The organism is Klebsiella sp. M5al, assembly GCF_002090195.1.
In the GTDB taxonomy this organism is placed as follows: domain Bacteria; phylum Pseudomonadota; class Gammaproteobacteria; order Enterobacterales; family Enterobacteriaceae; genus Klebsiella; species Klebsiella grimontii.
This window is the reverse complement of the sequence record NZ_CP020657.1, coordinates 115343-173013: the sequence shown is the minus strand read 5'-3', so window position 1 is coordinate 173013 and position 57671 is coordinate 115343. Positions and strand designations below refer to the sequence as shown.

The following is a 57671-nucleotide window of genomic DNA, read 5'->3' as shown; positions in this document are numbered from 1 at the left end:
CACCCTGAGAAAGCTTAAAGAGCAACCCGACCTCAACGAAAACATTATTAAGCAAGCCGTTGAATCCCTGTCGCTGGAACTGGTGCTGACCGCGCACCCGACCGAAATCACGCGTCGTACGCTGATCCATAAGATGGGTGAAATCAACAGCTGCCTGAAGCAGCTCGATAACAACGACATTGCGGACTATGAACGTCATCAGGTCATGCGCCGTCTGCGCCAGCTGATTGCCCAGTCGTGGCACACCGATGAAATCCGCAAACATCGCCCGACCCCGGTGGATGAAGCGAAATGGGGCTTCGCGGTTGTTGAAAATAGCCTGTGGGAAGGCGTGCCAAACTACCTGCGCGAGCTGAATGAACAGCTGGAAGACAACCTGAACTATCGGCTGCCGGTCGACTTTGTTCCGGTTCGCTTTACTTCCTGGATGGGCGGCGACCGCGACGGCAACCCGAACGTGACCGCCGACATTACCCGCCACGTCTTGCTGCTCAGCCGCTGGAAAGCAACCGATCTGTTCCTGAAAGACGTCCAGGTGCTGATTTCCGAGCTATCGATGGTCGAGTGCACCGATGAGCTGCGCGATCTGGCCGGCGCGGAAGGCGCGCAGGAACCCTATCGTTACCTGATGAAAAAGCTGCGCACGCAGCTGATGGAGACGCAGGCCTGGCTGGAGGCGCGCCTGAAAGGGCAGAAACTGCCGAAACCTGCGGGTCTTATCACGCAAAACGAGCAGCTGTGGGAACCGCTTTACGCCTGTTACCAGTCGCTACAAGCCTGCGGCATGGGCATTATCGCCAATGGCGAGCTGCTCGACACCCTGCGCCGCGTAAAAGCCTTTGGCGTACCGCTGGTGCGTATCGATATCCGTCAGGAAAGTACCCGCCACACCGAAGCGCTGGGCGAAATGACCCGCTATCTCGGCATCGGCGACTATGAAAGCTGGTCAGAAGCCGATAAACAGGCCTTCCTGATCCGCGAACTGAACTCCAAACGCCCTCTGCTGCCGCGCCAGTGGGAGCCAAGCGAAGAAACTCGCGAAGTGCTTGAGACGTGCAAAGTGATCGCCGAAGCGCCGCGCGGCTCGATTGCGGCCTACGTGATTTCGATGGCCAAAACGCCGTCTGACGTCCTGGCTGTGCATCTGCTGCTGAAAGAGGCCGGTATCGGCTTCGCGCTGCCGGTCGCTCCGCTGTTCGAAACCCTGGACGACCTGAATAACGCCGACGACGTCATGACCCAGTTGCTGAATATCGACTGGTATCGCGGCTTTATCCAGGGCAAACAGATGGTCATGATTGGCTACTCCGACTCGGCGAAAGATGCGGGGGTTATGGCCGCTTCCTGGGCGCAGTACCAGGCGCAGGACGCCTTAATTAAGACCTGTGAAAAAGCCGGTATTGAGCTGACCCTGTTCCACGGTCGCGGCGGTTCTATCGGTCGCGGCGGCGCGCCGGCGCACGCGGCCCTGCTCTCTCAGCCTCCGGGAAGCCTGAAAGGCGGCCTGCGCGTCACCGAACAGGGCGAGATGATCCGCTTTAAATACGGCCTGCCGGAAGTCACCATCAGCAGCCTGTCGCTCTATACCAGCGCGATTCTGGAAGCCAACCTGCTGCCGCCGCCGGAGCCCAAAGCGCAATGGCGCGACATCATGGCCGAGCTGTCAGACGTCTCCTGCGAGATGTACCGCGGCTACGTGCGTGAAAATAAAGATTTTGTTCCTTATTTCCGTTCCGCAACGCCGGAGCAGGAGCTGGGTAAACTGCCGCTGGGCTCGCGTCCGGCCAAACGTCGCCCGACCGGCGGCGTCGAGTCGCTACGCGCCATTCCGTGGATCTTCGCGTGGACGCAGAACCGCCTGATGCTACCAGCCTGGCTGGGCGCCGGCGCCGCGTTGCAAAAAGTCGTCGAAGGCGGCAAGCAGAGCGATCTGGAAAGCATGTGCCGCGACTGGCCGTTCTTCTCGACCCGCCTCGGCATGCTGGAGATGGTCTACTCAAAAGCCGACCTGTGGCTGGCGGAATATTACGATCAGCGTCTGGTGAAACCAGAACTGTGGAAGCTCGGCGAAGAGCTGCGCAAACTGCTGTCCGCCGATATTAACGTGGTGCTGGCCATCGCCAACGACTCCCACCTGATGGCGGACCTGCCGTGGATCGCGGAGTCTATTCAGTTGCGTAATATCTATACCGACCCGCTGAACGTGCTCCAGGCCGAGCTGCTGCACCGTTCGCGTCTGGCAGAAGAGAAAGGCGAAAAACCGGATCCGCGCGTTGAACAAGCGCTGATGGTCACCATCGCCGGCGTCGCGGCAGGTATGCGTAATACCGGCTAGTTCGCCTTGAGAAACCTGTAGCCCGGCTAAGCGTAGCGCGAGCCGGGTTAAAAACCGTAGCTCCGGTAAGCATCGCGTTTACCGGAGCTATTTTTTATTAGTGGTGCAGCATTTCGTCGACAATCTGCTCTTTATGCAGCGCATAAGGATAGTAGGTTGGCCAGTTATCCATCTCTTTCAGCAGCGCTTCCTGGGACTCATTGCCCATAAAGATGTGGAAATGCTGGGACTTGCGTGGCGCGATGGTGTGATCGCTAAACTGAACAAACTTCGGCGCTTTTGAATCCGCCTGCTGGCATTCGAACAGGTAGCGCACGCCTTTTTTACCGGATGCGTAGGTCAGAATTTTGTAACCGGAATAGCTGTACTTACAGGCGTTGACGGTTTTCCCGACGTGAAACTCCATGACGTTATCCTCGATACCAATCTGGTCGACATCGGTAGCGTAGCCCTTCTTATAATATTCCCGATATTCCGCCACGCTTTTACCGGCCTTTTTGGCCTTCTGCTCCAGAACCGGATCTAAATCCCCGTTCAGCAGATAGGGGTTAACCGACTGCCAGATCCCCTCCCAGTCGCTCAGCGCCCTGTCCTTTACGTCATGGTCAGCAAAAATGCCTTCACTCGCCTTTTGTTCCGCTTCGGTCAGCGCCGGGCCATGACTATGGTGACCGTGGGCAAAAGCCTGGCTGCTCGCCATTACCATGCCAATGCCAAACGCTAGGGCGGAAATCTTTTTGGTCATCACTCTCTCCTGAGTTTATGTTTGCAATAATATGTTACGATATAACATATCAACCAAATCTTACAATACACTTCGCAGAAAAACCGCGCGGCTTTTCCCTCTGCCAGTTTGTTAGGTATGATGAAAAAAGATCGCATTACGCGGAGAGAGAATGGATAGCGACATTAATCAGGTCATTGATTCTTTTGTTAAAGGCCCGGCGGTCGTGGGAAAGATTCGCTTTTCCACCGAGACCAGGCCGGCTTCTGAGAATGCGCTATGCGTCGATTTTCCGCGCCTCGAAATCATGCTTGCGGGTCAGCTTCACGATCCGGCGATTAAAGCCGATCGCGCCCAGCTCATGCCGCACGATGTGCTGTATATTCCCGCTGGCGGATGGAATGACCCGCAATGGCTGGCGCCCTCCACTCTGCTCACTATCTTATTTGGTAAACAGCAGCTGGAATTCGTCCTGCGCCACTGGGACGGCAGCGCGCTTAACGTGCTGGATAAACAGCAGGTTCCGCGCCGCGGTCCCCGGGTCGGCTCTTTTCTGCTGCAGGCGCTGAATGAAATGCAGATGCAGCCGCGGGAGCAGCACACGGCCCGCTTTATTGTCACCAGCCTGCTCAGCCACTGTGCCGATCTGCTGGGCAGCCAGGTACAAACCTCATCGCGCAGCCAGGCGCTTTTTGAAGCGATTCGTAAGCATATTGACGCCCACTTTGCCGACCCGTTAACCCGGGAGTCGGTGGCGCAGGCGTTTTATCTCTCGCCAAACTATCTATCCCACCTGTTCCAGAAATGCGGGCCAATGGGCTTTAACGAGTATCTGAATCACATCCGCCTGGAGCAGGCCAGAATGCTGTTAAAAGGCCACGATATGAAAGTGAAAGATATCGCCCACGCCTGCGGTTTCGCCGACAGCAACTACTTCTGCCGCCTGTTTCGCAAAAACACCGAACGCTCGCCGTCGGAGTATCGCCGTCAATATCACAGCCAGCTGACGGAAAAAACAGCCCCGGCAAAAAACTAGACTTTTGTGTGTTAAACCTGACTTTTGTGCGCGCTTTTATTCCGGCCTTAATCCGGATGACGGGATAAACGTGATCTAAATCATCCTTACTCATAATGCGTACATTTATCCAGTTTTTGGCAAATTTGTCATCTGGCGACCCTTCGAGTGAAAGCCGTATTCTTACCTCAACGACACTACCGAATTAAGCACTGAGGAAAGCATCATGGAACTCTATCTGGACACCGCAAACGTAGCAGAAGTTGAACGCCTGGCACGTATCTATCCGCTGGCTGGAGTCACCACCAACCCCAGCATTATCGCTGCCGGTAAAACGCCGGTTTGGGATGTTCTGCCGCGCCTGCAAAAAGCCGTCGGCCCGGAAGGTATTTTGTTCGCCCAGACCATGAGCCGCGACGCGCAGGGCATGGTGGAAGAAGCCAAACGCCTGAGCAACGCCGTCCCCGGTATTGTAGTGAAAATTCCGGTGACTGCTGAAGGCCTTGCCGCTATCAAGTTGTTGAAAAAAGAAGGCATCCCTACGCTTGGCACAGCGGTCTACAGCGCCTCTCAGGGTCTGCTGGCCGCGCTCGCTGGGGCAAAATACGTTGCGCCTTACGTGAACCGCGTCGACGCCCAGGGCGGTGACGGCATCCGTATGGTCCAGGAACTGCAATCCCTGCTGGAACTGCATGCGCCGGAAAGCAAAGTGCTGGCCGCCAGCTTTAAGACGCCTCGTCAGGCTCTGGACTGCCTGTTAGCCGGTTGCGAAGCTATTACCCTTCCGTTAGACGTAGCGCAACAAATGCTCGGTACCCCTGCGGTAGAGTCAGCCATTGAGAAGTTTGAGCAGGACTGGAATAACGCCTTTGGAACTCTGAACCTGTAACCCGATCGGCGAGCCGCCCAGGGGGGTGGCATCACGGTCATCCAGGAGGAATAGAAATGGATCGCATTATTCAATCACCCGGTAAGTATATTCAGGGCGCGGACGCAATGACTCGCCTTGGCGGCTACCTCAAACCGCTGGCTGAACGCTGGCTCATCGTTGGCGATAAATTTGTCCTCGGTTTTGCCGAAGAAAAACTGCGTAAAAGCCTGGCGGATGCTGGGCTGGTCGGCGAAATCGCTCCATTTGGCGGTGAATGCTCACACAATGAAATCAATCGCTTGCGTGGTATCGCCGATTCTGCCCAATGCACAGCCGTGCTCGGTATCGGCGGCGGCAAGACGCTGGATACCGCAAAAGCATTAGCACATTTTATGAATCTTCCGGTGGTTATTGCGCCGACGATTGCCTCTACCGATGCGCCGTGCAGCGCACTCTCGGTCATCTATTCCGATGATGGCGAGTTTGATAGCTATCTGATGCTGCCGCGCAACCCGAACATGGTGATTGTTGACACGCAAATCGTTGCTGGGGCCCCGGCACGCCTGCTGGCAGCCGGTATCGGCGATGCGCTGGCGACCTGGTTTGAAGCGCGTGCCTGCTCCCGCAGCGGCGCGACCACCATGGCGGGCGGTAAATGCACCCAGGCGGCGCTGGCGCTGGCTGAACTGTGCTACAACACGCTGATTGAAGAGGGTGAAAAAGCGATGCTGGCGGCAGAGCAGCACGTTGTGACGCCGGCGCTGGAACGGGTGATTGAAGCCAACACCTACCTGAGCGGCGTCGGGTTTGAAAGCGGCGGCCTGGCGGCTGCGCACGCTATCCACAACGGCCTGACCGCGATTCCGGATGCCCATCATTACTACCATGGTGAAAAAGTCGCCTTCGGCACGCTCACGCAGCTGGTTCTGGAAAACGCGCCGGTGGAAGAGATTGAAACGGTGGCAGCGCTGTGCCATAGCGTCGGGCTGCCGATCACCCTGGCGCAGCTGGATATTAAAGCCGATATCCCGGGCAAAATGCGTACCGTGGCGGAAGCCGCCTGCGCGGAAGGTGAAACCATCCACAATATGCCCGGCGGCGCGACGCCGGATCAGGTCTATGCGGCGCTTCTGGTGGCCGACCAGTACGGCCAGCGCTTCCTGCAAGAGTGGGAATAACCCCTCCAGACACGTCCGTCTTTTGACGGACGTGTTCTTTTATGTTCCTTTCACGCCCCATTGCCAGCCAAAACGATGTGTTTTATAGTGCGATTTTCCTTTGGGTGAATCGTAGATATGCAGTCATCAGATCGAAGAATGAGCATTTACGCCATTCTGCAACTGGACAAAAAAGTCGTCGTTAATGAACTCGCCGACAAGTTCGGCGTCACCAAAATGACCATCCGTCGCGACCTCTCTTTCTTTGAAAAACAAGGCATTGTAAAAACAACCTACGGCGGAGCCTATTTAACCAGCGGCGCCAGCGTCGAGCCCAGCTTTCAGCTAAAATCGATACAAATGGTCGATGATAAGCACCTGATTGGCCAGAAAGCCGCCGGGCAGGTTGAGGACGGCGACACGATCATTATCGACTGTGGCACCACGCCACTGGCGCTCGCCCAGTTTATTTTCGATAAAAAAATCATGGTGATAACCAACTCCGTTCCGGTAGTTAATCTACTGAAAGGAAGAAAAAATATAAAATTGATCGTGGCGCCTGGCGAATATGAAGATGACAGCCAGGGGATGATCTCTTTCAGCACCGCCGACTTCTTTCGTCATATCCACGCCGACAAGGTTTTCCTCAGTACTCAAGGCGTCAACGAACTCGGTGAGTTAACGGTACCAAAAATGACCGACGCCCACGTCAAGCAAGCGCTGATGCGCGCCGGGCGGCAAAAAATCCTGCTGGCGGACAGAAGTAAATTTGGTCAAACGTTCCTTGCGGGCCATGGTCGTCTGGCCGACTTTGACCTCGTTATCAGCCAGACCGGCCTGCCCCCTGATACCCTTTCTCTGATGAAGACGCAAAACGTACCGCTGCTGCTGGCTGATAGACACCTCTGATTGCTCAGGCGCCTGGTTTTATCGATCGTACAAGTGTTTCAGCAGGATGCTTTTAAGGAATAACCAGAACACGCGGCGCCGAATAATATGCTTCGACGCCGCAAAGAAAAGAGAGAATAGAAGGAAGCCTGCTTACGCCGGGCGCACGCCCAGCGTGTGGCAAATCGCGTAGCTCATTTCCGCGCGGTTCAGGGTATAGAAGTGGAAATCCTTCACCCCTTCGCGGCTTAGAATCTTCACCATATCCATGGCGATATTCGCCCCTACCAACTGGCGGGTTTCGGCGTCATTATCCAGACCTTCAAACATTTTCGCCATCCACGTCGGGATACGCACGTTGGTCATATCGGCGAATTTTTTCGCCTGCTTAAAATTAGAGACCGGCAAAATACCTGGAATAATTTCGACGTCGATACCTGCGGAGACGCAGCGGTCGCGGAAACGCAGGTAGCTTTCCACATCAAAGAAAAACTGGGTAATCGCGCGATTGGCGCCAGCGTCGACCTTGCGCTTCAGATTAAGCAGGTCAGCCTGCGCGCTTTTAGCTTCAGGATGGACTTCCGGATAAGCCGCGACGGAAATATCAAAGTCCCCAACCTCTTTCAGCAGCGTGACCAGGTCGACCGCATACATATCCGGCTTACCGCTCCCCGGCGGCAGGTCGCCACGCAGCGCAACGATATGGCGAATCCCGCTATCCCAGTAATCTTTGGCAATGGTACGCAGCTCATCACGGCTGGCATCGATACAGGTCAGATGCGGTGCGGCTTCCAGACCAGTACGATCTTTAATGCCTTTGATAATGCTATGGGTGCGATCACGTTCACCGGAGTTGGCGCCGTAGGTCACGGAGACAAACTTCGGCTTCAGGCTGCTCAGGCGATCGATGGATTTCCAGAGGGTTTGCTCCATTTCACTGGTGCGCGGCGGAAAGAATTCAAAAGAGACGTTAATCTGGCCCTGTACTTCCGCCAGGCTCTGATTCAGGGCTTCCCGCTGATTGGCGTGAAAAAAGCTCATACCTTACCTCATCAATCGCATTTTATTGTTTGTTGTGTCGCGAACTTCTATACGTTTAGACGTCCAGATGTAAAAATGACGGAAAAGAGCACCGGCGTCAATAGAAAAATCAGCGTAAACAGTGAGGAATATTCAGACAAGATGAAATTAATTCAAGTCGCATTCGCTAAGGTAATGATTTTTCAAGGACTGCTATCACCCTTTCCCGTAACCCCTCATTTGCGGGCATTGTGACCACGCCCAGCCTAAGCGGAAGCTGCTGGCTGGCATCACGCAGAGAACAAAAAACCACCCCCTGACGCTGGATAGCGGAAAATGATGCCGGCAGGAGGATCATGCCTTCTCCGCGCGCAATGCGCGCCAGCAGAACATCATGCTCGGCGGGCTCCTCCACGTAAGCGGGCGAATAGCCTGCCCGATCAAAAATACGTCGCGTATAGTCAAAAAAATCGGGATTACGCTCGCGTCTAAACCAGAACAGCGGCCGATGATTGAGCGCGCTTAACGCCAGGTCCGCCGTGGCGGCCTCCGGCCAGGATGCGGGTAACGCAGCGATGAGCGGCTCCTGGTAAGACAAAGGATGCAGGTGAAGCCCCTCGGTATTCAGCGGCAGCGCCACCAGCGCCGCATCCAGCTTGCCCTTTCGCACCAGCCGGGTCAGCGCCGGTGATGACTGACGAGTGATATGCAAAGCGCCGGTCTGTTCCCCCAGAGCGGATTCCGCGGCGGCGAAAACGCCCTGTTCAAAGGCCGTCGTCAGCCCCAGTCGCAGAAGCTGCTGCGCAGGCGCCGAGAGCTGGCTCAGCGCCGCCAGGGTGTGCTCCTGAAGCGCCAGCAGCGGCCGAATGATGTCCAGCACCCGTCTTCCCTCATCGGTAAGGATCAGGCCTTTGGTATGGCGTAAAAAGAGCGTCACTCCCAGCAGCGTTTCCAGATGACGAATGTGACGGCTCAGCGGCGGCTGCGAGATAAAGAGCCGCTCTGCGGCCCGGCTGATGTTATTTTCCTCCGCCACCACGGCAAAGTAACGCAGCAGGCGAATATCGAGGGTATGTAAGCGTGAATTTGTCATGCTTAAAAGGTATCACGAAAAGGGTATTACTCAAGTCCGCTAAACTTCCCTAACCTTCCTCGTAACGCATAATCACACCGAGGAATAGGCTATGAGCAGCGAACGTTATACTACCGGACAAGAAATGCTACAGCGCGTGGACGGCAAAGGCGGCGATGCCGTCGTCAACAGCCTGAAAGATATCGCCCCCGATTTCGCCCGCTATCTGATTGAGTTCCCCTTCGGCGATATTTACGCCAGGCCGGGACTCGATTTACGCAGTCGTGAAATAGCCACCATCGCCGCGCTCACGGCGCTCGGCAACGCCGCGCCGCAGCTAAAAGTGCATATTGCCGCCGGGTTAAATGTCGGGCTGACGCAGGAAGAGATTACGGAAGTTATCATGCAGATGGCGGTCTATGCCGGATTCCCGGCGGCTCTGAACGGTCTGTTTGCCGCCAAAGACGTTTTCGCGGCGCACTAGAGCGAAAAGACCAGGCGTCGCCTGGTCTTGTATTTATGGCTACAGCAGCTGCGCCAGGCGGTTGATATCCGACTGAATCGCCCCGGCGGTCACATCGCGACCGGCGCCCGGACCGCGGATCACCAGCGGATTATCGCGATACCAGCGGCTCTCAATGGCAAAGACGTTATCACACGGCAGCAGCGCCGCCAGCGGGTGCTCTTCGCGCACCGCTTCCACGCCGACGCGGGCTTTACCATTGGCGTCAAAACGCGCGACGTAGCGCAGCACCAGGCCCATCTCGCGCGCCGCTTCCAGACGCTGCAGCATCTGGTCGTTCAGCGCTTCACCGTTCTCGAAGAAGTGATCAACAGAGCCCTCTTCGCAGTGGGCAGGCACCAGGGACTCCACGCGCACCTGATCCGGTTCGATGTCGTAACCCGCCTCACGCGCCAGAATCACCAGCTTACGCATAACGTCTTTCCCGGAGAGATCGACGCGCGGGTCCGGCTCCGTCAGTCCTTGTTGCCAGGCCTGATCGACCAGGTCAGTAAACGGCACGGTACCATCAAACTGCAGGAACAGCCATGAGAGGGTGCCGGAGAAAATACCGCTCAGCGCCAGAATGGTATCGCCGCTATCAATCAAATCGCGCACCGTGTGGTTGACCGGTAAACCGGCGCCGACGGTGGCGTTGTACAGCCAGTGGCGCCCGGTCTTCTCGAACGCGTCGTGGATCTGGCGATACTTACTGCTGCTACTGGCGCCAGCCAGCTTATTCGCGCTGATAACGTGGAAGCCGTGGCTGGCGAAATCCAGGTACTGGTCGGCCAGCTGCGCGCTGGCGGTCACGTCCAGCACCACAAGATCATCGTACGGATGCGCGCGCATCCACAGGAACAGCGACTCTTCATCCTGTTCAATCGCTTCATCATTAAAGAACGCCAGCGCACGACTGGCGTCGAGGCCTTCATAATTGAGCAGGCTGCGGCGGCTATCCACGACCCCGGCAAGAATAAATTCAAAACCGGTACGAGCGGAGAGCGTCGTCTGCTCGCGAGCGAACAACTCCAGCCAGCGGGAGCCGATATTGCCTTTGCCAAACAGCACCAGGCCAATGCGTTTTTCCGCGCGGAACAACGACTGATGCAGCCCCTGAATAAGGCTTTCCGTCGGCCCGGCGCGCAGCACCGCAACCAGGCTGATGCCCTCTTCTGATTGCCAGGTAAACTCTACCGGCTGGCCTTTCAGCTGCTGCCAGAAACGGTGGCAGTGCAGCGGATTACGGGTCACGCCAGCGCCAACCATCGCCACCAGCGCCAGCTTCTGACGCAGACGCAGCTCGCCCGGCAGCCCCGCTTCGTCCAGCAGCTTCAGCGCGCTGTCGGCCACTTCAGAGGTGTAGCAGAACTGCAGCAGCTTACGGTCGGCGTGTACGCCAACCGCCAGCGGCCGCAGCTGGGCGCGTTTTAAAATGGCGTCCAGCTCTTTATGCGCCAGTTTGAAATCCTGACCGCCGGGCACCTGGAACTCAATCAGGCAAACATCGTCATGGCTGGTGACGATGCGCGCCCCGGTACCGGAAGCCAGCACGCGTTCGATGCGCGTAGAGCCCTGATCCGGGGTGTAGCTACAGCGTAATTGTAAATCGATATCGCTGCCGGAGACCGGCTGCAGCGTACGGGCATGCAGCACCGGCGCCGCCAGGCGGGCCAGCTCGCTGGCTTCATCCAGGCGCAGCAGCGGCAGCAGGCAGGCGTCTTTCACTTTCCGCGGATCCGCGCTGTAAACCCCGGCTACGTCGCTCCAGATAGTGACGCGAGACGCCCCGGCCAGCGCGCCGATTTGGGTGGCGGAATAATCAGAACCATTACGCCCCAGCAGAACGGTTTCCCCGGCGTTGTTACGCGAGATAAAGCCGGTCACCACCAGGCGTTTGTTCGGGTGCTGCGCCATCAGCTGCTGCAAAAGCGGATAGGAGAGGCCTTCATCCACCTGCGGCTGCGGGGAGCGCTCGGCGCGTAAGAAGCTACGCGCATCCAGCCAGGCGGCCTCTACGCCGAGATGGTTCAGCACCGCCGCCATCAGGCGGGCCGACCAGACTTCGCCGTGACCGACGACTTCGGCATATACCGCGTCAGTGACGCCGCCATCCAGCAGCCCGGCAAGACGCTCAAGATCCTGAATAAACGTGGCGATCAGCGTATCGGCAGCGTCTGGCGACAGCAGTCCAGAAATGAGATCCATCTGATAACGACGGAGCGATTGTTGCACCTGATGCGCAGAGAGGCGATCGGTCTGGCTGAGCTTCAGCCAGCTGATCAACTGGTTGGTGGTACTGCCGGCGGCAGAGACGACCATCATATCGCCCGCCTGCGAATACTCCGTCATGATACCCGCGACGCGCAGGTAACATTTCGCATCCGCTAAACTACTCCCACCAAATTTGTGCAGCTGACGACCCTTCGCCCCTGCCTGCGCAATCACACTCATGTTTATTCCTCGTTTGCTGCCCGGAAGCCATTTTCCAGGTCGGCAATTAAATCTTCACCATCTTCAATACCGGTCGAAATCCGCAGAAGCGTTTCTGAGATCCCGGCGGCCGCACGCGCTTCAGGCGCCATGCCCGCATGGGTCATCGTCGCGGCGTGGGAAATCAGACTTTCCACGCCGCCCAGCGATTCCGCCAGCGTAAACAGCGATAGCCCGCTCAGGAAACGACGCAGCGTCTGCTCATCGCCATCCAGCTCGAAGCTTAACATCGCCCCAAAACCTTTTTGCTGACGCGCCGCAATCTCATGCCCCTGGTTTTCCGGCAGGGACGGATGGTACAGTTTTTTCACCAGCGGCTGGGTTTTCAGATAGTCGACAATCGCCAGCGCGTTGCGCTGAGCCACTTCCATACGCGGAGAGAGTGTACGTAAGCCGCGCAGCAGCAAATAGCTATCAAACGCTCCGCCGGTGACGCCGATATTATTCGCCCACCATGCCAGTTCGGTGACGGTCGCCGGATCTTTGGCGATAACCACCCCGGCCACCACATCAGAGTGGCCGTTCAGATATTTGGTGCATGAATGCAACACCAGATCGGCCCCCAGCGCCAGCGGATTCTGCAAAGCCGGGCTCAGGAAGGTGTTATCCACCACGCTGACCGCTCCGGCCTCACGCGCCAGACCGCAGATTTTCGCAATATCCACAACTCTCAGCAATGGATTACTTGGGCTTTCGACCAGAACCAGCTTCGGTTTTTCCGCCAGCGCGGCGCTCAGCGCCTGTTCGTCGTTTTGATCGACAAACAGCACGCGATAGCAGCCGCGCTTCGCCAGGCTATCAAACAGGCGGTAGCTGCCGCCGTAGCAGTCGTGCGGCGCCACCAGCAGATCGCCCGGCTTCAGGAATACGGTGGTGACCAGCAAAATGGCCGACATGCCGGTGTTGGTCAGAACCGCCCCCGCGCCGCCCTCCAGCTCCGCCAGCGCGCGCTGCACCACATCACGGGTCGGGTTACCGCGACGAGAATAGTCGTGGGCGCGAGGTTCGTTAAATCCGGTGAAGTTATAGGTGCTGGAGAGATGAATGGGCGGGACAACGCAACCGTACTGCTCGTCGTCATTTAAACCGCTACGCACTGCGATGGTGGCCTGTTTACGCGTCATGTTGGGGAGTTCCTGGGCTGAGTCGGTGAAAAGTCAGGCACCAGAGTAATCATTGTTATAATAGACGTCAATACATCTGGACATCTAAACTTCTTTGCGTATAGATTGAGCAAACTGGAAATAGCCGTTAAAATTATATGCATTAGCGCACATCCGTAGCGGCTTGTTTGGTGTCAGACGCGCCCCTCTACGGTAAACTACGCGTAATTATGGCCAGGACTCGCGTTCAGGCCCTTAACTAATGAATAGAGGATTAAAGGTAACTCATGGCTGAATGGAGCGGCGAATATATCAGCCCATACGCTGAGCACGGTAAGAAGAGTGAGCAAGTAAAGAAAATTACGGTTTCCATTCCTCTGAAGGTGTTAAAAATCCTCACCGATGAACGCACGCGTCGTCAGGTGAATAACCTGCGTCACGCGACCAACAGCGAACTGCTGTGCGAAGCGTTCCTGCATGCCTTTACCGGTCAACCGTTGCCTAACGATGAAGACCTGCGTAAAGAGCGCAGCGATGAAATCCCGGAAGCGGCGAAAGAGATTATGCGCGAGCTGGGCATCGACCCGGATACGTGGGAATACTAAAACCATAAAAAAAAGCAGAAGGAATCTTCTGCTTTTTTTGCGCGGTTGCGCGCGCGAGACAAAAAAGCCGCCCTGAGGCGGCTTCTTCAGCAAATTACTTGCTGGTACCCGGTACGCTGAAGCGCTTGTTGAAGCGGTCAACACGACCACCGGTAGCAACATCACGCTGTTTGCCAGTGTAGAACGGGTGGCATTTACCGCACACGTCGAGGTTCAGGTCGTGACCTACGGTAGAACGGATTTTCATGACGTTACCGCAAGAGCAGGAAGCAGTAACTTCTTCGTATTTCGGATGAATATCTTTTTTCATGGGAGAACCTCAGTTAAGGCCGCGTCGCTCTTCCAGCCCTAACGCCAGACACCACGCGATGTTAATAATTTCCCGGTGCGATTGCGCAAAGCGAAATTGCCGGGTAATAGATTTTGATGCCGCACAAAGCGCATCAAAGGCGGCGAATCATACAGAATTTGACCAGCATATGCAAACTGATCCGCGAGCCCTTATCACAATGTGTATACTAAGCCGCCAGATTTCAAGTCAGGAAGATTAAATGCCCGTCGCTCACGTTGCCCTGCCCGTTCCGCTGCCCCGCACTTTTGACTATTTGCTGCCTGACGGCATGCCGGTCAAAGCGGGCTGTCGCGTGCGCGTCCCGTTCGGCAAACAGGAGCGGATAGGTATCGTAACGGCGGTCAGTGAGCGCAGCGAACTGCCGCTCGACGAACTCAAGCTGGTGGCTGAAGTCCTCGACGCCGAGCCGGTCTTCTCCTCTTCGGTCTGGCGGCTGCTGCTGTGGGCGGCGGACTACTACCATCATCCCATCGGCGATGTGCTGTTTCACGCGCTACCGATCATGCTGCGCCAGGGGAAACCCGCCAGCGCGGCGCCAATGTGGTACTGGTTTGCCACAGAACAGGGGCAAGCGGTTGATATCAATAGCCTTAAGCGCTCACCGAAACAGCAGCAGGCGCTGGCGGCGCTGCGTCAGGGGAAGATCTGGCGCCATCAGGTCGCCGAACTGGAATTTAACGACGCCGCCCTGCAGGCGCTGAGGGGTAAAGGCCTGGCGGAACTGGCCAGCGAAGCGCCGGCCATCACCGACTGGCGCGCAGGCTTCTCGGTACCCGGCGAGCGCCTGCGTCTTAACACCGAACAGGCCACCGCCGTGGGCGCGATCCACAGCGCCTCGGACAGCTTTTCCGCCTGGCTGCTGGCCGGGATCACCGGCTCGGGCAAAACGGAAGTGTATCTGAGCGTCCTTGAAAACGTGCTGGCGCAGGGTCGCCAGGCGCTGGTGATGGTGCCGGAAATCGGCCTGACGCCGCAGACTATCGCGCGTTTCCGCCACCGTTTTAACGCCCCGGTGGAAGTGCTGCACTCCGGGCTGAACGACAGCGAGCGCCTCTCCGCGTGGCTAAAAGCCAAAAACGGCGAAGCGGCGATTGTGATCGGTACCCGCTCGTCGCTGTTTACCCCGTTTAAAGACCTCGGTGTGATCGTTATCGACGAAGAGCACGACAGCTCTTACAAACAGCAGGAGGGCTGGCGCTATCACGCTCGCGATCTGGCGGTCTGGCGCGCACATAGCGAGCAAATCCCGATTATCCTTGGCTCGGCGACCCCGGCGCTGGAGACGCTCTATAACGTCCGCCAGGGCAAGTATCGCCAGCTGAAGCTGACCAAACGAGCGGGCAACGCGCGTCCGGCTCAGCAGCACGTCCTGGATTTAAAAGGCCAGCAGCTGCAGGCCGGACTGTCTCCGGCGCTGATTGGCCGTATGCGCCAGCATCTGCAGGCCGATAACCAGGTGATCCTGTTTCTGAACCGTCGCGGCTTCGCGCCGGCGCTGCTGTGTCACGACTGCGGCTGGATAGCGGAGTGTCCGCGCTGCGACAGCTACTACACGCTGCACCAGGCCCAGCATCATCTGCGCTGCCACCACTGCGACAGCCAGCGCCCGATTCCGCGCCAGTGCCCCTCCTGCGGTTCGACGCATCTGGTACCGGTCGGTTTGGGGACCGAACAGCTTGAGCAGGCCCTGGGACCGCTGTTTCCCGATATCCCGATTTCCCGAATTGACCGCGATACCACCAGCCGCAAAGGCGCGCTTGAACAATATCTTGCCGACGTCAATCGCGGCGGCGCGCGCATTCTTATCGGCACCCAAATGCTGGCGAAGGGGCACCACTTCCCGGATGTCACCCTGGTTTCCCTGCTGGACGTCGATGGCGCGCTGTTTTCCGCCGATTTCCGCTCGGCGGAACGCTTCGCTCAGCTCTACACCCAGGTTTCAGGCCGCGCAGGCCGGGCGGGCAAACAAGGCGAGGTGATCCTGCAGACCCACCACCCGGAGCACCCGCTACTGCAAACGCTGCTTTATAAAGGATACGACGCGTTTGCCGGGGAGGCGCTGACGGAACGGCAGAGCATGCAGCTGCCGCCGTGGACCAGCCACGTGCTGATTCGCGCCGAAGATCATAACAACCAGCAGGCGCCGCTTTTTTTACAGCAGCTGCGCAATCTGCTGCAGGCCAGCCCGCTGGCCGATAAGAAACTGTGGGTGCTCGGGCCGGTTCCGGCGCTAGCGCCAAAGCGCGGCGGCCGCTGGCGCTGGCAAATTCTCCTCCAGCATCCGTCGCGCGTTCAGCTGCAGCATATCGTCAGCGGAACGCTGGCGTTGATTAACACGCTGCCGGAAGCGCGAAAAGTGAAATGGGTTCTGGACGTCGATCCTATTGAAGGTTAAGGCTTCTCTTGCGAGGCGGATCGAAAAATTCAACCGTCATCACGTTTTTCATGAAAATTCTGTAACTCTCTGGATGTACTATCTGTTAAAAATGTTGCTGATGTCAGAACGCCAGGGATGTGTCTGCGCCAGTCAGCGAGGAGAAATCAGGTGAAGCCCAAAAAACAGGTCGTTGCCGCCACTATGAAAGACGTTGCCCAAAAGGCAAACGTTTCCACGGCAACCGTATCCCGAGCGTTAATGAACCCCGATAAGGTTTCGCAGAGCACCCGTAACCGGGTTGAGCAGGCCGCGCTTGAAGTCGGCTATTTACCGCAATCGCTCGGGCGCAATATGAAGCGCAACGAGTCGCGCACCATCCTGGTGATTGTGCCGGATATCTGCGACCCCTTCTTCAGCGAGATCATTCGCGGTATTGAAGTCACCGCCGCGGAGCAAGAGTACCTGGTGCTGATCGGCGATTGCGCCCACCAGAACCGTCAGGAAAAGACCTTTATCGACCTGATCATTACCAAGCAGATCGATGGCATGCTGCTGCTGGGCTCCCGATTACCCTTCGATGCGGGCGTGGAAGAGCAGCGCAATCTGCCGCCGATGGTGATGGCCAATGAATTCGCTCCCGAGCTGGAGCTGCCGACGGTCCATATCGATAACCTCACCGCCGCGTTTAACGCCGTGAACTATCTGCACGAGCTGGGGCACCGCCGTATCGGCTGTATCGCCGGCCCGGAAGAGATGCCGCTGTGCCATTACCGCCTGCAGGGCTATGTCCAGGCGCTGCGTCGCAGCGGGATAACCGTCGATCCGCACTATATCGCCCGCGGCAACTTTACCTATGAAGCCGGCGCCAGCGCGCTGGAACAGCTGCTGGCGCTGCCGGTACCGCCGACGGCTATTTTCTGCCATAGCGATATTATGGCGCTGGGCGCATTATCGCTGGCGAAGCGTCGCGGCCTGAAAGTTCCTGAAGATCTGTCTATTATTGGTTTTGATAACATCTCTTTGTCTGAATTTTGCGATCCGCCATTGACGACCGTCGCGCAACCACGTTTTGATATTGGCCGCGAAGCGATGCTGCTTTTGCTGGACCAACTGCACGGTCATAACGTCAGCAGCGGTTCACGATTACTTGACTGCGAGCTTATCGTTCGCGGCAGTACGCGCAAAATCCGAACATAACCACCAGGCTTTCGGGCCTGCTCTTCTGGTCAAAGCCCCGCCGCTTAAGTAACATGGCGGGCTGAAAAACGAATAAGACAGCGAAACGATAGTGGCACAACGAGATTATGTACGCCGCAGCCAACCGGCTTCTTCGCGGCGCAAAAAGAGCAATACGCGAAGCTCAAGGAACAAACAAGGCGGCCTTTCGGCGGTTTCACCGACTATGGTGGCCATCGCCGCGGCAGTGCTGGTGGCCTTTATCGGTGGACTGTACTTCATCACTCACCATAAGAAAGAAGAAGCTGAAGCGCTGCAGAACCGCCAGGCCGCGGGCAACGGCCTGCCGCCGAAGCCGGAAGAACGTTGGCGCTATATTAAAGAGCTGGAAAGCCGTCAGCCCGGGGTACGCGCGCCTACGGAACCCACGGCGGGCGGCGAAGTCATGAAGCCGGAGCAGCTGACGGACGAGCAGCGCCAGCTGCTGGCGCAGATGCAGGCCGATATGCGTCAGCAGCCCACGCAGCTGACCGAAGTGCCGTGGAATGAACAAACCCCGGCGCAGCGCCAGCAAACCTTGCAGCGTCAGCGTTTAGCTCAGCAGCAGGTACAGCAACAGCAGCTCGCGCAGGCCCAGCAGCAGACGCAGGTACAGCAACCGCGAACCCAGCCGCGGGTCGTCGAGCAGTCGAAGCCGGTACAACAGCAGCCGAGGCAGACGGCGTCTAATCAGCAGCCGTACCAGGACCTGCTGCAAACGCCAGCGCATACCAGTACCGCGCAGCCTAAAGCCCAGGCCGCCGCGCCGGTAACCCGCGTAGAAGAAGCGCCGAAAACCGCCGCGACGGAGAAAAAAGACGATCGCAGCTGGATGATCCAGTGCGGCTCCTTTAAAGGCGCTGAGCAGGCGGAAACCGTGCGCGCGCAGCTGGCGTTTGAAGGCTTCGCCTCGCACATCACCACCAATAACGGCTGGAATCGCGTGGTGATTGGGCCGCTGAAAGGCAAAGAAAACGCCAGCAATATGATTGAACGGCTGAAAATGGCCGGACACGCAAACTGCATTCGTCTCGCCGCCAGGGGTTGAAACCCTCAAAATCCCCCCCATCTATAATTGCATTCTGCCCCGCGTAAACCGCGGGGCCCCTATTCCGCTTTTGCAACCAAGGGGTCTGCTCGTGACTACAATTGTAAGTGTTCGCCGTAACGGCCATGTCGTTATTGCCGGTGATGGCCAGGCCACGCTGGGCAACACCGTAATGAAAGGCAACGTGAAAAAAGTGCGCCGCCTGTATAACGACAAAGTGATTGCCGGCTTTGCGGGCGGCACCGCTGACGCCTTCACGCTGTTCGAACTGTTTGAACGTAAGCTGGAAATGCATCAGGGCCACCTGGTGAAGGCCGCCGTTGAGCTGGCGAAAGACTGGCGTACCGACCGGATGCTGCGCAAGCTCGAAGCGCTGCTGGCGGTGGCTGACGAAAACGCCTCGCTCATCATCACCGGTAACGGCGACGTGGTGCAGCCAGAAAACGATTTGATTGCTATCGGCTCCGGCGGTCCCTACGCCCAAGCCGCGGCTCGCGCCCTGCTGGAAAATACCGATATGGGCGCACGCGATATCGCAGAGAAAGCGTTGAGTATTGCAGGTGATATCTGCATTTATACCAACCACTTCCATACCATCGAAGAATTGACCTCCAAAGCGTAAGGATCTCCCATGTCTGAAATGACCCCACGCGAAATTGTCAGCGAACTGGACAAACACATTATCGGCCAGGACGCAGCCAAGCGCTCCGTCGCCATCGCTCTGCGTAACCGCTGGCGTCGTATGCAGCTCAACGAAGAGCTGCGTCACGAAGTCACGCCAAAAAACATTCTGATGATCGGCCCGACCGGCGTCGGTAAAACGGAAATCGCCCGCCGTCTGGCAAAGCTCGCCAATGCGCCGTTCATCAAGGTCGAAGCGACGAAATTCACTGAAGTCGGCTATGTTGGTAAGGAAGTGGACTCCATCATCCGCGATCTGACCGATGCGGCGATCAAAATGGTGCGCATGCAGTCCATCGACAAAAACCGCTATCGTGCGGAAGAGCTGGCGGAAGAGCGCATCCTTGACGTGCTGATCCCGCCGGCGAAAAACAACTGGGGCCAGGCTGAACAGCCTCAGGAACCCTCCGCCGCGCGCCAGTCTTTCCGTAAAAAACTGCGCGAAGGTCAGCTCGATGATAAAGAGATTGAGATCGATCTCGCGGCTGCGCCGATGGGCGTTGAAATCATGTCCCCTCCGGGCATGGAAGAGATGACCAGCCAGCTGCAGTCCATGTTCCAGAATCTGGGCGGCCAGAAGCAAAAACCGCGTAAGCTGAAAATTAAAGACGCGATGAAGCTGCTGATTGAAGAAGAGGCGGCGAAGCTGGTCAACCCGGAAGAGCTGAAGCAGGATGCCATCGACGCCGTTGAGCAGCACGGTATCGTGTTTATCGACGAAATCGACAAAATCTGTAAGCGCGGCGGCAACTCCTCCGGCCCTGACGTATCCCGTGAAGGCGTACAGCGCGACCTGCTGCCGCTGGTTGAAGGCTGCACCGTCTCCACCAAGCACGGCATGGTGAAAACCGATCACATTCTGTTTATCGCCTCCGGCGCGTTCCAGGTCGCCAGCCCGTCTGACTTAATCCCGGAACTGCAGGGCCGTCTGCCGATTCGCGTTGAGCTGAAAGCGCTGACCACCCACGACTTCGAGCGTATTTTGACCGAGCCGAACGCGTCCATCACCGTGCAGTATAAAGCGCTGATGGCGACCGAAGGCGTCAATATCGAATTCACGGAAGAGGGTATCAAGCGTATCGCTCAGGCCGCATGGCAGGTCAACGAAACCACCGAGAACATTGGTGCCCGTCGTCTGCATACCGTGCTGGAGCGTCTGATCGAAGACATCTCCTACGACGCCAGCGAAATGAACGGCCAAACCGTCACCATCGATGCGGAATATGTCGGTAAGCATCTGGATGTTCTGGTGGCAGATGAAGATCTGAGCCGTTTTATCTTATAATCCGGTTCAATATATTTTCATCACACTAGATGGGGCTATAGATACCCTACTAATTTGAGTTGCAGGACAAAACGGTTAACCGTTTGAACAGCGCTTGCGCTGGTCCCGAAGGCCGAATCATGCGGCAGGGGAATTCATCCCCAGGAGTGTGCATAAGTACATGACTGGGGTGAATCAGCGTAGCCTACGTATCTGCAGCTTGAAGTATGAAGGGTAGAGCCCCATTTTTTATTGGCCGGGACTTATGACCGAACACGCAATCACTCGCACCCAGGCCTGGCTGGAAAGCCTGCGCCCAAAAACGTTACCTCTGGCCTTTGCCGCCATCATTGTCGGCTCCGCGCTTGCCTGGCATCAGGGCAGTTTCGATCCCTGGGTTGCGCTGCTGGCCATCATTACCGCCGGTTTATTACAAATCCTCTCCAATCTGGCCAACGATTATGGCGACGCGATAAAAGGCAGCGATAAACCTGACCGTATCGGCCCGCTGCGCGGTATGCAGAAAGGCGCCATTACCCAGGCGCAGATGAAACGCGCGTTGATTCTCACCGTGGCGCTGATTTGTCTCTCCGGCCTGGCGCTGCTGTTCCTGTCCTGGCAAACCATGGCCGATTTTATCGGTTTTATGGTCCTCGGCGGGCTCGCGATCGTGGCCGCCATCACCTATACCGTCGGCACTCGCCCTTACGGCTACATCGGTCTTGGCGATATCTCTGTGCTGGTGTTCTTCGGCTGGCTTAGCGTCGTCGGGAGCTGGTACCTGCAGGCGCACAGCGTTGAGGCGGTCATTTTCTTACCCGCCACCGCCTGCGGCCTGCTGGCGACGGCGGTGCTGAATATTAACAACCTGCGCGATATCGACAGCGATCGCGAAAACGGTAAAAACACCCTCGCCGTGCGCCTGGGGCCGGTTAACGCTCGCCGCTATCACGCCTGCCTGCTGTTTGGCGCGCTGCTGTGCCTGGCGCTGTTTAACCTGATCTCGCTGCATAATCCGTGGGGCTGGCTGTTCCTGCTGGCGACGCCGCTGCTGGTTAAGCAGGCGCGTTATGTGATACGCGAGCGCGACCCCGTCGCCATGCGTCCAATGCTCGAAAGAACGGTTAAAGGGGCGCTGCTGACCAACCTGCTGTTTGTTATCGGAATTATTTTCAGCAGGCTTGCGGCTTAACTGACAAATATCAATTAACAATTGATGATTTTGCCAACAGCATGATTCACGCGATATACTGAAAATTCTCGCAGCAACTGAACGTTAAGCCTATGAAATACGATACTTCCGAGCTTTGTGACATCTACCAGGAGGATGTCAACGTCGTGGAACCTCTGTTCTCCAACTTTGGGGGGCGCTCGTCGTTTGGTGGACAAATCATCACGGTAAAATGTTTCGAGGATAACGGGTTGCTCTACGATATGCTCGAACAGAACGGCCGTGGTCATGTCCTGTTGGTTGACGGCGGTGGTTCCGTTCGACGCGCATTGATTGACGCTGACCTGGCGCGTCTGGCCGTACAAAACGAGTGGGAAGGGCTGGTCGTCTATGGCGCGGTGCGTCAGGTTGACGATCTGGAAGAGCTGGATATCGGTATCCAGGCGCTGGCCGCCATCCCCGTCGGAGCCGCAGGTGAAGGAATCGGCGAAAGCGACGTGCGCGTCAACTTCGGCGGCGTCACCTTCTTTTCCGGCGACCATCTCTACGCCGATAATACCGGGATTATCCTTTCCGAGGATGCCCTGGATATCGAGTAGCGTCCCGCCCATAAAAAAAGGCCTTCTCTCTGAGAAGGCCTTTTTGTTTCCGCCGGAGGCTTAGTACAGCTTCTTAGCGCAATCCAGCCAGTCGCTTTTGAACGGACGCTTCATGTTTTCGATAGCGTCGATAATGTCGTGGTGCACCAGCTTCTCGTTCTGAATACCGACGCAGCGGCCGCCGAAGCCCTGCAGCAGCAGGTCAATCGCGTACGCGCCCATGCGGGATGCCAGTATACGGTCATAAGGAACCGGGGAGCCGCCGCGCTGAATGTGGCCCAGTACGGTTGCGCGAGTTTCACGGCCGGTCTCTTTCTCGATGTAGTGAGCCAGCTCGTCGACGTCGCACATATGCTCGGTGATCGCCACAATCGCGTGCTTTTTACCTTTGGCGATACCCGCCTTAATTTCTGAGACCAGGTCGTCGCGAGTGTATTCAACCTCAGGCACCATGATGAACTCACAGCCGCCGGAGATAGCTGCCGCCAGGGTCAGGTCGCCGCAGTAACGGCCCATCACTTCCACAACGGAAATACGCTGGTGGGAGGAAGAGGTATCACGCAGGCGGTCAATAGCCTCTACCACGGTGCTCAATGCGGTAAAGAAGCCGATGGTATAGTCGGTGCCTTTGATATCGTTGTCGATCGTGCCCGGCAGGCCGATGCAGGGGAAGCCCATCTCAGTCAGACGCACGGCACCCATATAGGAACCGTCACCACCAATAACCACCAGCGCATCCAGGCCGCGCTTTCTCATATTTTCAATGGCGACGGCGCGAATATGTTCTTCACGAAATTCTGGAAAACGCGCCGACCCCAGGAAGGTGCCGCCGCGGTTGATCATGTCGGAAACGCTGTAGCGGTCGAGCTGAACCATACGATCTTCATACAGGCCGAGGTAACCGTCATAGATTCCAAAAACTTCCAGACCTTCCGTTAATGCCGCACGCACAACGCCACGGATTGCTGCGTTCATGCCCGGGGCATCACCGCCACTTGTCAACACACCGATTTTCTTAATCATGACTACCTCTGAACTTAGGAAGCAAAAAATAATCCTGTTGCCTGAAGCGCCCCTCACCAGGAGTGCACAACGATAATTGCAATAGTATATCAAACGCTTCTGGCTGAATTGATTCAGGTCAGACCAAATGGCGGTAATTTATACAAAAAATGCCGATCCGCCCCACACTTTTACATCGAGTTTACAGACTATAACCTAAAGATCATAAAACACCCTGCCGCCCTAACGGCACCACAGAGCAGGGGTCCTGGTGGATAATGACATCGGACCCAGGAAAACGGAGCAACAGCGCCTGCTCCACCTGGTCGGCAATCACATGTGCCTGAACCAGCGGGAGGTTATCTTCCATTTCCAAATGAATCTGAATAAAGCGAGTCGGCCCTGACTGCCGCGTTCGTAGATCGTGCGCCCCGCTGACGCCTGGCCATGCGGTCACGATATTGATAATGTCCTGGCGTTCCTCATCAGGCAGCGCGCGGTCTAATAACGACTGAACGGCGTCATAGGCCATACGCAGCGCGCTATATAAAATATAGACGCCGATACCTAATGCAAACAGCGCATCGGCCCGGTGCCAGCCGTACCAGGAGAGGGCCAGCGCCACCAGAATTGCGCCGTTCATCATAACATCAGACTGATAATGAAGCATATCCGCCCGTACCGCCTGACTTTGGGTTTTTCTCACCACCCAGCGCTGGAACGTGACCAGCAGCAGCGTGCTGACCAGCGCAACCAGCGTCACCACCATCCCTACCCCTGCCGCATTCATCGGCTCAGGACGAACAAGATGCTGAATACCGGTCAAGAACAGAAACAGCGCCGAGCCGGAGATAAACATGCTTTGCGCCAGCGCCGCCAGCGATTCCGCCTTACCGTGGCCAAAGGTATGTTCTTCATCGGCAGGCTGCAGCGAATAACGCACCACCAACAGGTTGGTTAACGAGGCGGCGATATCCACCAGTGAATCAACCAGCGCCGCCAGAATACTCACAGATCCGGTATACCACCATGCAAAAATCTTGATCAAAAGTAACGCAGAGGCCATCACCGTCGCCGCAATCGCCGCGCGGCTCACCAGTTGCCCATAGGATTGACTCATAAACGCTCCTTACTTCGCGATGCGCTTAGTATAACCCGATCTTTTACCGCGACGGGGAGCCAGGAGGGCGCTGAATAAAGGGCAAAAAAAACCCCCACATCATGTGGGGGAAGACAGGGATGGTGTCTATGGCAAGGAAAACAGGGTTGTTACTGGGGTTGCAGGGTATTGCTACTACTCGAAAGCATCATCGCTGAGCCTTTTTGCATCCGTGCAACCTCACGCAACTGATCCATTCGTTGCTGGTGCTTAGCGTTTAAAACCGCTTGCTGCTCTGGCGTTAGCAGGTGATACATCTGGTTGCGAACTTTTGCCATTTCGACCTGGCGGGCAACCTGTTCCTGCGCCATCTTATCTGCCTGAGCGCGCACAGCGTTTTCATCAAAATTTTCTGCGGTGACAAGGCGATGCATTGTCTCCATTTCGCTAACATTAACGGGTGGCCTGTCGTGGCGTGCCCGCTGCATAAGATCTCGTAACTGTTGCCGTTGCTGTTCAGTTAAACTTATGCCGTCAAACATATGGCTCTGGCTGCTGCGCTGGACACTTTCGTCTCCGGGAAGCCAGTTAACGCTGGTGACGACTTCAGCGGCTTGGCTATATGCACTTAGCGCCAGCGTTGAGGCCATGACGGCAGCGATAACATTGCGCATCACATACTCCCAAAACGTTTGTGTCGCGATTCAACGAGAGAGAGTTTACGATGCAGGCTGCAAACATGCGTCAGGGGGTGTAAAACAACGTAAAGTCATGGATTAGCGAGCCTTGATGACGTAATTTCTGCCTCGGAGGTATTTAAACAATGAATAAAATCCTGTTAGTAGATGATGACCGGGAGCTCACCTCCCTGTTAAAAGAGCTGCTCGATATGGAAGGTTTTAATGTGCTCGTGGCCCATGATGGGGAACAGGCGCTGGCCCTTCTGGACGACAGCATCGATTTACTTTTGCTTGATGTAATGATGCCGAAGAAAAACGGTATCGACACGCTCAAAGAGTTGCGTCAGACGCACCAGACCCCGGTTATCATGCTAACGGCCCGCGGGAGCGAGCTGGATCGCGTTCTCGGCCTCGAGCTGGGCGCGGACGATTATTTGCCTAAGCCGTTCAACGATCGTGAGCTGGTGGCGCGTATACGCGCGATTCTGCGCCGGTCGCACTGGAGCGAGCAGCAGCAGACAACCGAAGCCGGTTCACCGACGCTGGAAGTGGATGCGCTGAGCCTTAACCCCGGTCGCCAGGAAGCCAGCTTCGATGGTCTGACCCTGGAGCTGACCGGCACCGAGTTCACCCTGCTCTATCTCCTGGCGCAGCATCTTGGCCAGGTGGTTTCGCGCGAGCACCTGAGCCAGGAAGTATTAGGTAAACGCCTGACGCCATTCGATCGCGCGATCGATATGCACATCTCCAACCTGCGGCGCAAGCTGCCGGAGCGCAAAGACGGCCACCCGTGGTTTAAAACCCTGCGCGGACGCGGCTATCTGATGGTATCGGCTTCATGATTGGAAGTTTAACCGCACGCATCTTCGCTATTTTCTGGCTCACGCTGGCGCTGGTGTTGATGCTGGTTCTGATGCTGCCCAAGCTGGACTCGCGCCAGATGACCGAGCTGCTGGAGAGCGAGCAACGTCAGGGCATCATGATTGAACAACACGTCGAGGCCGAACTGGCGAACGATCCGCCAAACGACCTGATGTGGTGGCGTCGTCTGTTTCGCGCCATCGATAAGTGGGCTCCGCCGGGCCAGCGTTTGCTGCTGGTTACCAGCGAAGGTCGCGTTATCGGTGCCGAACGCAACGAAATGCAGATTATCCGCAACTTTATCGGCCAGGCGGATAACGCCGACCATCCGCAGAAAAAGCGCTATGGTCGTCTGGAAATGGTCGGGCCTTTTTCCGTCAGGGATGGAGAAGATAACTACCAGCTCTATCTGATTCGCCCTGCCAACACGTCGCAATCTGACTTCATCAATCTGCTGTTCGACCGGCCGTTACTGCTGCTGATCGTCACCATGTTAGTCAGCGCCCCGCTGCTGCTGTGGCTGGCGTGGAGCCTGGCGAAACCGGCGCGTAAGCTGAAAAATGCCGCCGATGAAGTCGCCCAGGGCAACCTGCGTCAGCATCCGGAGCTGGAAGCCGGTCCGCAGGAATTTTTAGCCGCCGGGACCAGTTTTAACCAGATGGTGACCGCGCTGGAGCGCATGATGTCCAGCCAGCATCGTCTGCTGTCCGATATCTCCCACGAGCTGCGCACGCCGCTGACCCGCCTGCAGTTAGGCACCGCCCTTCTGCGCCGCCGCAGCGGGGAAAGTAAAGAGCTGGAGCGTATTGAGATGGAAGCGCATCGGCTCGATAGCATGATCAACGACCTGCTGGTGATGTCGCGCAATCAGGCCAAAACCGCGCTGGTCAGCGAAACGGTGAAAGCCAACCAGCTGTGGGGCGAGGTGCTGGATAACGCCGCCTTTGAAGCCGAACAGATGGGGAAATCGTTCACCGTCGAGTATCCGCCGGGACCCTGGCCGCTGTACGGTAACCCCAATGCGCTGGAAAGCGCGCTGGAGAATATCGTGCGCAACGCGCTGCGCTACTCGCATACCAAAATTTCAGTGAGCTTCTCGGTGGATAAAGACGGGATTACGGTTAACGTCGATGATGACGGGCCGGGCGTGAGTCCTGAGGATCGCGAGCAGATTTTCCGTCCGTTCTACCGTACCGATGAGGCGCGCGATCGCGAGTCTGGCGGTACCGGCCTGGGTCTGGCGATTGTCGAAGCGGCGATTCAACAGCACCGCGGTTGGGTAAAAGCCGACGACAGCCCGCTGGGCGGTCTGCGTTTAACCCTCTGGCTGCCGCTGTACAAGCGCACCTGATCCCCCGGCCTGCGCTTCGCCAGGCCGGATTCGAAACGGGTAGCCCGGATAAGGCGCAACGCGCCGCCATCCGGGAACGCGCACGGAAGCGCTACTTTCCCCACAATCTCCGCGAATTATTCTCGATCTGCCCGCTTAAACGCCGCTTCTGCATCGTTCTGCTCCAGCTTACCGACAGCCCCGCCGCGGAAAGTAAACGGCGGTACTGGTCATCATCAAACGGCATCTGCCAGGCGATAGCCCCCGCTTCGTGAACGCTGACGTCGCTAAGCCGGGATACCAGCGCCAGCGGCGCATCGCTGGAGACCTGCCCGCCCGCCACCACCCGATACAGCCAGCCGGTTTTGCCGCTGTTCTGCATAAGCTGGGCCATATCGCTGACGGCAAAATGATAGTTGAGCTTGAAGCACGGAGAGCGCGGCTGCGTCACCTGGATCAGCGCCTCTCCCCAGCGGAAGATATCGCCGATGTAGACGTTTTTTTCCGTCAGCCCTTCGGTCGAGAGATTCTCGCCAAACGCCGGGGCGCAGAAAAGATCCGCCTGCTGCGGCAGTTCAAGCGCCCAATGGGCGTAGTGTTCTCGGGGATAGTGGCACAGCGCGCGGTCCGGTCCGCCGTGAATTTTCTTCTCGGCCTGCTCATCGCCCTCCAGCCCCAAATCGCCGAGGGTCAGTTCACCATCGACCTGGACTTTCCCGATGGCGCTTGGACGGCTGCCGTCGTAATCCCTTACCTTGCCCACAAAGACATTCACCGGATAGTGCATCGCTGCTCCTTTGCTGCGGATATAAAAAAAGCGAGTCATCAGACTCGCTTCTCGCTCAGCACAATGCAACCTTATTTTTTGGCGGCAAAACGCGCTGCGGCTTCGTCCCAGTTCACCACGTCCCAGAACGCTTTGATGTAGTCCGGGCGACGGTTCTGGAATTTCAGGTAGTAAGCGTGTTCCCACACGTCCAGGCCGATAATCGGGAAGCCGGAAGCGCCGGAGATAGCTTCACCCATCAGCGGGGAGTCCTGGTTAGCGGTAGAAACCACCGCCAGCTTGTCGCCTTTCAGCACCAGCCACGCCCAGCCGGAGCCGAAACGGGTCGCCGCCGCTTTTTCAAATTCCGCTTTGAAGTTGTCAACGGAACCGAAATCGCGTTCGATAGCCGCTTTCAGGTCGCCCTGCAGAGTGGTACCGGTTTTCAGGCCTTTCCAGAACAGGCTGTGGTTAGCGTGGCCGCCGGCGTTGTTACGCAGAACGGTTTTTTTGTCTGCTGGCAGCTGATCCAGTTTGGTAATCAGCTCTTCTGCGGACAGGCTCGCGAATTCAGGCAGGCTTTCCAGCGCCGCGTTGGCGTTGTTCACGTAGGTCTGGTGGTGTTTAGTGTGATGGATTTCCATCGTCTGCTTGTCAAAATGCGGTTCCAGGGCGTCATAAGCGTACGGCAGGGCAGGCAGTGTGTAACTCATAATCATCTCCATTATTGTCGAGCGGCGGAAAGTGTTAATGCCGCGTAAGCAGTTGGTTCATTATAGTTAATTAAATGATATTGAAAACGCTTATCAATGCCGTATTTTTAATAAGGTTATAACAAGGGGTGATAGATGTCATTTTGTGATACAGAACAACTAATTAAGTTTTTGGTTGCCAGGTTCAGGCTTCCGGTGGCAACAGCTTAAAGGCGGAAAAACTGACCGATTTTTACACTCATCGGGTCGGAAGAAGATTTATCCGATAAAAAATAGATGAGGATAAAATCAATGAATCACGCGATTACGATGGGTATTTTTTGGCATTTGATAGGTGCGGCCAGTGCAGCCTGTTTCTATGCCCCGTTCAAGAAAGTTAAACATTGGTCCTGGGAAACCATGTGGTCTATCGGCGGTATTGTCTCTTGGCTGATCCTCCCCTGGGCCATCAGCGCCATGCTGCTGCCCGACTTCTGGTCCTATTACGGCTCTTTTGACGCCTCCACGCTTCTGCCCGTCTTCCTGTTCGGCGCCATGTGGGGTATCGGTAATATTAACTATGGCCTGACGATGCGCTATCTCGGTATGTCGATGGGGATCGGCATCGCCATTGGTATTACGCTGATTGTCGGTACCCTGATGACGCCCATTCTCAACGGTCAGTTTGATGTCTTGATTAACACTAAAGGCGGCCAGATGACGCTGCTTGGCGTGCTGGTTGCGGTGATTGGCGTCGGTATTGTCACCCGCGCAGGCCAGCTGAAAGAGCGCAAAATGGGCATCAAAGCTGAAGACTTCAACCTGAAAAAAGGGCTGCTTCTGGCGGTAATGTGCGGCATCTTCTCAGCCGGTATGTCGTTCGCCATGAACGCGGCCAAGCCAATGCATGAAGCCGCCGCCGCGCTCGGCGTCGACCCGCTTTACACCGCGCTGCCAAGCTATGTGGTGATCATGGGCGGCGGCGCGCTGGTTAACCTCGGCTTCTGCTTTATCCGTCTGGCAAAAGTGAAAGATCTGTCGATAAAAGCCGACTTCTCGCTGGCAAAACCGCTCATCATCAGCAATATCCTGCTTTCCGCCCTCGGCGGCCTGATGTGGTATCTCCAGTTCTTCTTCTACGCCTGGGGACACGCCAGTATTCCAGCGCAGTACGACTACATGAGCTGGATGCTGCATATGAGCTTCTATGTGCTGTGCGGTGGCCTAGTCGGTCTGATACTCAAAGAGTGGAACAACGCTGGTCGTCGCCCGGTAGGCGTACTCAGCCTCGGCTGTGTGGTAATTATCATCGCCGCCAATATTGTCGGTCTGGGCATGGCGAACTAGCGCCGTCAGGCGGCGGTGCGACTGCGCTGCCGCCACTGCCCCGGCGTCATACCAATCTCGCGGTTGAACACCACCGAAAAGTAGTTGCTGTCTTCAAACCCGCACTGCATCGCCACTTCGCCAATCAGCCGTTCGGTATGCTGCAGCAGATACTGCGCGTGACAGATGCGCAGCTGGCGCAGGTAGTGGTTGATGGTCATCCCCGTCTGCTGACGAAACTGCTGGCGCAGCGCGCGTTCGCTGCACCCTTCCCGCTCGCAAAAACGGTCAAGAAAGAAGGGACGGTTGAGGCTGCCCGCCAGCTCGGTGAGCAGCTTATCGAGCAGCGCTTCGCTTTGCGTCGCCGCCAGATTATCGGTGGCGTAGCGATAGCGCTGAAGAATAAGCGCCAGCTGGGCAAACAGCAGCTCGGCCATATTATTGGCCTGCGCATCGCTGCGGCTGCTCTCATGTTCAAGCTGGGTAATCACCTGCCTGACCTGCGCCATGCCGCTGCTGCCAATCCGCCAGTGCGGAACCCACGGAGTACCGAACAGGCCGGGAATGTGCGCCGCCCAGTCAAAGTTAAGCCGCAGCCGGTCCGGGCAGTAAATGACGTTTTGCAGGACGAGATCGTTCACCGAGGCGTAGGAGTGTTTGTCTTCCGCGCGGATATAGAACAGATCGCCGCGGGTAATGCGCCACGGGCGATCGTTAAGGACGTGCAGGCCGTTCCCCCGCCACACCAGCACCAGTTCGCAGAACTCGTGGGTGTGCTCGGCGAAGACGTTTTGCGGATAGCGATCCGCTACCGCCACCGCCTGAGCGGGAGAGGCGAAAAATTCATCTTTGCGAAGAATCAGCTGAGCTGCCACGACATCAACTCCAAACGCGAAAAAACGAGTCATTATTCGCGTTTATGCCTGCTAAAACGTTGACTGTTCTCGCGTTACTGAAGAATGGCGTCGCGTCCCTGGCGAATATCGCGCGGCGACCAGGCAAACTCCCGGCGAAAAAGCGTCGAAAAGTGGTTACTGTCGCCGAATCCGCAGCGATAGGCGATATCGGTCACGCTGTCATCGCTATGGCGCAGCAGGTGGCGCGCCTTCATCAACCGCACCCGATTCAGATAGCGCTGCGGCGTCAGCCCGGTTTGCTGTTTTAACTGGCGATGCAGGGTTCGCAGGGAGAGTGAAAACCGCGCCGCGACCTCTTCCCAGCAGATATCTTCGGCAAAATGATCTTCCAGCCAGGCCATTAAATGGTTCAGCCGCGCCTCGTTGTCCGACGCCCCTTCGGCCAGGCTGCTTTTACGCAGGTGCACCAGCAGTTGCATAAATAAAATCTCGCGGCTGGCGATAGCGTGCATATCCGCATCCGCGCCGACCTCCTCCATCTGCTCCACAATCTGGCGCACCTGCTGCAAAGCACTCTGATTAACCCGCCAGTGCGAAAGGTAATTTCCCTCCTGCTCCTGCGGCAGCAGCGCGTTCAGGCCGGACAAAAAGCGAAACGCGTCCGGCGCGCGATAGAGCACATTGGTCAGGCACAAATTATCGGTATGTTCGTAGAGATGGCGGTCGTGATCGCGAATAAAGCAGACCGAACCGCCGCTGATGGTGTAGGGCTGGCCGTTGAAAACGTGAATTCCCGTACCGTGTTCCACAATAACAATCTCATGAAAATCATGGTGATGTTCGGGAAAAGCGGATTGCGGGAGCCGCGGCTCAATGGCGACAGCTGAAACGCCGGACTTAAAGAAATCCACACTGTGCAACATGGTCATAGCAGCTCCTCGAAATGAGAAATGTTATCAATCAGTGGAGCAAATAGTAATTAAGGGGCGGCGATCCGGCCTTCAATTTTTGACCGTAAAAATCGTAAAGCCTGCCGCTTTTTCAAGAAATGACGGGAAAGATCGGGAACTGCGGACAACATCACATCCCTCACGCCACCGCGGAGAAAACGAAACTGTGACCTCTCTCACGGTCACCTTTGCTTTCTTGCCAGCGGCCAATTTTCCCTGTCAGTAACAAGAAGGTGAGCCTGACGCGACTTTTTTAGACTGCATGCAATGATTTTCACAAGGATCTTCCCATGAGTCTTCGTCATTGTGTCGCCGTCGATTTAGGCGCCTCCAGCGGGCGGGTGATGCTGGCCAGCTATCAACCCGGCCAGCAAACCCTGGCCCTGCGCGAAATTCACCGCTTTACCAATAGTCTGCAGAAGGTCGATGGCTTCGACTGCTGGGATCTCGATAGCCTGGAAGGGGAAATTCGCCGCGGTCTGGAGAAGGTCTGCGAACAAGGCATCCTGATCGACAGCATCGGCATTGATACCTGGGGCGTGGATTATGTCCTGCTGGATAAACGGGGCCAGCGCGTCGGCCTGCCGGTTTCCTATCGCGACTCCCGCACCCAGGGCCTGATGCGCCACGCCGAAGCCCAGCTGGGCCGCGCGGAAATCTATCGCCGCAGCGGCATTCAGTTTCTGCCGTTTAACACCCTTTATCAGCTGCGCGCGCTGGTTGAACAGCAGCCGGAGCTGGTCAGCCAGGCCGCGCACGCGCTGCTGATCCCGGACTACTTTAGCTTCCGCCTGACCGGCAACATGAACTGGGAATACACCAACGCCACCACCACGCAGCTGGTCAACATCAACAGCGATAGCTGGGATGAAGACCTGCTGAACTGGAGCGGCGCGCCGCGCGAATGGTTCGGTACGCCGACCCATCCCGGCAACGTCATCGGCCACTGGATTTGCCCGCAGGGCAATCACATTCCGGTGGTCGCCGTCGCCAGCCACGATACCGCCAGCGCGGTTATCGCCTCGCCGCTGGCCAGCAAAAACGCCGCGTATCTCTCTTCCGGGACCTGGTCGCTGATGGGCTTTGAAAGCAAAATCCCCTGCACCAGCGATGCGGCGCTAAGGGCCAATATTACCAACGAAGGCGGCGCCGAAGGCCGCTATCGGGTGCTGAAAAATATTATGGGTCTGTGGCTGCTACAGCGGGTGCTCAGGGAGCAAAACGTCAGCGACCTGCCGGCGCTGATCGCGCGTACCGCCGCGCTTCCGGCCTGCCGCTTCGTCATCGATTGTAACGATGACCGCTTTATCAACCCGGACGACATGAGCGCGGAAATTCAGGCCGCCTGCCGCGAATCCGGGCAGCCGGTTCCTGATACCGACGCTGAGCTGGCGCGCTGCATTTTCGACAGCCTGGCGCTGCTCTACACCCGGGTGCTCAACGAGCTGGCGGCGCTGCGCGGTCAGCCGTTCAGCCAGCTGCATATCGTCGGCGGCGGCTGCCAGAACGAACTGCTTAACCAGCTGTGCGCCGACGCCTGCGGCATCACCGTGGTTGCCGGCCCGGTTGAGGCCTCCACGCTTGGCAATATTGGTATCCAGCTGATGACCCTGGATGAGTTGAACAACGTCGATGAATTCCGTCAGGTGGTACGACAAAACTACGCCCTCACTACCTTTACCCCTAATCCTGAAAATGAAATTGCCCGCTTCGTCGCGCAGTTTCAGCCACAACAGAACAAGGAGCTTTGCGCATGACCACTCAACTTGAACAAGCCTGGGAAATTGCCAAACAGCGCTACGCCAGCGTCGGCGTGGACGTCGAGGAGGCCTTGCGCCAGCTGGATCGCCTGCCCGTGTCCATGCACTGCTGGCAGGGCGATGACGTCGTCGGTTTCGAAAACCCGGAAGGAAGCCTGACCGGCGGTATTCAGGCCACCGGCAACTATCCGGGCAAAGCGCGTAACGCCAGCGAGCTGCGCGCCGACCTTGAGCAGGCGATGAGCCTGATCCCCGGGCCAAAACGCCTGAACCTGCACGCGCTCTATCTGGAGTCCGACACGCCGGTATCGCGCAATGAAATTAAGCCGGAGCACTTTAAAAACTGGGTTGAGTGGGCGAAAACCAACAAGCTGGGGCTGGATTTTAACCCCTCCTGCTTCTCGCATCCGCTAAGCGCCGACGGCTTTACGCTGTCGCACGCCAACGATGAAATCCGTCAGTTCTGGATCGATCACTGTAAGGCCAGCCGCCGTATTTCCGCTTACTTCGGCGAGCAGCTGGGCACGCCATCGGTGATGAATATCTGGATCCCGGACGGCATGAAGGATATTACCGTCGACCGCTTCGCGCCGCGCCAGCGCCTGCTGAACGCGCTCGATGAAGTGATTAGCGAAAAGCTCGACCCGGCACACCACATCGACGCCGTGGAGAGCAAGCTGTTCGGTATCGGCGCGGAAAGCTACACCGTCGGCTCCAACGAGTTCTACATGGGTTACGCCACCAGCCGCCAGACCGCCCTGTGCCTGGATGCCGGCCACTTCCATCCGACGGAGGTCATCTCCGACAAGATCTCCGCCGCGATGCTCTATATCCCGCGCCTGCTGCTGCACGTCAGCCGCCCGGTACGCTGGGACAGCGACCACGTGGTGCTGCTGGATGACGAAACCCAGGCCATCGCCAGCGAAATCATCCGTCACGATCTGTTCGACCGCGTGCATATCGGCCTCGATTTCTTCGACGCTTCGATTAACCGCATCGCGGCGTGGGTTATTGGTACCCGCAATATGAAGAAAGCGCTGCTGCGCGCCCTGCTGGAGCCGACCGCCCAGCTGCGTCAGTTGGAAGTCGACGGCGATTACACCGCGCGTCTGGCGCTGCTGGAAGAGCAGAAGTGCCTGCCGTGGCACGCCATCTGGGAGATGTACTGTCAGCGTCACGATACGCCGGCGGGCAGCCAGTGGCTGGATAACGTACGCGCTTATGAAAATGCGGTTCTGAGCCAGCGCGGGTAATGCCTGGCCGTTCCCCGGGTCGCGGCCGGGCTACGAACCGGTAGCCCGGATAAGCCGTTTACGGCGCAATCCGGGGGCTCGCACATATTCAGGGTGAGGGGCCAACCCCGCGCCGAATCAACAGGAAAGACAAGACTATGCAGACCATTATCGACGCCTGGTTCGTCCAGGGCATGATTAAAGCCACTTCCGACGCCTGGCTAAAAGGCTGGGACGAGCGCAACGGCGGCAACCTGACGCTGCGCCTGGACGAAGCGGATATTGAACCCTACGCGGCGGATTTTCACGCCAAACCGCGCTATATCGCCCTGAGCCAGCCGATGCCGACGCTGGCTAACCAGCCGTTTATCGTCACCGGTTCCGGTAAATTCTTCCGTAACGTCCAGCTCGACCCGGCGGCTAACCTCGGGGTGGTGAAAGTCGACAGCGACGGCGCGGGATACCATATTTTGTGGGGCCTGACCAACGACGCGGTGCCCACCTCCGAGCTGCCGGCGCACTTCCTGTCGCACAGCGAGCGCATCAAGCTGACCAACGGCAAAGACCGGGTGATCATGCACTGTCACGCCACCAACCTGATCGCCCTGACCTACGTGCTGGAGAACAGCAGCGATCTGTTCACCCGCAAGCTGTGGGAAGGCAGCACCGAATGTCTGGTGGTCTTCCCGGACGGCGTCGGCATCCTGCCGTGGATGGTGCCGGGCACCGACGAAATCGGCCAGGCCACCGCCGAGGCGATGCAGAAACATTCGCTGGTGCTGTGGCCGTTCCACGGCGTTTTCGGCAGCGGCCCCAATCTGGACGAAACCTTCGGCCTGATCGATACCGCTGAGAAATCCGCCGAGGTGCTGGTGAAAGTCTATTCAATGGGCGGGATGAAACAAACCATCACCCGCGAAGAGCTGATAGCTCTTGGCAAACGCTTCAACGTTCACCCCCTGCAGTCCGCGTTAGACCTTTATCAATAACAACATCGCGCCCCGCTCACCGAGACGGGGCGAAAAAATCACCTGCAAACCCTACAAAACTAACTCATGTGGAGTAAAAGCAATGAAAACAAACACAAGCTTGATCCTCACCGTTGCCATCCTGGCGTTGTCCGGTTCCGCTTTAGCCGAAGTCAAAATCGCCCTCGTGGCGAAATCATTGGGAAATGGATTCTTCGAAGCAGCGAACGTCGGCGCGCAGGAGGCGGCCAAAGAGTTAGGCGATGTCAAAGTGATCTATACCGGCCCGACCACTACCACCGCCGAAGCGCAGATCGAAGTACTCAATGGTTTGATCGCCCAGGGGGTGGATGCGATCGCCATTTCCGCTAACGATCCCGACGCCGTGGTGCCGGTGCTGAAAAAAGCGATGCAGCGCGGTATTAAGGTGGTCTCCTGGGACTCCGGCGTCGCGCCAGCGGGCCGCCAGATCCACCTTAACCCATCCAACAATGCGCTGATTGGCGAAACCAACGTCAAGCTCGCCGCCGATGCGCTGAAGGCGCTGAACGTAGAAAAAGGCGACGTGGCGATTTTAAGCGCCACCCCCACCTCCACCAACCAGAACATCTGGATTGAGGAGATGAAAAAGGTGCTGCCGCAGTATCCGTCCGTCAATCTGGTGACCGTCGCCTACGGGGACGATCTGTCGGATAAAAGCTACCGCGAGGCGGTGGGCCTGCTGAAGTCATACCCGGATCTGAAAGTGATTGTTTCGCCTTCGTCGGTAGGGATCGTGGCCGCCGCGCAGGCGGTAAAAGATCAGGGCAAAATCGGCAAGGTCTACGTCACCGGGCTGGGGCTGCCGTCGGAAATGGCCGGGGCGATTAAATCCGGCGCCAGCAAAAGCTTCGCCATCTGGAACCCGATTGACCTCGGCTACGCCGCCACGTATCTGGCCGACGATTTAGTCAAAGGCACGGCGACCAAAACCGAAGCCAATATGGGCAAGCTGGGCAAAGTGAAGCTGGACGCCGACGGTAGCGGCGCGATGGCCGAGCCGTTCGTCTACGATGCCAGCAACATCGATAAGTTCTCAAAAATCTTCTGATCCCCCTTACCCGGCCCTCTCACCTCAAGGGAGAGGGAACAACCCCCTCCCTCGCTCTTTGGGGGAGGGTAAAGGGTAATTTTACGGAGAACTATCATGTCAGCATCCACCCCATTGCTGTCGCTGAAGGGCATCACCAAGGTTTTTCCCGGTGTGCGCGCCCTTGAAAACGTGCAGCTCGATCTGTGGCCCGGCAAAGTGACCGCTTTAATCGGCGAAAACGGCGCGGGGAAATCGACGCTGGTCAAAGTGATGACCGGCATTTATCAGCCCGAAGAGGGCGAGATTCTCTATAAAGCGATCCCTATCCAACTGCCGAACCCGGAGTCGGCGCACAAGGTCGGGATCACCGCGATTCATCAGGAAACCGTGCTGTTCGACGAACTCTCGGTCACCGAAAATATCTTCGTCGGCCAGTACCTGCACACCGGCCTGCTGAAGAAGCTCGACTGGCCCGCCATGCACCGCAAAGCCAGCGAAATTCTCACCCGCCTTGAGGTGCAGATTGACCCGCGCGCGACGCTGAAAACCCTCAGCATCGCCCAGCGCCATATGGTCGCCATTGCCCGGGCGCTCTCCTTTGAAGCCCAGGTGGTGATCCTCGATGAGCCGACCGCCGCGCTCTCGCAGCATGAAATTCTGGAGTTTTATCAAATCGTTGAGCGCCTGAAGCAGGACGGCAAAGCGATCCTGTTTATCTCGCATAAGTTCGATGAGATTTTCGAGCTGGCGGACTACTACACCATTCTGCGCGACGGCGTGTACGTCAGCTCCGGCGCGATTAACGACATCACCGAAGAGCGGATGGTGGCGATGATGGTGGGCCGCGCGATTACCCAAACCTATCCGAAAGTCGACTGTATTCCGGGAGAAACGGTGCTGGAGGTAAAAGACCTCTGCCACCCCACCGAGTTCGCCCATATCAGCTTCAGCCTGCGCAAAGGGGAGATTCTTGGCTTTTACGGCCTGGTGGGCGCCGGGCGCACCGAGCTGATGCAGGCGCTCTCCGGGGTCTCGCATCCCTCTTCCGGCGATATCGTGCTGAAGGGCAAACCGATGCGCTTTCGCCAGCCCGCCGACGCCATCAGCGCCGGTATCGTCTGCGTGCCGGAAGAGCGGCAGAAGCAGGGAGCGATTATCGCCCTGCCGATCGCCCAGAACATCAGCCTGCCGCAGCTCAGCAAACTGAACCCCGGCGGCGTGCTTAACGACGCCCGCGAATGGCGGCTGGCGGATGAGTACGCCTCGCGCCTGCAGGTTAAGGCCTTTAGCTGGCGGCAGGCAGTGGAGACCCTTTCCGGCGGCAATCAGCAAAAAGTGGTGATCGGTAAATGGCTGGCGACCCATCCCGAGGTGATTATCCTCGACGAACCGACCAAAGGCATCGATATCGGCTCCAAAGCGGCGGTGCACCAGTTTATGTCCGAACTGGTCAGCCAGGGGCTGGCGGTGATCATGGTCTCTTCGGAGCTGCCGGAAGTGATGGGTATGGCCGACCGGATTATCGTGATGCATGAAGGGCTGATGGTCGCCGAGTACCGCGCCGGTGAAGCGACGGCGGAAACCATCGTCAGCGCCGCCAGCGGCATTGGTCAGGAGGCAGCGTAATGTGGCGACAACTACTGAAACACCGCGAAGCGCTGCTGGCGGCGGTCATCATTTTGATGATCGGTGCGATCGGCAGCCGGGCGCCGTCATTCGTCTCGCCGGGCAATCTGGTGGAGATGTTTAACGACACCGCCATTCTGATCATCCTCGCCCTCGGCCAGATGATGGTGCTGCTCACCAAAGGCATCGATCTGTCGATGGCCGCCAACCTGGCGCTGACCGGGATGATCGTCGCCCTGCTCAACGCCCACTATCCGGGTATCCCGGTGGCGGCGCTGCTGGCGCTGGCGACCCTGCTGGGCCTGCTGATGGGGATGATTAACGGTCTTCTGGTCTGGCGGCTCGGTATTCCGGCCATCGTGGTCACCTTGGGCACCATGAGTATTTACCGCGGGATTATCTTCCTGCTCTCCGACGGCGGCTGGGTGAACTCGCACCAGATGAGCGCCGATTTTCTCGGCCTGCCGCGCGCCTCGCTGCTGGGGCTGCCGCTGCTGAGCTGGTGCGCCATCGCCGCGCTGCTGCTGGTGGGCTATTTCCTGCGCTACAGCCGTACCGGCCGGGCCTTGTACACCGCGGGCGGCAACGCGACGGCGGCGTACTACACCGGGATTAACGCCGGAAAAATGCAGTTTGTCAGCTTCTGCCTCTCCGGCGCGCTGGCCGGGTTCTGCGGCTATCTGTGGATCTCGCGTTTCGCCGTCGCCTATGTCGATGTCGCCAACGGTTTTGAACTGCAAGTGGTCGCCGCCTGCGTCATCGGCGGCATCAGCACCATGGGCGGGACCGGACGGGTGCTCGGCTGCCTGTGCGGCGCGCTGTTCCTCGGCGTTATCAATAACGCGCTGCCGGTGATTGGCATTTCGCCGTTCTGGCAAATGGCCATTTCCGGCGCGGTGATCGTGATTGCGGTGCTGCTTAACGAGCGCAGCAATAAGACCCACGGGCGGTTAATCCTGCGCAACGCGGCGCTGGCGCGGCAGAAACAGGCGGTGAAATCATGAGCAAAATAATGATGTCTGAAGAGATGAAAAGCGCCCCGGCCGCGCCGTCGCCGCTGCGTCGTCTGCTGTGCTGGGAAGGGTTTCTGCTGGCGGTGACCCTCGCGGTATTCGTGGTTAACGCCCTGGCGTCGCCCTACTTCCTTAATATCTGGAACCTGTCGGACGCCACGTTTAACTTCACCGAAAAAGCGATCATCGTGCTGCCGATGGCGATGTTGATTATCGCCAGAGAGATCGACCTTTCGGTGGCGTCGACGATGGCGCTGAGCTCAACGGCAATGGGCTTCTGCGCGGCGGCGGGTATGGATACGCCGCTGCTGGTGGCCGTCGGGCTGGGCGTGGGGCTGCTGTGCGGCCTGTTCAACGGTATCCTGGTGACGCGCTTTAACCTGTCGTCGATCGTCATCACCATCGGCACCATGAGCCTGTATCGCGGGATAACCTACATTCTGCTCGGCGACAAGGCGCTCAACCACTACCCGGAGAGCTTCGCCTGGTTCGGCCAGGGCTACGTATGGGGGGCGCTCTCTTTTGAGTTCGCGCTGTTTATCCTCCTCGCCGCCGCCTTTACCTTCCTGCTGCATAAAACCAACTTTGGCCGCCGGACCTACGCCATCGGCAATAACCCGACCGGGGCCTGGTTCTCTGGGATCAACGTTAAGCGCCACAATCTGATGCTGTTCGCGCTGGTCGGGCTGATGGCCGGGCTGGCGGCGGTACTGCTGACCTCGAGGCTCGGCAGCACGCGTCCGACGCTGGCGATGGGCTGGGAGCTGGCGGTCGTCACCATGGCGGTGCTCGGCGGCGTCAATATTCTCGGCGGCTCCGGCAGCATGGTGGGGGTGATTATCGCCGCCTTCCTGATGGGGCTGGTGACGTTTGGCCTGAGCCTGCTCAACGTGCCGGGGATCGTGATGTCGATCATCATCGGCGCGATGCTGATCGTGGTGATCTCGCTGCCGATTATTACCCGGCGGATGATGCAGCGAAGACGAATTTAATTTCCCCCTCATCCTCAATCCCGGAGGCGGTGCTACGCACCTGTCCGGGCTACCGGCCCACCCTGTAGCCCGGGTAAGGCGCCAGCCGCGACCCGGGGATGGGTGAGGGGAAACGGATTTCCCAAAATCAATATTAAGGAGAATTATCATGAGTTTTATGTTGGCACTGCCCAAAATCAGCCTTCACGGCGCAGGCGCAATCGGCGATATGGTCAAGCTGGTGGCGGGTAAACGCTGGGGCAAGGCGCTGATCGTCACCGACGGCCAGCTGGTGAAGCTGGGGCTGCTCGACAGCCTGTTCGCCGCTATGGATGAACAGCAGATGGCTTACCATCTGTTTGACGAGGTGTTCCCTAACCCCACCGAGGCGCTGGTGCAAAAAGGCTACGCGGCGTATTGCGAGGCCGGGTGCGATTACCTTATCGCCTTCGGCGGCGGCAGCCCGATTGATACCGCCAAAGCGGTCAAAATCCTCACCGCCAACCCGGGGCCATCGACCGCCTACTCCGGGGTCGGCAAAGTGACCAACCCCGGCGTGCCGCTGGTGGCGATCAACACGACCGCCGGAACGGCGGCGGAGATGACCAGCAATGCGGTGATCATCGACGCCGAGCGCCAGGTGAAAGAGGTGATTATCGACCCCAATATCATCCCGGATATTGCCGTCGATGACGCCAGCGTGATGCTGGATATTCCGCCCGCCATTACCGCCGCCACCGGCATGGACGCGCTGACCCACGCCATTGAAGCCTTCGTGTCCGTTGGCGCGCATCCGCTGACCGACGCCAACGCCCAGGAGGCGATTCGCCTGATCAACCTGTGGCTGCCGAAAGCCGTGGACGACGGACATAACCTTGAAGCCCGCGAGCAGATGGCGTTTGGCCAGTATCTGGCGGGCATGGCGTTTAACAGCGCCGGTCTCGGCCTGGTGCACGCGCTGGCCCATCAGCCGGGCGCCACCCACAACCTGCCGCACGGCGTGTGCAACGCCATCCTGCTGCCGATCATCGAAAACTTTAACCGCCCGAACGCCGTCTCCCGTTTCGCCCGCGTGGCGCAGGCGATGGGCGTCGATACCCGCGGCATGAGCGATGAGGCGGCCAGCATGGAGGCGATTAACGCCATCCGCGCGCTGAGCAAACGCGTCGGCATTCCGCAAGGCTTCAGCCAGCTTGGCGTTAGCAAAGCCGATATCGAAGGCTGGCTGGACAAAGCGCTGGCCGACCCGTGCGCGCCGTGCAACCCGCGCGCCGCCAGCCGCGATGAAGTCCGCGAGCTCTATCTGGAGGCCTTATGATCCGCAAAGCTTTCGTCATGCAGGTCAACCCGGACGCGCATGAAGAGTATCAGCGCCGTCATAACCCCATCTGGCCGGAGCTCGAAGCGGTGCTGAAGGCCCACGGCGCGCACCGCTACGCGATTTATCTCGATAAACAGCGCAACCTGCTGTTCGCCACGGTGGAGATTGAATCGGAAGCGCGCTGGGACGCCGTCGCCAACACGGAGGTGTGCCAGCGCTGGTGGCGCCATATGCGCGATGTGATGCCCGCCAACCCGGATAACAGCCCGGTAAGCGCGGAGCTTAAAGAGGTGTTTTATCTCGATTAAATCCATGACGGCCCCGCTGCGTTTAGCGGGGCCACCGTTTGAGGTTGAAGAGCGTTAAATCGTTCCGGGAACGGGCGTGGCCCTGAAGGCGTTTACCGCCCTGTCCATCAGCACCTGACTGTCGCTTCCGCTATCCAGTATCGTGTTTTGCGCAGAGCTCTTTTCTACCAGCACGGCGACCGCATCGAGGGCTTTTAATCTGTCCGTGGTGAGCAAGGCGCTGACCTGCGCCGCAAAACAGGCATCCTCTTCCGACGGTTGCGCCTGCGCCGCCGACGCCTCAGTTGTCGCCACGATATGGTTATTGGCAAGGTAGTTTTCCTTACCGGCAACAAGACGGATGACGATCGGCTTTATTCCCCGCGGCTTGAGATACTGGACATCGAGGGTTTCGGAAATATGATTGGCAATTATCGAGTTATTACTTCCCTCAATATACAGCAGGCCATAGGTATCATCCCGCCCATTGTCATAAGCCTGCATCGGCGGCCAGGGCTCACGATCGCGCAAGAAGTGGTTTGCCGAGATCAGATTCTCCGCGCAGTTGTTCTCCATTATCAGCATGCCTGGATAAAACGAATGGAATCGATTGCTGGTGACGCAGGAGCGTACAACGCCGGATAAGTGGACGCTGCTGGCGCCGCGCGGGAAAATATTGTTGGTAGAAATTAATAACCCGCCGAAGTTTTGCGCGTAAATGGAATAGCCTTTATAGCCTGCGCCAATCAGGTTATCGGTTATTTTTGACGCCTGCCCAGCGCCGCGGAGCTCGATACAGTTACCGCATTCGGCAATAAAGTTATTATGGATCGCCATCGCATCGCTGTTGTACGCGGTGAGGCCATGCTCGAGGTAGATGAACCCCATCCCGGTGATCCGAAAGGCGTCCTGCGCGCTGGCGATATAAATTCCAGTTTTACCGTTGGTGTAGGTATTTTCCGGGTCGTTGTTTCCCAGCCCATCATCAACAAAGTGCAGGCCATCAATACAGAAGTTTTCGAACGCGACCGAACTGATACGCGGCGCCCCGCTGCGCTTCACATAAAACGCGGCGCCGGCGTGCTCTTCATCGCCGTCCTGCGGGCAGAGATCGACCAGGATACGGCTCCCGCCCGGCCACAGATCGTGCAGGTTCGCCCATTCATCCGCAGGGGTATTAAAGCGAATACTTGAAGAGACAAAACCATGCCCGGCGCCCATTATTTTTAAATAGCTTATATCAATCAAGATCTGCGTCGTCAGATGATAATCGCCGGGCGGGATAAAAATAGCGGCGCCCGGTTTTCCACCGTCGTTGATATCGGTTTCGGTTTGCCGGGATTTAATATCGGCGATAATACTATTAATCACTTCGCCAATATCCTGATAGGGATTACCCACCGGCCACCGCGTGACGTCATAATAATTTTCAGGCACCATAAAACCTCCTTTGATATTAAATGGAAATCAATAAAAAATATTTAAATCGTAGATATATCATTGTTGAATAAAACCGATACTCTGCGCTCCCGATCATTAACCGCGGCCTTTTTCCAGCTCGCGCTTTGCCAGATCCGTTTTAATTCTTTCAAGAAAAGCGTTATTGAGCTTAAAGTAGCGCACCAGATACGCGCTGATGAAATAGCTCACCATCGGCAGCAGGGAGAACATCACGATAATGCCCTGGAGGGTCTGCGAATTTTGCTGCGGCTCATTCGCGACATAGCCGGTAAACGCCAGAATCCAGGCGACGATAGCGCCGGCCACCGCCAGCCCCATTTTCAGCATAAAAAGATTACCGGCGAAGGAGATACCGGTCAGGCGTTTACCAAATTTCCAGTCGCCGTAGTCGTCGACGTCGGACATCATTGCCCACAGAATAGGGCCAGACTGGATGAGATGCAGGACGTTAATAATGACGAACAGCGTCATCAGCGGGGTCAGCGATTGCGGATCAATAAACCACAGCGCAAACGAGAGAATACCAAGGATAATATTAATAACGCGGAACAGCGCCAGCTTATCAAAACGATCGGTAAGCGGTTTGGCAAGCACGCTGCCCAGCATATTACAGGCCACGCCCAGCGCCATAAAGAAGGTAATAAATCCGACAGACGCCTTCATCACATAGGTAGCATAATAGATGGTTACACCGCCGCGGATAAATGCCGGGAAAACGTTCAGGAAGGTAATAGAGATCATCAATAGCCACTGATCGTTTTTGATGATATCGCGCAGGTCTTTCTTTAACGACTCGTTTTGCTTCACCGACACCACCCGCTCTTTAATGCTGGAGAAGCAGAACAGGAACATTAGCGTTGCCGCGCCGCCCATAATGATCATGGTCAGTTGGAAACCGGAGGCGCGATCGCCGTTACCCAGCCAGTCCGTTAACGGCAGAATAGAGGAGGAAATAATTAATGTCGCCAGGCCATTAAGGAAAAAGCGCCAGGACAGACAGCCCATACGCTCTTTCTGATTGAGGGTAATCACGCCGCCGACCGAGCAATAGGGAATATTAATCGCGGTGTAAATCAGCGACATGACAAGGTAGGTGACCCAGGCATAGATAATCTTGCCGTTCATGCTGAGATCGGGGGTAGTAAACATCAGTACCGCGCCCAGGCCAAACGGAAACGCCATCCATAATAACCATGGGCGGAATTTACCCCAGCGCGAGACGGTGCGGTCGCAGATTGCCCCCATTAGCGGATCGCTAAAAGCGTCAAAGATACGGATAACCAGGAATAATGTGCCAACCACCCCGGCATTCAGGCCATAAACATCGGTATAAAACCACGTCAGATATAGCGCCAGGACGCTCCATATCATTCCCGACCCGGCGTCACCCATGCCGTAGCCGATCTTCTCCCTGAGCCCGAGCTTTTCATAAGCGCCTGGCTTTTCCATTGCGGTAGCAGACATAAATACACCTATTTTTTGTTAAAAGGAGCCCATGACGCTAACGTTGCGCCATTACTAAATACCTATCCCTTACAGGGAGGTAATATTAATCTTTACGCTGCTCTCGCGGATAATTAACCGGGAGACGATTTCATGCATTTCAATACTGTCCGGCTGCTGTTGATGCTTTACCATCTGGAACGCGAGGTGAGCAATTTCATTGACCGGCTGTGCCACGCTGGTAATTTTTTTGGTTTGCGCCAGCAGGGTATTATCAAAACTGGCAATAGCGATATCTTCTGGAATGGAGATACCTTTTTCTTTAAGCCCATCGATAATATAGTTGGCAGCAATATCGTTATAAACCAACAGGCATGAACAGGTACGATCTGGCTCGCTGAGCTTCTCGATAATGACATCAAGAATTTGAATATGCCCGGAAACTCTCTCACCTTCACCTTTGGTTATCCAGAACGAATTATCTTTGGCGAGCGTTAAGCCGTGGCTCGCTATTTTTTTGCTATACGACGATACCTTGCGATTATCAACGCCTTCCTGGGCAACAAAGCCAAATGAAACATGACCCGTGTGGATAAAATGTTCCGCAATGCTTTCCGCCCCTCGATCCTGATTAATCGAAACGGAATTAAAGAAGCGGGACACTTGGGTGACGATGGCGACCGGGATGCGGGTAATGGTTAACCATTCGGAAAGTTCGGCCTCCGCTTCCGTCGGTACCCATAACAAACTGTCAATGCCCATTCCCACCAGGGTATGAATAATATGTTTATCCTGCTGCGGCTGATTCTGATGCGTTTTAACGATCACCGATTTGCCAATATACCGGGCCTCTTCCTCCACTGTCGCCAGCAGTTCACAGAAGTGAGGATTCATCAGATTAGGCAACACCACGCCAATCAGCCCTGAACATTTACCGCTAAGCTGAAACGAACTCTTACTGGGCACATAGCAGAGATAATCCATCGCATCGCGTACCGCCTGCCGGGTTTCCGGCACCACGCTGGGATGATTGTTAAGCACTCGTGATACGGTCGCCGTCGAGACCCCCGCTCTTTTCGCTACGTCTTTGATCGATGCCATGATGATTGAGTACGCCCCCTAACACTGGTGCTTACTATAAATTGTGATCGCGATCGGAAATGTAAGCCAGTTCACATGTTGCTTTGTTACATGGAAGCACGTTCGGCCTTCTCAATTTAGCTGGCTGAGACAAGTTTAATCGGAAGGGCGTGTATGAAAGGGCCTCATCCTTATAATCCATGTAAACCACAACGTTGTGGATTTCATGTTCACTAAGAATGAGGCATTGGTATAATTTTTATATTATTGAAATTATTATCAATAAAAATACTATTCAATAATATGATCGTTGAATAGTTAAATAATTAGAAGAAATACTTAAAGCGCAACCGCGCGCCATAGCGATCGTCGTCATCGCTCTGGCTCAGCTTATCGTCGCTATCCAGAATAGAGTAATAGGCCCCAAGATAAATATTAAAATTCTGCATATTCATCACGTTCGGAATTTGATACGACGCGTGGATAGTATGAATATTGTAGGTACCTTCGTCTTTAATCCAGCAGTCGTTCTCGCAAATGACTCCAGCATAATCGCTGATTTTGTTATGCGCGTAGATATAGCCCAGTTCGAAGCGCCGCCACAGCGCGTTCACCCCGGTGGTAAAATCTTTTTCGTTGCTGGCATCCATATAAGCGGTGTTCAGGTTCACCACCACGCCGTTATCCGGGTCGCTCTTCAGGCCGTTCCAGGTCATAGTCAGGCCATAACCTGTGCGGCCGGACTGATCGACGAAGTTGCCCTGCGCATCGTGATAGCCATAGGCGTTTTGCACCACGTTCGCTTCCATGGCCGCCGCCACGGACACTTCGTCCTTCGCCCAGGAGACCACCGGGCGCAGGTAAGCGACGTTCTTTTTCTGATCCATATCGCGACCGTGGTAACCGCCGTCGTTATACAGCGAAGTGCCGTCTTCCAACAAAGTGTTGAGCTCAAAATACCAGTTATCAAGCTGCTTGCTTAGCAGGAAGTTGCCGCCTGCGTCAGAACGCCCGCGCCCCTCTTTCATCATATAGATATAGCCATGACCGTCGCTATACAGGTCGTTGGCGGTATTGCCGGAGTGCTCGACAAAGGTATCCTGATTTAGCGGGAACATGTCGTAAGCTTCAAAACGCCCCACCTTAACCTTCCAGTCATTTTCCTGACCAAAGAAGAACGCGGCATCATCAAGATTCATCGAACCAGTCATATCCGCCAGCGGTTGGACGGTGAACCCGGCAAAATAGCCGCTGTCCGTTTTACGCATACCATCGAAGCCGAGCAGGATACGACCGTTTAAATCCCAGTTCTCGTAGGTTGGGTCGCTACCAACATCAGCGTTAGTCATCGCCAGCAAGCCACGTTTGCTTTCCGCATCCATATTGAATTCCACGTCACCGTAGATTTTCAGATCGCCATAGCCCGTTAATTTCAACTCCGGCGCGGTCATATTCTTTTTACTCTCTGCAGCCGGAGCCACGCTTTTAACCGCTACGCTGGTTTGTGCCGCCTGAATAGCGGCATCCTGTTGCGTCTGTAAATTCCGAACCTGCTCTTCCGCTACCGTCGCCCGATTCTCAGCGGCGGCAAGCCGCGCTTCCAGTTGTTCCATACGCTGTTCAAGAGTCAGGTGATTATTTTTTGCTACCGCTGAACCCGTTATTAAAGACAAACCCATGGCTATCGATAATGCTTTTTTATTCATTTTTATTTTCCGGAGGTAAAAGAGGGCCAGGTGAGTCATAAACTCACCCGTATTTATTTTTTGTTTTTTATATCAGGCAGATTTTTCTATTTTATTTTGGCTATTCACCCCGCAAACAGTTGATATTTATTCTTATCCTCATCGCTAATTTCTCTTAATATCCGACAAGGGACGCCAGCAGCGACGACATTCGCTGGTATTGAGCGATTCACCACACTTCCGGCGCCGATAACCGAGTTTTTACCAATAGTGACCCCAGGGTTGATAATCACCCCGGTGCCAAGCCATACGCCATCCTCGATGATAACCGGCTGCGAGAATTGCTGCTGGGTGTGGCGCAGATCCGGATGAACCGGATGGCCCGCGGTGGAAATAGTCACGTTGGGCGCAAACATCACGTTATTGCCGATGATAATGTCGGCATCATCAACCAGCGTCAGGTTGAAGTTGGCGTAAAAATTATCGCCGATAGTGGTGTGAGTTCCGTAGGCAATATTAATCGGCGGTTCTATCCAGCACGCTTTACCGACGCTGGCAAACATGCGTCGAATAATATCGTCTCTTAATTCCTGATTAAAAGGATGCGAGTGATTGTACTCATAGGCCCGCGCCTTGCCCATCAGCCGCTGTTCCGGTAAACCATATCCTGAATCAAGATAGAGCTCGCCGCTGTTCATTCTTGCTTTCATATCCATAGTGCAAATTTTCCTCATCTCTCCAGCACATCCCTGTGCATTATCGACCTGTTTTCTAAACCGTCATGGCGTTATCGCGCATCTTTTCCGACGTAGCCTTGCCCGATAAGGTAAAGGCGGATATCAAGGTGACGGTCAGGGCGATGCCGCCAAGGATCATATAGGTATCCTGGAAGCCGATACGGTCATACATATTTCCGGCAAAAGCGGAGAGAAAAATCGCCGCCACCTGTTTGGAAAACTGGAAGCCGACCAGGTAAATCGTCGCCGACAGCCGAACGTCAAACACGCCAGTAATGTACTTAAACGCCCCCACCAGCAGGAACGGGACCTCCAGCGCATGGAGCATTTTCAGCGCCACCACTTCAGCGGCCGTCGTGGCGAACGATGAGCCGATCATCCTCGCCGCCATCACCATCCCGGCAATCAGCAGCGTATTCTTCGCGCCGATGCGGTTAATAATCCACGGCGAGCTGAACATGATAATCGCGTTGCATATTTCCCCGGCGGTGGTCGCGAAACCAAAGGCGCGGGTGCCCGATTCCGGCGTGGCGAAGAAAGATTTAAAGAAGGTGGCAAACTGCTGGTCAAAGACGTCATATACGCAGGCGACGCCGATAACGTAGAGAATAAACATCCACATTTTGCGCTGACGGAACATGCGCACGGCGGTTTTTAAATCGACCGATGATCGGTTAGCGCCCAGCGAGTCCATCACCTGCGCGGTCTGGCTGGCCTGCGGTTTCGCGATAGCCACCAGTACGACCAGCACCAGCGCGGCGGCTGACCCCATCCAGAACACCCACTCGGGGTTAACGCTGAATAGCATCCCCGCCGTGGTAGCGCACAGCGCCCAGCCGAGGCAGCCAAAAGTCCGCGCCTTGCCGTATTCAAACCCGCTGTTGCGGCTCACACGCTCAATATAGGCTTCCATCGCCCCGGCGCCGGCGGAGAAAACAAAGCCGATGTAGGCCCCGCCGCTCAGTGCCCCGAGCCAGATATTGGTTTTCAGCAGCGGCGCAAAGACATAGAGGAAAAAGGGGGCGATCAGCACCAGCAGCACGGTCACGATCCACATCAGATGCTTTTTCAGCCCCAGCTTATCGGAGATCACGCCCAGTATCGGCTGAAAGCAGATAGCGAACAGCGACAGGCTGGAGAAAACAATACCGGTCTCGGTTTTATTCAGGCCGATGACGTCCGATAGCCAGATCGGCAAAAACGGAAAGCAGGTGGCCATAATGAAAAAGTAGAGAAAGAAGAACAGCCCGAAAATCCAGAAATTGGGGTTGTTTTTATGGGTACAGACGGTCGGGTTCATTGTGTACTCCTCAAAAAGGGCCGACGCGCGGCCCGTTACCATCACACGCGTTGCAGGCCAATCAAAATGGCGCTTTCCGGGTCGAGGATTGGCAGCGCCAGCCCCGCCTGTTGTAACCACTCGCCGCTTACGGTCTGCGGTGTCGTCATCCATTCCGGCAGCTTACGCATCGTATGGCCGCCCTCTCCCGTAATCTGGATATCGGGATGGTCGAGAAGCGTCACCCGGTAGCGGGCTCCCGCTTCCAGTCCCGCCACGCGCAGCGGCGCCATCAGGGTGTAGTCCGGCATCGCCAGCTGACTGACGAGGAAAATCGCCTGGCTCTTATCCTCACTCACCACGCCGTGCGCGAGGGTTGTGGCGTCCGGCATATCGATACGCCACTGCACGCCGTGATGAATAACATCGCGCCACTGCTTGTGTAGCGCCGCGTATTTGCGGTAACCCGCGCGCTCTTGCTCATCGGCGCTCACCGGATCCAGCTCAAGCCCCATATGGCCGAACAGCGCCGTCAGGCCGCGGAAAGCGATACTGTGCTGGCGGAAAGTGGCGTGACAGCGGCGGTTGCCGATGTGCGCGCCCATCACTTCCGGTGGGAAGAAGTAGCTCATGCCGCGCTGAATGGTGTTGCGCTCGAGGGCATCGTTATTGTCGGAAGCCCAGAAGCGATGGCTGCGCTTCAGCACTTCATAATCGATACGCCCGCCGCCGGAGGAGCAGGACTCAAATTCAATATGCGGGAAGCGGGCCACCAGCGTATCCAGCAGGCGATAGAACTGGCGAGTTTGCGCATCGGCCGCGGCTTTACCGTTATGCGCAGGCTGCACCAGCTCGCGGTTCATATCCCACTTCACATAGTCCACGGCGTGCTCGCCCAGCAGCCAGCTCATCCGTTCCAGCAGATAATCAAAGGCTTCCGGGATATTCAGGTTCAGGACAAACTGATGCCGTCCGGGGATCGGCGTATAGCCCGGCAGCGCCAGCACCCAGTCGGGATGCGCGCGGTATAAATCGGAGTTCGGGTTGATCATCTCTGGCTCAACCCAGATGCCGAACTCCATCCCCAGCGACTTCACGTGGTCGATAACCGGGGTCAGACCGTCAGGATATTTTTCTTCATCGAGATACCAGTCGCCGAGCGCCGCCCAGTCGTCGTTGCGCCCTTTAAACCAGCCGTCGTCGATGATAAAGCGCTCTACGCCCAACCCCGCCGCCTCATCCGCCATGCGCATGATGTACTGCGGGTCGTGGTCAAAATAGATCCCTTCCCAGGTGTTGAGATGCACCGGGCGCGCCTTGTTGTCCGGGAAGCGAATAATCTGTTCGCGCAAATAGCGGTGGAACTGCTGGCTCATGCCGTTCAGCCCTTGCGCTGAATAGCTGGCGTAGAGGTTCGGCGTCCACAGCGTTTCCCCTTCCGCCAGCGCCATTTCGCCCGCCAGATAGAGCGCTTCCGCCTGCAGGTAGCGCCGCCCGTCGGTTTTCACTTCCGCCCGCAGGCGGTGGTTACCGCTCCAGCCCAGGTGCACGCCCCACACTTCGCCCTGCATCTCGCTAAAGGCGCGGCTGCCGGTAATCAGCGCCGGAAAATGTTCGTGAGAGGTGCGTCCGCGGCGGTTTTCCAGCACAAAGCTGTCGTGTTCCAGAATGAGACGATGGGGCTGGAATTCGCGGATCCAGCGGCCATGAAAGGCCATCACTTCGCGGGCGCGTTCGGCGACCGGCAGCGTGACGGCCAGGCGATCCACCTGCCACGTCTGCGGGCGCAGGTTGGTTAAGCCATGGCGCACGCTCAGCACGCCGCTGCTATCAAGCTGGATTTCACTGCATAACCGCAGGCCAGCCTGCGCGTCTTCGCTGAAGAGAGTAACCTTCTGCCCGTCCTGCACCACCTCGGTGGTGGTGAACATCGGCGAGGCATCCAGCCCCTGGCGGTGGCCCTCAATACCCGGCGCGCCAAACAGACCGTGCCCCAGTTCGGCCATCAAGGTCACCGGGGAATCGACATCGAGGCGACCGTTGGCCACCGGGCGGGCGATGCTGGCGGCATCCTGCGGCGAAAAGTGGCTTAAATGCGGCCCCCAGTAGATAATTTCGGCGAACGGATGGGTTTTGATCACCACGTCGGCCACTGCGCTTTGCAGGCGTAAAATCGAATCAGACATTAGACATCTCCACAACAAGGAATGTCTTACTGTTGATCCGAAACGTTTCGGACGCCAACCAAAACGTTTCGGATCCGTGATCGAGTTCAGGAAATTAATCTGACGGGCGGGAAATCAGGCGGTTTCGCCGGAGATAAATTCAGGCTGCCAGAGCACCTGGAGCGAGGCGAGATCGTCACCGGCGATTAAGCGGCGAACCATGCTGGCTATCTGGCGACCCACACCCTGGCGGGTGGATTGAATCACCGCGCCAACCGGAGTTTCAATGATGCTATCCTGCGGTAAACCGTCGTAAACCACTAATGCAACACGGTTATCGCCAGTCAGACGCCCCAGTTGAGCCAGGGCCATCGCCGCGCCGTCGCCGTGAGTGTTGCAATCGGTGACAATCGCCGTTGGCGGTTCGGGCAAGCGCAGCAGCTCCATGGTTGCCTGAAACCCGCCGCGGCGGGTGGGCGGCACGCTGCGCAGCCAGGTATCCGCCAGGCCCGCTTCGCGCAGCGCCTGCAGATAACCGTTGCGGCGCTGGGTAATAAAAGCCTGATTGTTATTTTCGCTCAGCAGCGCGATGCGTCGGTGCCCCTGGCTAATCAGGTGGCGGGTGGCGCGATACGTTCCCGCCTGGTTATCGAAATCAAACCAGGCGTAGGGCTGCGGCAGGCGGCTGCGGCCCAGCGCCAGAAAAGGAAAGCCGGCGGAGAGCAGTTGAATCAGGCGCGGGTCGTCATCGAGCGTATGCGCGACGATCAGCGCATCGACGCGGCGGCTCTGCACCATACGCATATAGCCGTGCTTATCGGCCTGTTCATCGTCGGCAATCAGCAGTAAATCAATCTCGTAGCGCGCCAGTTCGTGGCTGATTTCACCCACCATTTCGAGAAAGACGTTGTTATTCAGCGGCGCGGGGCGCACGGGGAAAACGAGGCCGACGGCGTCGATTTTGCCCATCTTCAGGCGACGAGCGAAAGTATTGGGGCGATATCCGCGGCGCTGGGCTTCCGCTTCCACGCGGGCGCGCGTCTCCTGCGACACGTCGTCATAGCCGTTTAACGCGCGGCTGACGGTCGTTACCGAGATCCCAAGTTCTTTAGCAATGGCTTTCAGCGACATAGGTATGCCTGTCTTCGCGGAAGAATGCGGCTAGTGTCCCGCAATACGGGCATGGCGTCCAGCAACAGCGACAAAGCGCCATTCGGCGCTTTGTCCTGAGGAAAAACTACTGCGCCAGCGGTTTACGCACAAAGAAGCCATAGAGACAGGCGCCAAGGAACAGCAGGCAGCCGCCGAGAATAAAGACATTGGTGAACTGACCGGTAGCATCAAGGATAATCCCCGTGATCACCGGCGCCAGCGCTGCACCGAGAAAACCGCCAAAGTTCTGGATCGCACCGAGAGAAGCGACCTGCTCTTTGGGCGCCATATCCGCCGCCAGCGCCCAAATAACCCCGGACGGCATTTGTGAGCAGAAATAGCCCAGCGTCAGTAGCGTAATCGCGGTACCGCTGTTGCTGACAAACGGAATTGGCATCACAAAACAGGCCGCCATTGCCGCCCCCACCACAATAGGCACCTTCCGCGCCGTTACCGCATTAATCCCTCTACGCACCAGACGGTCAGAGAGCATCCCGCCGCAAAGGACGCCAAGAATACCGGCAAAGAATGGAATCGAGGCAATAAAGCCCGTCTGCTTCAGGCTGAATCCCAGCGACGTTTCCAGATAACCCGGCAGCCACGTCAGATAAACCCAGATAGTAAACATGATGCAGAAGTTGCCGGAGATCATGAACCAGGTCGTTTTATTGCGAAACAGCTCGCCCCAGCTAACCTGTGGCTTATCGGCCTCAGCCATCACCACCTTACCGGTGTGGATCAGCATCGCTTCCCGCGCATCCGGATCGCGATAAAACTTCAGCCACGCCAGAATCAACGGTATACCCAGCAGACCCACGGCGATAAACATCCCGCGCCAGCCAACCCACAGCAGCAGAAGCGTCAGCAGCGGCGGCGCGATGGCGTTAGCGATTTGCGAACCCGTATTGATGATCGATGTCGGCAGGCCGCGCTCTTTATCCGAAAACCAGCTTTGGGTGATCTTGATACCAGAGGTAAAGAACGGCGACTCTGCCACCCCCAGCAGCACCCGCAGGCCGTAGAAGAAACTATAGGTATTCACAAATCCCATCAGAAAGGTCACGGCAGACCATAGCGTCAGCGCGCCGGTGAACATCTTCTTTGGGCCGAAACGGTCGACCAGCCAGCCGGCCGGCAGGTTTGCCAGCGCATAAGGCCAGAGAAACGCCGATAGCAGCAGACCCATCTCGGTTCCGGAGAAACCAAACTCCTTCGAAATGGTGGTATTAGCAATACTCAGGTTGGCGCGGTCAAGATAGTTCACCACCGCAGCCAGCAGCAAAATCAAAATAATCCCCCAGCGCCGGCGAGAGAGTTTCGGCGGCTCGATTACCGCCGAGGAAGTCTGATTCACGGTGCTCATGCCGATACCTCCAGTAATGCGCGATCGATTTTGATGACCGCTTTGCGCAGATGGCTAACACCACCGCCCAGAGGATGGCAGCAGGGGCGATGAATATCTTCCGGGAAGAAAATCGCGAACATACCGGGGGTTAACGTTACCTGCGTCTCCGCTTCTTCTACCCGCCAGAACATGATGTCCTGCTGCGGCGTTCGATCATCCACAACGGTATGCAGACCGCTTTCCACGCGGCTGACGCCCATACGCTCATGGCCTGAAATCAGGTACTGAATATCGATAAACTGACGGTGCGATTCCGGACGAGCCTCGGCAAAAGGCATGCTATCCATCTCCTGTAGCAGGCAAAAGAGTCGGTCAGGGATCAGGTCGATTTTTCCCAGCGTGAAATCCTTAAAATCTTGCTCTGCAAGAAAAGCCAGCGCCTGGCGAATAACCGGATGATAAGCCATCGACTGTGCGGGCCATGCCTTCAGACTGGTTACGATCATAATGGCATCCTCCGCTTAGCCCACGATACGCTGACGCCACTGTTCGGTTCCGGCGCGAATCTGGTCGAGAATCACCGTCAGCCCCCAGTACTTATTCAGCACATCATCTTTATTAACCCGGCAGGTGATACTGTCGAAAGTCCCCAGACGCTGATGGTAAATTTTGGCGTTTTTCGGATAGCCCAGCGTTTCGCTCACCGCCCCCAGAGAGAGGAAAATCGCCAGTTCATCGGCCAGTGCGCGTTGGTTTTTCCCTTCTCGCCACAGCCAGCTATATAGTTCAGGGTGGAAGTTGGTAAACACACCGCTAAAGCCCTGTGAGCCCGCCAAAATCGCTGGCCAGGCAATCGCCGCGTTGGCGTTAATGACGTTGAGCGGCGTGCCCTGCGCCAGACGTACGCGACGTTCAACGGTCGGTAGATCGCAGCTCACATCCTTCAGCACAACGAAGCGCCCGCTATTGGCGCACCATGTAAATTCATCATCGGTAAGCAATCGGCGATAAGGCGCCGGACACTCGTAAAGGCCGAGCGGTAGCGAGGCTGGCAGCGTTTCCAGCAACGTGTTCAGCACTGCATAGAAAACGTCGCTCCCCTCATTACGCGGATCGAGATGGTTAGTCACCAGCACCAGGGCATCAATACCGGTCTGCGCCATCGCCAGCAGCTCGGCTTTTTGCGCTTCAATATCATCACTGATATGGCCAGAAGCGATAACGGGAATGCGGCCGTTAACGCGCTGTACCACAAAACGCGCCAGCTCAACGCGTTCTTCTAAGGAAAGGAACTGCATTTCGCTTGATTGACAGACGGCAAACAGCGCATCAACGCCCTTCTCCAGATACCAGTCGATTAATTTCGCCAGCGCCGGATAATCTATCCGTTCGTCAGCGGCAAATGGCGTCAGCATTACTGGGACAATACCGTTAATCGTTTTCATATTGTTTTTTCCTGAGTTCAGAGGGTACGGAGTCGTGCGTTTGCCTGTTCAAATTCAGGCATATTGGATGCCCCTTCCAGCTCCACGGCCAGAGAGGCGAAGGCGGAGGCCCAGGTAGCGGCCTGCACCAGACTATTTCCGGCGGCAAGCGATGCGGCCAGCGCACCGTTGAAAGCATCGCCGGCACCGGTGGTATCCACGGTGACGGCTGGGAAAGCGCGTATATGACTGAACTGGCGGTTATCCAGCAGCAGCGCACCGCGCGACCCCATCGTAATCAGCACTTTTTTAGCGCCGAGTCTGGCGATACGTAGCGCCGCTTCTTTTGCCGTATCAAAATCGCTAATGTCGATCCCCGATAATAAAGATGCTTCCGTTTCATTCGGCGTAATGACATCTACAAAGGGGATGCTGGGGATAATTTCAGCAGAATAGGGGGCGGGATTAAGAATAACTTGCTTACCCAGCTCATGCGCTATCTTGATTAGTGAATGAGTAGCATCGAAATTATTTTCCAGCTGAACCAATAAAACATCTGATGAAGATAATTCCGGAATAATTTTCTGAATTTCACTATAGGTAATAGTAGTATTTGCCCCGGAATAAATAGCAATCATATTTTCGCCGTTTTCCTGAGAAACATAAATAATCGCATTACCGGTTGGTTCACTCTCTGACTGATAAAGCGTGTAAGAGTGAATTGCAGAGCGAGTTAAATGATCTGCTGCTAAATGACTGAACTGATCTTTACCCACCTTGGCAACAAAATGCACCTGAGCACCGGCTTTACTGGCGGCCGTTGCCTGGTTTGCACCTTTCCCTCCCGGTCCCAGGCTGCTACCCAGCGCCATTAGCGATTCACCGCCTCGCGGGAAGCGTTCCACCTTCGCCACAATGTCAACGTTGAACGAGCCAAATACACATACCTTACCCTGCATAACTTTTCCTTTTTGTCGCTCATCGCCTGGTGATTTACGGTGATTAAGAGGTTGCAGCAGCACCTCAAAACTATCACCGGTTTCAGAAATAAGTTCCGCCTGCAAACTACGGCGCGAAATAATTGCTCCGCCATAACAGCGCTGCACCAAGCCCATCGCCGCAAGAGTATTTAAATCACTGCGAATCGTTTCTTTCGTGACATTAAAATGAGCAGAAAAATAATTAACATAACCACGTTCATGTTCATCTAAATATCGTAAAATAGACTTTCTACGTTCTTCAAGAAACATAATTAACCCCGATATCACCGTTGCAGTATACGAACCACCTAAGGGTGGAAGAGTGACATCAATCCCATGTTTCCAGACGAAACGGAAGCAAACAAAAATGAAGAAAAAGAATAAACGGAAAAGCGATATTCCCGGTTCTATAGGAAGTAAAATAATATATATATCATTAACATATATAACGGCATAACATTCTGCGGATTACGAATAAATGCGCAGAATGTTATTAAATTTAGTTCTGCTCGGCAATCAGCAGCGCCTGGGTGTCCGGCTCCAGCGCCTGGAAAACGTGCTGCCGATCGGCGGGATAGCAGATGTAATCGCCTTCCCCCAGCTCTTCCGGCGCTT

General features: G+C 56.5%; 52 protein-coding genes (2 of these 52 running past the window's edge). 26 read left to right on the top strand and 26 right to left on the bottom strand.

Annotated elements, in window-relative coordinates; genetic code table 11:
• Positions 1–2335, top strand: partial view of a phosphoenolpyruvate carboxylase gene (ppc, locus tag BWI76_RS00835; RefSeq protein WP_049085917.1) — the 3' portion only. The gene continues 317 nt to the left of window position 1, outside the view; 2335 of the gene's 2652 nt are visible here — the last part of the coding sequence; its start codon lies off the left edge, out of view; it ends in the stop codon at positions 2333–2335.
• A gap of 97 nt (positions 2336–2432) precedes the next feature.
• On the opposite strand, the gene zinT is transcribed toward ppc, so the two are convergent.
• A complete protein-coding gene (zinT, locus tag BWI76_RS00830; protein WP_004870571.1) occupies positions 2433–3080 on the bottom strand; it encodes a metal-binding protein ZinT in 648 nt (215 codons plus the stop codon).
• 151 nt (positions 3081–3231) lie between these two features.
• Here zinT and BWI76_RS00825 point away from each other — a divergent pair, with 151 nt between their 5' ends.
• From BWI76_RS00825 to BWI76_RS00810, 4 genes are all read left to right on the top strand, one after another.
• Positions 3232–4095, top strand: a complete 864-nt coding sequence (locus tag BWI76_RS00825) for an AraC family transcriptional regulator (protein WP_004870574.1) — start codon at positions 3232–3234, stop codon at positions 4093–4095.
• A gap of 205 nt (positions 4096–4300) precedes the next feature.
• On the top strand, positions 4301–4963 hold the full coding sequence (fsa, locus tag BWI76_RS00820) for a fructose-6-phosphate aldolase (protein WP_004107558.1): 663 nt from the start codon (positions 4301–4303) through the stop codon (positions 4961–4963).
• A 56-nt stretch (positions 4964–5019) separates the two neighbouring features.
• Entirely contained in the window at positions 5020–6123 is a 1104-nt protein-coding gene (gene gldA, locus BWI76_RS00815; protein WP_024360572.1) for a bifunctional L-1,2-propanediol dehydrogenase/glycerol dehydrogenase, read from the top strand.
• A gap of 138 nt (positions 6124–6261) precedes the next feature.
• Positions 6262–7011 (top strand): DeoR/GlpR family DNA-binding transcription regulator, encoded by a 750-nt coding sequence (locus tag BWI76_RS00810; protein ID WP_004870577.1) that lies wholly within the window; start codon positions 6262–6264, stop codon positions 7009–7011.
• Between the two features lie 132 nt (positions 7012–7143).
• Here BWI76_RS00810 and metF read toward each other — a convergent pair whose 3' ends face one another.
• Together metF and BWI76_RS00800 are read right to left on the bottom strand one after the other, a co-directional pair.
• Positions 7144–8031: a methylenetetrahydrofolate reductase gene (gene metF, locus BWI76_RS00805; protein ID WP_004870579.1), complete on the bottom strand. Its 888-nt coding sequence runs from the start codon at positions 8029–8031 to the stop codon at positions 7144–7146.
• Between the two features lie 166 nt (positions 8032–8197).
• The gene (locus BWI76_RS00800) at positions 8198–9103 is read right to left on the bottom strand and encodes a LysR family transcriptional regulator (RefSeq protein WP_004870581.1); all 906 of its coding nucleotides are present in this window, start codon (positions 9101–9103) and stop codon (positions 8198–8200) included.
• 91 nt (positions 9104–9194) lie between these two features.
• Here BWI76_RS00800 and BWI76_RS00795 point away from each other — a divergent pair, with 91 nt between their 5' ends.
• Positions 9195–9566, top strand: a complete 372-nt coding sequence (locus tag BWI76_RS00795; protein WP_004870583.1) for a carboxymuconolactone decarboxylase family protein — start codon at positions 9195–9197, stop codon at positions 9564–9566.
• Between the two features lie 39 nt (positions 9567–9605).
• On the opposite strand, the gene BWI76_RS00790 is transcribed toward BWI76_RS00795, so the two are convergent.
• Positions 9606–12038, bottom strand: a complete 2433-nt coding sequence (locus BWI76_RS00790; RefSeq protein WP_004870585.1) for a bifunctional aspartate kinase/homoserine dehydrogenase II — start codon at positions 12036–12038, stop codon at positions 9606–9608.
• A gap of 2 nt (positions 12039–12040) precedes the next feature.
• Positions 12041–13201 carry a cystathionine gamma-synthase gene (metB, locus tag BWI76_RS00785; protein WP_004127265.1) on the bottom strand — a complete coding sequence of 387 codons (1161 nt, stop codon included), beginning with the start codon at positions 13199–13201 and terminating at the stop codon, positions 12041–12043.
• A 266-nt stretch (positions 13202–13467) separates the two neighbouring features.
• Here metB and metJ point away from each other — a divergent pair, with 266 nt between their 5' ends.
• Positions 13468–13785 (top strand): met regulon transcriptional regulator MetJ, encoded by a 318-nt coding sequence (gene metJ / locus BWI76_RS00780; RefSeq protein ID WP_004107547.1) that lies wholly within the window; start codon positions 13468–13470, stop codon positions 13783–13785.
• A gap of 94 nt (positions 13786–13879) precedes the next feature.
• Here the strand turns inward: metJ and rpmE are convergent, their stop codons facing one another.
• The gene (gene rpmE / locus BWI76_RS00775; protein WP_004107543.1) at positions 13880–14095 is read right to left on the bottom strand and encodes a 50S ribosomal protein L31; all 216 of its coding nucleotides are present in this window, start codon (positions 14093–14095) and stop codon (positions 13880–13882) included.
• A 241-nt stretch (positions 14096–14336) separates the two neighbouring features.
• Between rpmE and priA the strand changes: the two genes are divergently transcribed.
• The 7 genes from priA to rraA all read left to right on the top strand — a co-directional run bounded on the left by priA (position 14337) and on the right by rraA (position 22492).
• Positions 14337–16532, top strand: coding sequence for a primosomal protein N' (priA, locus tag BWI76_RS00770; RefSeq protein WP_004870588.1), 2196 nt, complete (start codon positions 14337–14339; stop codon positions 16530–16532).
• 150 nt (positions 16533–16682) lie between these two features.
• The gene (gene cytR / locus BWI76_RS00765) at positions 16683–17711 is read left to right on the top strand and encodes a DNA-binding transcriptional regulator CytR (protein WP_004127258.1); all 1029 of its coding nucleotides are present in this window, start codon (positions 16683–16685) and stop codon (positions 17709–17711) included.
• A gap of 91 nt (positions 17712–17802) precedes the next feature.
• A complete protein-coding gene (ftsN, locus tag BWI76_RS00760) occupies positions 17803–18777 on the top strand; it encodes a cell division protein FtsN (RefSeq protein ID WP_074168716.1) in 975 nt (324 codons plus the stop codon).
• Positions 18778–18868: 91 nt separating this feature from the next.
• On the top strand, positions 18869–19399 hold the full coding sequence (gene hslV, locus BWI76_RS00755; protein ID WP_004127251.1) for an ATP-dependent protease subunit HslV: 531 nt from the start codon (positions 18869–18871) through the stop codon (positions 19397–19399).
• A gap of 9 nt (positions 19400–19408) precedes the next feature.
• Positions 19409–20743, top strand: coding sequence for an HslU--HslV peptidase ATPase subunit (gene hslU, locus BWI76_RS00750; protein WP_024360576.1), 1335 nt, complete (start codon positions 19409–19411; stop codon positions 20741–20743).
• Positions 20744–20987: 244 nt separating this feature from the next.
• Positions 20988–21914 carry a 1,4-dihydroxy-2-naphthoate polyprenyltransferase gene (gene menA, locus BWI76_RS00745; protein WP_004870598.1) on the top strand — a complete coding sequence of 309 codons (927 nt, stop codon included), beginning with the start codon at positions 20988–20990 and terminating at the stop codon, positions 21912–21914.
• A 92-nt stretch (positions 21915–22006) separates the two neighbouring features.
• Positions 22007–22492, top strand: a complete 486-nt coding sequence (rraA, locus tag BWI76_RS00740) for a ribonuclease E activity regulator RraA (protein ID WP_004127241.1) — start codon at positions 22007–22009, stop codon at positions 22490–22492.
• A gap of 60 nt (positions 22493–22552) precedes the next feature.
• Here the strand turns inward: rraA and pfkA are convergent, their stop codons facing one another.
• The 3 genes from pfkA to cpxP all read right to left on the bottom strand — a co-directional run bounded on the left by pfkA (position 22553) and on the right by cpxP (position 25267).
• The gene (gene pfkA, locus BWI76_RS00735) at positions 22553–23515 is read right to left on the bottom strand and encodes a 6-phosphofructokinase (RefSeq protein WP_004127238.1); all 963 of its coding nucleotides are present in this window, start codon (positions 23513–23515) and stop codon (positions 22553–22555) included.
• Positions 23516–23717: 202 nt separating this feature from the next.
• On the bottom strand, positions 23718–24614 hold the full coding sequence (gene fieF, locus BWI76_RS00730) for a CDF family cation-efflux transporter FieF (protein WP_004870602.1): 897 nt from the start codon (positions 24612–24614) through the stop codon (positions 23718–23720).
• Positions 24615–24763: 149 nt separating this feature from the next.
• On the bottom strand, positions 24764–25267 hold the full coding sequence (gene cpxP, locus BWI76_RS00725; protein WP_004870604.1) for a cell-envelope stress modulator CpxP: 504 nt from the start codon (positions 25265–25267) through the stop codon (positions 24764–24766).
• A 149-nt stretch (positions 25268–25416) separates the two neighbouring features.
• On the opposite strand from cpxP, the gene cpxR reads away from it, so the two are divergent.
• Positions 25417–26115, top strand: coding sequence for an envelope stress response regulator transcription factor CpxR (cpxR, locus tag BWI76_RS00720; RefSeq protein ID WP_004127228.1), 699 nt, complete (start codon positions 25417–25419; stop codon positions 26113–26115).
• Positions 26112–27485, top strand: a complete 1374-nt coding sequence (gene cpxA, locus BWI76_RS00715) for an envelope stress sensor histidine kinase CpxA (protein ID WP_004107505.1) — start codon at positions 26112–26114, stop codon at positions 27483–27485. The genes cpxR and cpxA overlap by 4 nt, the downstream gene beginning before the upstream one ends.
• Positions 27486–27576: 91 nt before the next feature.
• Here cpxA and yiiM read toward each other — a convergent pair whose 3' ends face one another.
• Together yiiM and sodA are read right to left on the bottom strand one after the other, a co-directional pair.
• A complete protein-coding gene (gene yiiM, locus BWI76_RS00710) occupies positions 27577–28251 on the bottom strand; it encodes a 6-hydroxyaminopurine reductase (RefSeq protein ID WP_024360578.1) in 675 nt (224 codons plus the stop codon).
• A gap of 71 nt (positions 28252–28322) precedes the next feature.
• The gene (gene sodA, locus BWI76_RS00705) at positions 28323–28943 is read right to left on the bottom strand and encodes a superoxide dismutase [Mn] (protein WP_004127220.1); all 621 of its coding nucleotides are present in this window, start codon (positions 28941–28943) and stop codon (positions 28323–28325) included.
• Positions 28944–29234: 291 nt separating this feature from the next.
• Between sodA and rhaT the strand changes: the two genes are divergently transcribed.
• The gene (gene rhaT, locus BWI76_RS00700) at positions 29235–30269 is read left to right on the top strand and encodes an L-rhamnose/proton symporter RhaT (protein WP_049085921.1); all 1035 of its coding nucleotides are present in this window, start codon (positions 29235–29237) and stop codon (positions 30267–30269) included.
• A 5-nt stretch (positions 30270–30274) separates the two neighbouring features.
• Here the strand turns inward: rhaT and rhaR are convergent, their stop codons facing one another.
• Positions 30275–31156 (bottom strand): HTH-type transcriptional activator RhaR, encoded by an 882-nt coding sequence (gene rhaR / locus BWI76_RS00695; protein WP_074168717.1) that lies wholly within the window; start codon positions 31154–31156, stop codon positions 30275–30277.
• Between the two features lie 41 nt (positions 31157–31197).
• Positions 31198–32034: an HTH-type transcriptional activator RhaS gene (gene rhaS / locus BWI76_RS00690; protein ID WP_024360579.1), complete on the bottom strand. Its 837-nt coding sequence runs from the start codon at positions 32032–32034 to the stop codon at positions 31198–31200.
• A 311-nt stretch (positions 32035–32345) separates the two neighbouring features.
• Here rhaS (BWI76_RS00690) and rhaB point away from each other — a divergent pair, with 311 nt between their 5' ends.
• From rhaB to rhaM, 9 genes are all read left to right on the top strand, one after another.
• Positions 32346–33812 carry a rhamnulokinase gene (rhaB, locus tag BWI76_RS00680; protein WP_004870617.1) on the top strand — a complete coding sequence of 489 codons (1467 nt, stop codon included), beginning with the start codon at positions 32346–32348 and terminating at the stop codon, positions 33810–33812.
• Positions 33809–35068, top strand: coding sequence for an L-rhamnose isomerase (gene rhaA / locus BWI76_RS00675; RefSeq protein ID WP_004870619.1), 1260 nt, complete (start codon positions 33809–33811; stop codon positions 35066–35068). The genes rhaB and rhaA overlap by 4 nt, the downstream gene beginning before the upstream one ends.
• Positions 35069–35205: 137 nt before the next feature.
• Positions 35206–36036 carry a rhamnulose-1-phosphate aldolase gene (rhaD, locus tag BWI76_RS00670; protein WP_004870621.1) on the top strand — a complete coding sequence of 277 codons (831 nt, stop codon included), beginning with the start codon at positions 35206–35208 and terminating at the stop codon, positions 36034–36036.
• An 82-nt stretch (positions 36037–36118) separates the two neighbouring features.
• Complete coding sequence (gene rhaS, locus BWI76_RS00665; protein WP_004127197.1) at positions 36119–37105, top strand: rhamnose ABC transporter substrate-binding protein; 987 nt, start codon at positions 36119–36121, stop codon at positions 37103–37105.
• A 96-nt stretch (positions 37106–37201) separates the two neighbouring features.
• Positions 37202–38713 carry a sugar ABC transporter ATP-binding protein gene (locus tag BWI76_RS00660; protein WP_004870623.1) on the top strand — a complete coding sequence of 504 codons (1512 nt, stop codon included), beginning with the start codon at positions 37202–37204 and terminating at the stop codon, positions 38711–38713.
• Positions 38713–39717 (top strand): ABC transporter permease, encoded by a 1005-nt coding sequence (locus BWI76_RS00655; protein ID WP_004870625.1) that lies wholly within the window; start codon positions 38713–38715, stop codon positions 39715–39717. The genes BWI76_RS00660 and BWI76_RS00655 overlap by 1 nt, the downstream gene beginning before the upstream one ends.
• Positions 39714–40718, top strand: a complete 1005-nt coding sequence (locus tag BWI76_RS00650) for an ABC transporter permease (protein ID WP_004870627.1) — start codon at positions 39714–39716, stop codon at positions 40716–40718. The genes BWI76_RS00655 and BWI76_RS00650 overlap by 4 nt, the downstream gene beginning before the upstream one ends.
• Before the next feature lie 148 nt (positions 40719–40866).
• Positions 40867–42015 carry a lactaldehyde reductase gene (gene fucO, locus BWI76_RS00645; protein ID WP_004870629.1) on the top strand — a complete coding sequence of 383 codons (1149 nt, stop codon included), beginning with the start codon at positions 40867–40869 and terminating at the stop codon, positions 42013–42015.
• Entirely contained in the window at positions 42012–42326 is a 315-nt protein-coding gene (gene rhaM, locus BWI76_RS00640) for an L-rhamnose mutarotase (RefSeq protein WP_004870631.1), read from the top strand. The genes fucO and rhaM overlap by 4 nt, the downstream gene beginning before the upstream one ends.
• 54 nt (positions 42327–42380) lie before the next feature.
• Here the strand turns inward: rhaM and BWI76_RS00635 are convergent, their stop codons facing one another.
• The 13 genes from BWI76_RS00635 to BWI76_RS00575 all read right to left on the bottom strand — a co-directional run.
• The gene (locus BWI76_RS00635; RefSeq protein ID WP_004870633.1) at positions 42381–43745 is read right to left on the bottom strand and encodes a right-handed parallel beta-helix repeat-containing protein; all 1365 of its coding nucleotides are present in this window, start codon (positions 43743–43745) and stop codon (positions 42381–42383) included.
• 96 nt (positions 43746–43841) lie between these two features.
• Complete coding sequence (locus BWI76_RS00630; RefSeq protein ID WP_004870634.1) at positions 43842–45230, bottom strand: glycoside-pentoside-hexuronide (GPH):cation symporter; 1389 nt, start codon at positions 45228–45230, stop codon at positions 43842–43844.
• A gap of 69 nt (positions 45231–45299) precedes the next feature.
• The gene (locus BWI76_RS00625) at positions 45300–46310 is read right to left on the bottom strand and encodes a LacI family DNA-binding transcriptional regulator (RefSeq protein ID WP_024360586.1); all 1011 of its coding nucleotides are present in this window, start codon (positions 46308–46310) and stop codon (positions 45300–45302) included.
• A 305-nt stretch (positions 46311–46615) separates the two neighbouring features.
• A complete protein-coding gene (locus BWI76_RS00620; RefSeq protein WP_004870638.1) occupies positions 46616–47995 on the bottom strand; it encodes a carbohydrate porin in 1380 nt (459 codons plus the stop codon).
• A gap of 104 nt (positions 47996–48099) precedes the next feature.
• Entirely contained in the window at positions 48100–48690 is a 591-nt protein-coding gene (locus tag BWI76_RS00615) for a maltose acetyltransferase domain-containing protein (protein ID WP_004870640.1), read from the bottom strand.
• A 55-nt stretch (positions 48691–48745) separates the two neighbouring features.
• Entirely contained in the window at positions 48746–50011 is a 1266-nt protein-coding gene (locus tag BWI76_RS00610) for an MFS transporter (protein ID WP_004870643.1), read from the bottom strand.
• 41 nt (positions 50012–50052) lie between these two features.
• Complete coding sequence (locus BWI76_RS00605) at positions 50053–52176, bottom strand: alpha-galactosidase (protein ID WP_004870644.1); 2124 nt, start codon at positions 52174–52176, stop codon at positions 50053–50055.
• 114 nt (positions 52177–52290) lie between these two features.
• Positions 52291–53286: a substrate-binding domain-containing protein gene (locus BWI76_RS00600; protein ID WP_004870647.1), complete on the bottom strand. Its 996-nt coding sequence runs from the start codon at positions 53284–53286 to the stop codon at positions 52291–52293.
• A gap of 106 nt (positions 53287–53392) precedes the next feature.
• Positions 53393–54670, bottom strand: coding sequence for an MFS transporter (locus BWI76_RS00595; protein WP_004870648.1), 1278 nt, complete (start codon positions 54668–54670; stop codon positions 53393–53395).
• Positions 54667–55158, bottom strand: a complete 492-nt coding sequence (locus BWI76_RS00590) for a YhcH/YjgK/YiaL family protein (protein ID WP_004870649.1) — start codon at positions 55156–55158, stop codon at positions 54667–54669. The genes BWI76_RS00595 and BWI76_RS00590 overlap by 4 nt, the downstream gene beginning before the upstream one ends.
• Positions 55159–55173: 15 nt before the next feature.
• Positions 55174–56097: a dihydrodipicolinate synthase family protein gene (locus BWI76_RS00585; RefSeq protein WP_024360591.1), complete on the bottom strand. Its 924-nt coding sequence runs from the start codon at positions 56095–56097 to the stop codon at positions 55174–55176.
• 17 nt (positions 56098–56114) lie between these two features.
• A complete protein-coding gene (locus BWI76_RS00580) occupies positions 56115–57326 on the bottom strand; it encodes a PfkB family carbohydrate kinase (RefSeq protein ID WP_004870651.1) in 1212 nt (403 codons plus the stop codon).
• 229 nt (positions 57327–57555) lie between these two features.
• A protein-coding gene (locus BWI76_RS00575) for a helix-turn-helix domain-containing protein (protein ID WP_024360593.1) crosses the window boundary here: on the bottom strand, positions 57556–57671 show its final stretch. The gene runs 433 nt beyond the window's last position; only the last 116 of its 549 coding nucleotides appear in the window; its start codon lies beyond the right edge, outside the window; its stop codon occupies positions 57556–57558.

Bases quoted from the DNA above. Each gene is read 5' to 3' on its own strand.
- rhaS (WP_024360579.1), bottom strand. From the start codon at position 32,034: ATGACCATGTTGCACAGTGTGGATTTCTTTAAGTCCGGCGTTTCAGCT.
- BWI76_RS00795 (WP_004870583.1), top strand. From the start codon at position 9,195: ATGAGCAGCGAACGTTATACTACCGGACAAGAAATGCTACAGCGCGTG.
- rhaA (WP_004870619.1), top strand. From the start codon at position 33,809: ATGACCACTCAACTTGAACAAGCCTGGGAAATTGCCAAACAGCGCTAC.
- rhaM (WP_004870631.1), top strand. From the start codon at position 42,012: ATGATCCGCAAAGCTTTCGTCATGCAGGTCAACCCGGACGCGCATGAA.
- priA (WP_004870588.1), top strand. From the start codon at position 14,337: ATGCCCGTCGCTCACGTTGCCCTGCCCGTTCCGCTGCCCCGCACTTTT.
- sodA (WP_004127220.1), bottom strand. From the start codon at position 28,943: ATGAGTTACACACTGCCTGCCCTGCCGTACGCTTATGACGCCCTGGAA.
- yiiM (WP_024360578.1), bottom strand. From the start codon at position 28,251: ATGCACTATCCGGTGAATGTCTTTGTGGGCAAGGTAAGGGATTACGAC.
- rhaT (WP_049085921.1), top strand. From the start codon at position 29,235: ATGAATCACGCGATTACGATGGGTATTTTTTGGCATTTGATAGGTGCG.
- BWI76_RS00810 (WP_004870577.1), top strand. From the start codon at position 6,262: ATGAGCATTTACGCCATTCTGCAACTGGACAAAAAAGTCGTCGTTAAT.
- metB (WP_004127265.1), bottom strand. From the start codon at position 13,201: ATGACGCGTAAACAGGCCACCATCGCAGTGCGTAGCGGTTTAAATGAC.
- zinT (WP_004870571.1), bottom strand. From the start codon at position 3,080: ATGACCAAAAAGATTTCCGCCCTAGCGTTTGGCATTGGCATGGTAATG.
- hslU (WP_024360576.1), top strand. From the start codon at position 19,409: ATGTCTGAAATGACCCCACGCGAAATTGTCAGCGAACTGGACAAACAC.
- rhaB (WP_004870617.1), top strand. From the start codon at position 32,346: ATGAGTCTTCGTCATTGTGTCGCCGTCGATTTAGGCGCCTCCAGCGGG.
- metF (WP_004870579.1), bottom strand. From the start codon at position 8,031: ATGAGCTTTTTTCACGCCAATCAGCGGGAAGCCCTGAATCAGAGCCTG.
- BWI76_RS00660 (WP_004870623.1), top strand. From the start codon at position 37,202: ATGTCAGCATCCACCCCATTGCTGTCGCTGAAGGGCATCACCAAGGTT.
- cpxA (WP_004107505.1), top strand. From the start codon at position 26,112: ATGATTGGAAGTTTAACCGCACGCATCTTCGCTATTTTCTGGCTCACG.
- fieF (WP_004870602.1), bottom strand. From the start codon at position 24,614: ATGAGTCAATCCTATGGGCAACTGGTGAGCCGCGCGGCGATTGCGGCG.
- rraA (WP_004127241.1), top strand. From the start codon at position 22,007: ATGAAATACGATACTTCCGAGCTTTGTGACATCTACCAGGAGGATGTC.
- BWI76_RS00590 (WP_004870649.1), bottom strand. From the start codon at position 55,158: ATGATCGTAACCAGTCTGAAGGCATGGCCCGCACAGTCGATGGCTTAT.
- cpxP (WP_004870604.1), bottom strand. From the start codon at position 25,267: ATGCGCAATGTTATCGCTGCCGTCATGGCCTCAACGCTGGCGCTAAGT.
- pfkA (WP_004127238.1), bottom strand. From the start codon at position 23,515: ATGATTAAGAAAATCGGTGTGTTGACAAGTGGCGGTGATGCCCCGGGC.
- fsa (WP_004107558.1), top strand. From the start codon at position 4,301: ATGGAACTCTATCTGGACACCGCAAACGTAGCAGAAGTTGAACGCCTG.
- BWI76_RS00825 (WP_004870574.1), top strand. From the start codon at position 3,232: ATGGATAGCGACATTAATCAGGTCATTGATTCTTTTGTTAAAGGCCCG.
- BWI76_RS00615 (WP_004870640.1), bottom strand. From the start codon at position 48,690: ATGGATATGAAAGCAAGAATGAACAGCGGCGAGCTCTATCTTGATTCA.
- rpmE (WP_004107543.1), bottom strand. From the start codon at position 14,095: ATGAAAAAAGATATTCATCCGAAATACGAAGAAGTTACTGCTTCCTGC.
- BWI76_RS00620 (WP_004870638.1), bottom strand. From the start codon at position 47,995: ATGAATAAAAAAGCATTATCGATAGCCATGGGTTTGTCTTTAATAACG.
- fucO (WP_004870629.1), top strand. From the start codon at position 40,867: ATGAGTTTTATGTTGGCACTGCCCAAAATCAGCCTTCACGGCGCAGGC.
- menA (WP_004870598.1), top strand. From the start codon at position 20,988: ATGACCGAACACGCAATCACTCGCACCCAGGCCTGGCTGGAAAGCCTG.
- BWI76_RS00635 (WP_004870633.1), bottom strand. From the start codon at position 43,745: ATGGTGCCTGAAAATTATTATGACGTCACGCGGTGGCCGGTGGGTAAT.
- rhaR (WP_074168717.1), bottom strand. From the start codon at position 31,156: ATGACTCGTTTTTTCGCGTTTGGAGTTGATGTCGTGGCAGCTCAGCTG.
- gldA (WP_024360572.1), top strand. From the start codon at position 5,020: ATGGATCGCATTATTCAATCACCCGGTAAGTATATTCAGGGCGCGGAC.
- BWI76_RS00655 (WP_004870625.1), top strand. From the start codon at position 38,713: ATGTGGCGACAACTACTGAAACACCGCGAAGCGCTGCTGGCGGCGGTC.
- rhaD (WP_004870621.1), top strand. From the start codon at position 35,206: ATGCAGACCATTATCGACGCCTGGTTCGTCCAGGGCATGATTAAAGCC.
- BWI76_RS00650 (WP_004870627.1), top strand. From the start codon at position 39,714: ATGAGCAAAATAATGATGTCTGAAGAGATGAAAAGCGCCCCGGCCGCG.
- BWI76_RS00790 (WP_004870585.1), bottom strand. From the start codon at position 12,038: ATGAGTGTGATTGCGCAGGCAGGGGCGAAGGGTCGTCAGCTGCACAAA.
- BWI76_RS00630 (WP_004870634.1), bottom strand. From the start codon at position 45,230: ATGTCTGCTACCGCAATGGAAAAGCCAGGCGCTTATGAAAAGCTCGGG.
- BWI76_RS00580 (WP_004870651.1), bottom strand. From the start codon at position 57,326: ATGTTTCTTGAAGAACGTAGAAAGTCTATTTTACGATATTTAGATGAA.
- BWI76_RS00605 (WP_004870644.1), bottom strand. From the start codon at position 52,176: ATGTCTGATTCGATTTTACGCCTGCAAAGCGCAGTGGCCGACGTGGTG.
- BWI76_RS00595 (WP_004870648.1), bottom strand. From the start codon at position 54,670: ATGAGCACCGTGAATCAGACTTCCTCGGCGGTAATCGAGCCGCCGAAA.
- rhaS (WP_004127197.1), top strand. From the start codon at position 36,119: ATGAAAACAAACACAAGCTTGATCCTCACCGTTGCCATCCTGGCGTTG.
- metJ (WP_004107547.1), top strand. From the start codon at position 13,468: ATGGCTGAATGGAGCGGCGAATATATCAGCCCATACGCTGAGCACGGT.
- BWI76_RS00585 (WP_024360591.1), bottom strand. From the start codon at position 56,097: ATGAAAACGATTAACGGTATTGTCCCAGTAATGCTGACGCCATTTGCC.
- BWI76_RS00625 (WP_024360586.1), bottom strand. From the start codon at position 46,310: ATGGCATCGATCAAAGACGTAGCGAAAAGAGCGGGGGTCTCGACGGCG.
- BWI76_RS00600 (WP_004870647.1), bottom strand. From the start codon at position 53,286: ATGTCGCTGAAAGCCATTGCTAAAGAACTTGGGATCTCGGTAACGACC.
- BWI76_RS00800 (WP_004870581.1), bottom strand. From the start codon at position 9,103: ATGACAAATTCACGCTTACATACCCTCGATATTCGCCTGCTGCGTTAC.
- cpxR (WP_004127228.1), top strand. From the start codon at position 25,417: ATGAATAAAATCCTGTTAGTAGATGATGACCGGGAGCTCACCTCCCTG.
- BWI76_RS00610 (WP_004870643.1), bottom strand. From the start codon at position 50,011: ATGAACCCGACCGTCTGTACCCATAAAAACAACCCCAATTTCTGGATT.